At 70.2% G+C, this 55,483-nt stretch carries 52 protein-coding genes and 4 pseudogenes (2 of these 56 only partly in view); 24 read left to right on the top strand and 32 right to left on the bottom strand.

The window, feature by feature from the left end; genetic code table 11:
- On the bottom strand, positions 1–493 hold the 5' portion of the coding sequence (locus tag OG819_RS06090) for an N-acetylmuramoyl-L-alanine amidase (protein ID WP_266628480.1). It extends 98 nt beyond the left edge of the window; 493 of the gene's 591 nt are visible here — the first part of the coding sequence; it begins with the start codon at positions 491–493; its stop codon lies beyond the left edge, outside the window.
- A gap of 170 nt (positions 494–663) precedes the next feature.
- Positions 664–897: a hypothetical protein gene (locus tag OG819_RS06085; protein ID WP_266431601.1), complete on the bottom strand. Its 234-nt coding sequence runs from the start codon at positions 895–897 to the stop codon at positions 664–666.
- 242 nt (positions 898–1,139) lie between these two features.
- Here OG819_RS06085 and OG819_RS06080 point away from each other — a divergent pair, with 242 nt between their 5' ends.
- From OG819_RS06080 to OG819_RS06060, 5 genes are all read left to right on the top strand, one after another.
- Complete coding sequence (locus tag OG819_RS06080) at positions 1,140–2,546, top strand: family 2B encapsulin nanocompartment shell protein (protein ID WP_266648372.1); 1,407 nt, start codon at positions 1,140–1,142, stop codon at positions 2,544–2,546.
- A gap of 167 nt (positions 2,547–2,713) precedes the next feature.
- Positions 2,714–3,760, top strand: coding sequence for a family 2 encapsulin nanocompartment cargo protein polyprenyl transferase (locus OG819_RS06075; RefSeq protein ID WP_266634661.1), 1,047 nt, complete (start codon positions 2,714–2,716; stop codon positions 3,758–3,760).
- A gap of 213 nt (positions 3,761–3,973) precedes the next feature.
- Entirely contained in the window at positions 3,974–4,576 is a 603-nt protein-coding gene (locus OG819_RS06070) for a GNAT family N-acetyltransferase (RefSeq protein ID WP_266648370.1), read from the top strand.
- Between the two features lie 76 nt (positions 4,577–4,652).
- A complete protein-coding gene (locus tag OG819_RS06065; RefSeq protein WP_266628488.1) occupies positions 4,653–4,919 on the top strand; it encodes a hypothetical protein in 267 nt (88 codons plus the stop codon).
- Positions 4,920–5,069: 150 nt separating this feature from the next.
- Positions 5,070–5,405 (top strand): DUF952 domain-containing protein, encoded by a 336-nt coding sequence (locus tag OG819_RS06060; RefSeq protein WP_266648368.1) that lies wholly within the window; start codon positions 5,070–5,072, stop codon positions 5,403–5,405.
- A gap of 14 nt (positions 5,406–5,419) precedes the next feature.
- On the opposite strand, the gene OG819_RS06055 is transcribed toward OG819_RS06060, so the two are convergent.
- The 5 genes from OG819_RS06055 to sodN form a co-directional block, all read right to left on the bottom strand.
- Entirely contained in the window at positions 5,420–6,178 is a 759-nt protein-coding gene (locus OG819_RS06055; protein WP_266648366.1) for a VOC family protein, read from the bottom strand.
- A gap of 18 nt (positions 6,179–6,196) precedes the next feature.
- Positions 6,197–7,051, bottom strand: coding sequence for a hypothetical protein (locus OG819_RS06050; RefSeq protein WP_266648364.1), 855 nt, complete (start codon positions 7,049–7,051; stop codon positions 6,197–6,199).
- Between the two features lie 113 nt (positions 7,052–7,164).
- The gene (locus OG819_RS06045; RefSeq protein WP_054228118.1) at positions 7,165–7,581 is read right to left on the bottom strand and encodes a VOC family protein; all 417 of its coding nucleotides are present in this window, start codon (positions 7,579–7,581) and stop codon (positions 7,165–7,167) included.
- 9 nt (positions 7,582–7,590) lie between these two features.
- A complete protein-coding gene (locus tag OG819_RS06040; RefSeq protein WP_266431591.1) occupies positions 7,591–8,016 on the bottom strand; it encodes a helix-turn-helix transcriptional regulator in 426 nt (141 codons plus the stop codon).
- A 180-nt stretch (positions 8,017–8,196) separates the two neighbouring features.
- A complete protein-coding gene (gene sodN, locus OG819_RS06035; RefSeq protein ID WP_020136639.1) occupies positions 8,197–8,592 on the bottom strand; it encodes a superoxide dismutase, Ni in 396 nt (131 codons plus the stop codon).
- A gap of 144 nt (positions 8,593–8,736) precedes the next feature.
- Between sodN and sodX the strand changes: the two genes are divergently transcribed.
- A complete protein-coding gene (sodX, locus tag OG819_RS06030; RefSeq protein ID WP_266628497.1) occupies positions 8,737–9,171 on the top strand; it encodes a nickel-type superoxide dismutase maturation protease in 435 nt (144 codons plus the stop codon).
- On the opposite strand, the gene OG819_RS06025 is transcribed toward sodX, so the two are convergent.
- Positions 9,075–9,704: a CGNR zinc finger domain-containing protein gene (locus tag OG819_RS06025; RefSeq protein ID WP_266628499.1), complete on the bottom strand. Its 630-nt coding sequence runs from the start codon at positions 9,702–9,704 to the stop codon at positions 9,075–9,077. The two genes, sodX and OG819_RS06025, sit on opposite strands and share 97 nt — an antisense overlap.
- Before the next feature lie 110 nt (positions 9,705–9,814).
- Between OG819_RS06025 and OG819_RS06020 the strand changes: the two genes are divergently transcribed.
- A complete protein-coding gene (locus tag OG819_RS06020; protein ID WP_266628501.1) occupies positions 9,815–10,603 on the top strand; it encodes a trans-aconitate 2-methyltransferase in 789 nt (262 codons plus the stop codon).
- 93 nt (positions 10,604–10,696) lie between these two features.
- Here OG819_RS06020 and OG819_RS06015 read toward each other — a convergent pair whose 3' ends face one another.
- From OG819_RS06015 to OG819_RS06005, 3 genes are read right to left on the bottom strand one after another with little or no spacing between them, the layout of a single operon-like run.
- Positions 10,697–11,497, bottom strand: coding sequence for an amino acid ABC transporter ATP-binding protein (locus OG819_RS06015; protein WP_323138168.1), 801 nt, complete (start codon positions 11,495–11,497; stop codon positions 10,697–10,699).
- A complete protein-coding gene (locus tag OG819_RS06010) occupies positions 11,494–12,423 on the bottom strand; it encodes an amino acid ABC transporter permease (RefSeq protein ID WP_266431582.1) in 930 nt (309 codons plus the stop codon). Before OG819_RS06010 ends, OG819_RS06015 begins: the two co-directional genes overlap by 4 nt.
- 33 nt (positions 12,424–12,456) lie before the next feature.
- On the bottom strand, positions 12,457–13,422 hold the full coding sequence (locus OG819_RS06005; RefSeq protein ID WP_266628503.1) for an ABC transporter substrate-binding protein: 966 nt from the start codon (positions 13,420–13,422) through the stop codon (positions 12,457–12,459).
- 540 nt (positions 13,423–13,962) lie between these two features.
- Here OG819_RS06005 and OG819_RS06000 point away from each other — a divergent pair.
- The 4 genes from OG819_RS06000 (at position 13,963) to OG819_RS05985 (ending at position 17,444) form a co-directional block, all read left to right on the top strand.
- The gene (locus tag OG819_RS06000; RefSeq protein ID WP_266648361.1) at positions 13,963–15,234 is read left to right on the top strand and encodes an NADP-dependent malic enzyme; all 1,272 of its coding nucleotides are present in this window, start codon (positions 13,963–13,965) and stop codon (positions 15,232–15,234) included.
- Between the two features lie 355 nt (positions 15,235–15,589).
- Entirely contained in the window at positions 15,590–16,555 is a 966-nt protein-coding gene (locus OG819_RS05995) for a zinc-binding dehydrogenase (protein ID WP_266431576.1), read from the top strand.
- A 113-nt stretch (positions 16,556–16,668) separates the two neighbouring features.
- Complete coding sequence (locus OG819_RS05990; RefSeq protein ID WP_121405930.1) at positions 16,669–16,878, top strand: helix-turn-helix domain-containing protein; 210 nt, start codon at positions 16,669–16,671, stop codon at positions 16,876–16,878.
- Positions 16,878–17,444 (top strand): Clp protease N-terminal domain-containing protein, encoded by a 567-nt coding sequence (locus OG819_RS05985; RefSeq protein ID WP_266648360.1) that lies wholly within the window; start codon positions 16,878–16,880, stop codon positions 17,442–17,444. The genes OG819_RS05990 and OG819_RS05985 overlap by 1 nt, the downstream gene beginning before the upstream one ends.
- Positions 17,445–17,539: 95 nt before the next feature.
- On the opposite strand, the gene OG819_RS05980 is transcribed toward OG819_RS05985, so the two are convergent.
- Positions 17,540–18,583, bottom strand: coding sequence for a PadR family transcriptional regulator (locus OG819_RS05980; RefSeq protein WP_266648358.1), 1,044 nt, complete (start codon positions 18,581–18,583; stop codon positions 17,540–17,542).
- 1 nt (position 18,584) lies between these two features.
- Positions 18,585–19,460, bottom strand: a complete 876-nt coding sequence (locus OG819_RS05975; protein WP_266648356.1) for a DUF4097 family beta strand repeat-containing protein — start codon at positions 19,458–19,460, stop codon at positions 18,585–18,587.
- A gap of 233 nt (positions 19,461–19,693) precedes the next feature.
- Between OG819_RS05975 and OG819_RS05970 the strand changes: the two genes are divergently transcribed.
- Entirely contained in the window at positions 19,694–20,521 is an 828-nt protein-coding gene (locus OG819_RS05970) for a hypothetical protein (RefSeq protein WP_266628514.1), read from the top strand.
- A gap of 25 nt (positions 20,522–20,546) precedes the next feature.
- On the opposite strand, the gene OG819_RS05965 is transcribed toward OG819_RS05970, so the two are convergent.
- The 5 genes from OG819_RS05965 to OG819_RS05945 all read right to left on the bottom strand — a co-directional run bounded on the left by OG819_RS05965 (position 20,547) and on the right by OG819_RS05945 (position 27,752).
- Entirely contained in the window at positions 20,547–20,729 is a 183-nt protein-coding gene (locus OG819_RS05965) for a DUF6104 family protein (RefSeq protein ID WP_005312030.1), read from the bottom strand.
- 227 nt (positions 20,730–20,956) lie between these two features.
- The gene (locus tag OG819_RS05960) at positions 20,957–24,751 is read right to left on the bottom strand and encodes a multifunctional oxoglutarate decarboxylase/oxoglutarate dehydrogenase thiamine pyrophosphate-binding subunit/dihydrolipoyllysine-residue succinyltransferase subunit (RefSeq protein WP_266648355.1); all 3,795 of its coding nucleotides are present in this window, start codon (positions 24,749–24,751) and stop codon (positions 20,957–20,959) included.
- 282 nt (positions 24,752–25,033) lie between these two features.
- Positions 25,034–26,137, bottom strand: coding sequence for a HAMP domain-containing sensor histidine kinase (locus OG819_RS05955; RefSeq protein WP_266628519.1), 1,104 nt, complete (start codon positions 26,135–26,137; stop codon positions 25,034–25,036).
- A gap of 86 nt (positions 26,138–26,223) precedes the next feature.
- Positions 26,224–26,961 carry a response regulator transcription factor gene (locus OG819_RS05950; RefSeq protein WP_266431556.1) on the bottom strand — a complete coding sequence of 246 codons (738 nt, stop codon included), beginning with the start codon at positions 26,959–26,961 and terminating at the stop codon, positions 26,224–26,226.
- A 113-nt stretch (positions 26,962–27,074) separates the two neighbouring features.
- On the bottom strand, positions 27,075–27,752 hold the full coding sequence (locus OG819_RS05945) for a spermidine synthase (protein ID WP_266634663.1): 678 nt from the start codon (positions 27,750–27,752) through the stop codon (positions 27,075–27,077).
- Between the two features lie 287 nt (positions 27,753–28,039).
- Here OG819_RS05945 and OG819_RS05940 point away from each other — a divergent pair, with 287 nt between their 5' ends.
- Complete coding sequence (locus OG819_RS05940; protein WP_266628521.1) at positions 28,040–28,975, top strand: rhomboid-like protein; 936 nt, start codon at positions 28,040–28,042, stop codon at positions 28,973–28,975.
- A 36-nt stretch (positions 28,976–29,011) separates the two neighbouring features.
- Here the strand turns inward: OG819_RS05940 and OG819_RS05935 are convergent.
- A pseudogene (locus tag OG819_RS05935) lies at positions 29,012–30,258 on the bottom strand (IS701 family transposase).
- Between the two features lie 117 nt (positions 30,259–30,375).
- Entirely contained in the window at positions 30,376–31,524 is a 1,149-nt protein-coding gene (locus OG819_RS05930; RefSeq protein WP_266648354.1) for a sulfatase-like hydrolase/transferase, read from the bottom strand.
- 323 nt (positions 31,525–31,847) lie between these two features.
- On the opposite strand from OG819_RS05930, the gene lon reads away from it, so the two are divergent.
- The 3 genes from lon to OG819_RS05915 all read left to right on the top strand — a co-directional run bounded on the left by lon (position 31,848) and on the right by OG819_RS05915 (position 35,469).
- Entirely contained in the window at positions 31,848–34,265 is a 2,418-nt protein-coding gene (gene lon, locus OG819_RS05925; RefSeq protein WP_266628525.1) for an endopeptidase La, read from the top strand.
- A 223-nt stretch (positions 34,266–34,488) separates the two neighbouring features.
- Positions 34,489–35,007 (top strand): MarR family transcriptional regulator, encoded by a 519-nt coding sequence (locus tag OG819_RS05920; protein WP_266648352.1) that lies wholly within the window; start codon positions 34,489–34,491, stop codon positions 35,005–35,007.
- A gap of 30 nt (positions 35,008–35,037) precedes the next feature.
- Positions 35,038–35,469, top strand: coding sequence for a MarR family winged helix-turn-helix transcriptional regulator (locus OG819_RS05915; RefSeq protein ID WP_266628529.1), 432 nt, complete (start codon positions 35,038–35,040; stop codon positions 35,467–35,469).
- Positions 35,470–35,487: 18 nt separating this feature from the next.
- On the opposite strand, the gene OG819_RS05910 is transcribed toward OG819_RS05915, so the two are convergent.
- On the bottom strand, positions 35,488–36,276 hold the full coding sequence (locus OG819_RS05910) for a hypothetical protein (protein WP_266648351.1): 789 nt from the start codon (positions 36,274–36,276) through the stop codon (positions 35,488–35,490).
- A 392-nt stretch (positions 36,277–36,668) separates the two neighbouring features.
- Between OG819_RS05910 and OG819_RS05905 the strand changes: the two genes are divergently transcribed.
- From OG819_RS05905 to OG819_RS05885, 5 genes are read left to right on the top strand one after another with little or no spacing between them, the layout of a single operon-like run.
- A complete protein-coding gene (locus tag OG819_RS05905) occupies positions 36,669–39,578 on the top strand; it encodes a nitrate- and nitrite sensing domain-containing protein (protein ID WP_266648349.1) in 2,910 nt (969 codons plus the stop codon).
- Positions 39,575–40,078 (top strand): roadblock/LC7 domain-containing protein, encoded by a 504-nt coding sequence (locus OG819_RS05900; protein ID WP_266648347.1) that lies wholly within the window; start codon positions 39,575–39,577, stop codon positions 40,076–40,078. The genes OG819_RS05905 and OG819_RS05900 overlap by 4 nt, the downstream gene beginning before the upstream one ends.
- Positions 40,075–40,482: a DUF742 domain-containing protein gene (locus tag OG819_RS05895; protein ID WP_266648345.1), complete on the top strand. Its 408-nt coding sequence runs from the start codon at positions 40,075–40,077 to the stop codon at positions 40,480–40,482. Before OG819_RS05900 ends, OG819_RS05895 begins: the two co-directional genes overlap by 4 nt.
- Before the next feature lie 37 nt (positions 40,483–40,519).
- Positions 40,520–41,137, top strand: a complete 618-nt coding sequence (locus OG819_RS05890; RefSeq protein ID WP_266591416.1) for an ATP/GTP-binding protein — start codon at positions 40,520–40,522, stop codon at positions 41,135–41,137.
- Between the two features lie 24 nt (positions 41,138–41,161).
- The gene (locus tag OG819_RS05885) at positions 41,162–42,415 is read left to right on the top strand and encodes a styrene monooxygenase/indole monooxygenase family protein (RefSeq protein WP_266648343.1); all 1,254 of its coding nucleotides are present in this window, start codon (positions 41,162–41,164) and stop codon (positions 42,413–42,415) included.
- Between the two features lie 5 nt (positions 42,416–42,420).
- Here OG819_RS05885 and OG819_RS05880 read toward each other — a convergent pair whose 3' ends face one another.
- The 3 genes from OG819_RS05880 to OG819_RS58535 form a co-directional block, all read right to left on the bottom strand.
- A complete protein-coding gene (locus OG819_RS05880; protein ID WP_266648342.1) occupies positions 42,421–43,575 on the bottom strand; it encodes an NlpC/P60 family protein in 1,155 nt (384 codons plus the stop codon).
- A 103-nt stretch (positions 43,576–43,678) separates the two neighbouring features.
- Positions 43,679–43,987, bottom strand: coding sequence for a hypothetical protein (locus OG819_RS05875; RefSeq protein WP_266628538.1), 309 nt, complete (start codon positions 43,985–43,987; stop codon positions 43,679–43,681).
- Positions 43,988–44,028: 41 nt separating this feature from the next.
- Entirely contained in the window at positions 44,029–44,235 is a 207-nt protein-coding gene (locus OG819_RS58535; protein ID WP_323139326.1) for an Arc family DNA-binding protein, read from the bottom strand.
- Between the two features lie 17 nt (positions 44,236–44,252).
- Between OG819_RS58535 and OG819_RS05865 the strand changes: the two are divergent.
- Positions 44,253–45,505: pseudogene (locus OG819_RS05865) on the top strand (RNA-guided endonuclease InsQ/TnpB family protein).
- A gap of 77 nt (positions 45,506–45,582) precedes the next feature.
- On the opposite strand, the gene OG819_RS05860 reads toward OG819_RS05865, so the two are convergent.
- Positions 45,583–46,308: a TetR/AcrR family transcriptional regulator gene (locus OG819_RS05860; RefSeq protein ID WP_266431532.1), complete on the bottom strand. Its 726-nt coding sequence runs from the start codon at positions 46,306–46,308 to the stop codon at positions 45,583–45,585.
- Between the two features lie 203 nt (positions 46,309–46,511).
- A complete protein-coding gene (locus OG819_RS05855; protein ID WP_266628544.1) occupies positions 46,512–47,441 on the bottom strand; it encodes a diiron oxygenase in 930 nt (309 codons plus the stop codon).
- A gap of 140 nt (positions 47,442–47,581) precedes the next feature.
- Here OG819_RS05855 and OG819_RS05850 point away from each other — a divergent pair.
- Together OG819_RS05850 and OG819_RS05845 are read left to right on the top strand one after the other, a co-directional pair.
- Positions 47,582–48,684: pseudogene (locus tag OG819_RS05850) on the top strand (ferritin-like domain-containing protein).
- Positions 48,685–48,728: 44 nt separating this feature from the next.
- Positions 48,729–48,896, top strand: a pseudogene (locus OG819_RS05845) (ADP-ribosylglycohydrolase family protein); the annotation flags it as partial.
- Between the two features lie 13 nt (positions 48,897–48,909).
- Here OG819_RS05845 and OG819_RS05840 read toward each other — a convergent pair.
- The 6 genes from OG819_RS05840 to OG819_RS05815 all read right to left on the bottom strand — a co-directional run.
- Positions 48,910–49,695, bottom strand: coding sequence for a TIGR03943 family protein (locus OG819_RS05840; RefSeq protein ID WP_266628548.1), 786 nt, complete (start codon positions 49,693–49,695; stop codon positions 48,910–48,912).
- Positions 49,692–50,732 carry a permease gene (locus OG819_RS05835; RefSeq protein ID WP_266585767.1) on the bottom strand — a complete coding sequence of 347 codons (1,041 nt, stop codon included), beginning with the start codon at positions 50,730–50,732 and terminating at the stop codon, positions 49,692–49,694. The genes OG819_RS05840 and OG819_RS05835 overlap by 4 nt, the downstream gene beginning before the upstream one ends.
- Positions 50,733–50,849: 117 nt before the next feature.
- Positions 50,850–52,451, bottom strand: a complete 1,602-nt coding sequence (locus OG819_RS05830) for a penicillin-binding protein 2 (RefSeq protein WP_266628550.1) — start codon at positions 52,449–52,451, stop codon at positions 50,850–50,852.
- Positions 52,448–53,827: an FtsW/RodA/SpoVE family cell cycle protein gene (locus tag OG819_RS05825; RefSeq protein ID WP_266652583.1), complete on the bottom strand. Its 1,380-nt coding sequence runs from the start codon at positions 53,825–53,827 to the stop codon at positions 52,448–52,450. The genes OG819_RS05830 and OG819_RS05825 overlap by 4 nt, the downstream gene beginning before the upstream one ends.
- 104 nt (positions 53,828–53,931) lie before the next feature.
- The gene (locus tag OG819_RS05820) at positions 53,932–54,432 is read right to left on the bottom strand and encodes an SH3 domain-containing protein (protein ID WP_266648340.1); all 501 of its coding nucleotides are present in this window, start codon (positions 54,430–54,432) and stop codon (positions 53,932–53,934) included.
- A 101-nt stretch (positions 54,433–54,533) separates the two neighbouring features.
- Positions 54,534–55,483, bottom strand: partial view of an ATP-binding protein gene (locus OG819_RS05815; protein ID WP_266648339.1) — the 3' portion only. Its footprint extends 385 nt past the window's final position; 950 of the gene's 1,335 nt are visible here — the last part of the coding sequence; its start codon lies off the right edge, out of view; the stop codon is at positions 54,534–54,536.

Genomic DNA, 55,483 nt, shown 5'->3' with positions numbered 1-55,483 from the left:
AGCGCTCCGTCCAGCCGTGGTGGCGGCAGATCGCGGCCGCGACCTTCTCGACGGCCTCCAGCTGCACCTCGGGCCACGGATCCCTTCCGTCGCCGAGGTTCTCGCACTCGAAGCCGTAGAAGTGACGGTTGCCGTCGGTGTTCGCCTCGTTCTCCGGCGGGAGCGCCTTCTCCGCGATCACGGCACGCAGCACGTCGTCGTCACCCGGACCCGCGTGATTGGCCCGGCCGTAGCCCACGAGATGCACGACACCGTCCTTGGTGATGACGCCGTGACACAGCGGACCGGGCAGGTCCGAGCGGCCCTCACGGCAGATCGCGACGGTGTGCTCGCTGCCCGAGGTCACCGTGTGGTGGATCATCACGCCGTACACCGGACCCCATGGCCCCTTGTGATTGCGGTTGTGATGCTCCCAGTCGCCGACCTCGACGACGGTGACGCCTTCCTCCCTGAGCCGGTTCAGGAAACCGCCCGCGGACATGGGTGGGGCCATGACCGCCTCCTTCGCACTGCGCGCCGGCCACCGGTCGCGGCCGTCTCGTACCGCGGCTTGTACCCGGAACCGGAGGCTCCGGCCCAGTCGCTCGTGCGGCGTGCGAGTTGATCCGGTCAGGGGTGCGGGCGCGTTCGACCAGCGCGTTCACGGCGCTTTCGCGAGGCCCGTCAGGAGTGCAGGAACGCGTCCCCGTGCGCGGCGATGTGGCTCTCCAACGCCTGGAGGGCCTGCTGGGTCGCCTCGGGGGAGCCGCTGCCGCGTCGCTCCGCGTAGTACGCCGCGCCCAGCCTCTTCAGGAGGTCACCGCCCGCACGCTGCGCCTGCACCTCGTCGATCTTCTGCTTGCCCTGCGTGAGCCCTCGCTGCGCCTGTTCCTTCGCGCGGTCCAGGAAGCCTGCCATTGCCGTCTCCTGTCATCGTCCGTCACCGCGTCAAACGGTTGGCCGGATCTCGGAGTTCCCGCGCGCAACGGCTCAGGGCTGTTCGACGGCGACGGCTCCAGCTGTTCGATCGATCGACAAAAGCGGACCCTCTGCCCAATCCCCTGTGATCCATTCCCGCTCATTCGTGTAATAGCACCGGCACGCTCCGTGATGGAAGGCTGGTCGGCGCAGATCAGTGCACGACCGGGAGGGCAATTTTCATGTCGGTAGGCGAAGAGGTCCGTGCGGGTCAGGGCAAGCCGCAGCAGAGTCTCGGCACATCGGCCGCGCGGAACCTGGCCACCACCACCAAGTCCGCACCCCAGATGCAGGAGATCAGCTCACGATGGCTGCTGCGCATGCTTCCGTGGGTGAACGTGCAGGGTGGCACGTACCGCGTGAACCGGCGGCTCAGTTACTCCGTGGGTGACGGCCGCGTGACGTTCGTGAAGACCGGTGACCGTGTGCAGGTCATCCCCGCGGAGCTCGGCGAGCTGTCCGTGCTCCGCTCGTTCGAGGATCAGGAGGCACTCGGCGAGCTCGCCCAGCGGTGCCAGCAGCGGGAGTTCGCGCCGGGCGAAGTGCTCGCCTCGTTCGGCAGTCCGTCCGACGAGGTGTTCCTGCTCGCGCACGGCAAGGTGGAGAAGATCGGCACCGGTCCGTACGGCGACGACGCGGTCCTCGGTGTCCTCGCCGACGGCGCGTACTTCGGCGAGCAGGCGCTCATCGACCCGGACGCCATCTGGGAGTACACGGCCCGCGCCGTCACCGCGGTCACCGTGCTCACGCTGCCCCGCCGGGACCTGGAGCAGGTCGCCGAGCGCTCCGACTCCCTGCGCGAACACCTCGCGGAGCTGCGCGCGATTCCGGAGCAGCGCACGAACAAGTACGGCGAGAAGGAGATCGACCTCTCGGCCGGCCACACCGGGGAGCAGGACATCCCCGGCACCTTCGTGGACTACGAGGCCGCGCCGCGCGAGTACGAACTGAGCATCGCCCAGACCGTGTTGCGCCTGCACACGCGTGTGGCCGATCTCTACAACCAGCCGATGAACCAGACGGAGCAGCAGCTGCGCCTCACCGTCGAGGCGTTGAAGGAGCGCCAGGAGCACGAGCTCATCAACAACCGGGAGTTCGGACTGCTCAACAACTGCGAGTACGACCAGCGGCTCCAGCCGCACGACGGCGTGCCCAGCCCCGACGATCTGGACGAGCTGCTCAGCCGCCGGCGCGGCACCAAGCTGCTCCTCGCCCACCCGCGCGCGATCTCCGCGTTCGGCCGCGAGTGCAACAAGCGCGGACTGGTCCCCGAGAGCATCGAGGTCGCGGGCAACCGCATCCCGACCTGGCGCGGCGTGCCGCTGTTCCCGTGCAACAAGATCCCCGTCAGCGACACCCGTACGACTTCGATCATCGCCATGCGTACCGGCGAGGCCGAGCAGGGCGTCATCGGCCTGCAGCAGGCGGGCATCCCGGACGAGATCGAGCCGAGCCTGTCGGTGCGCTTCATGGGCATCAACGAACAGGCGATCATCTCCTACCTGGTGACGGCGTACTACTCGGCCGCGGTCCTTGTGCCGGATGCCCTCGGCATCCTGGAGAACGTCGAGATCGGCCGCTGGCGGTGACCTTCCCGACGCCGGCCGCGGTGTTCCCGCCCGACCAGGCGGGAACACCAGGGACGAGGCAGAGTCTGGCCGAGACCCCGGACGGGCGGGGCCTCATCGGCAAGCCCATGGACGGCAGGACCGTGGACAGCGGTCCCAAGGACGGTGGTCCCACGGACGGGCGGCCCATGGAACGGCAGGTCCCGCCCGGTCCGCCCGACGGACAGGAGGCGACGAGCATCCTGGAGCACGCCCGGGCGTCCGTCGACCCCGAGCTGCGCAGGGCCATCGACTCGCTGCCGGGCTCCATGCGCCGGGTCGCGCTCTACCACTTCGGCTGGGAGCACGCGGACGGCACGCCGGCGGTGGGCAACGCGGGCAAGGCGATCCGTCCGGCCCTGGTGCTCACCGCCGCGGGAGCGCTCGGCGGTCAGCACACGTCCGCCGTGCGGGCGGCGGCCGCCGTGGAGTTGATCCACAACTTCACGCTGCTGCACGACGACATCATGGACCGGGACACCACCCGCAGACACCGCCCCACCGCGTGGACCGTGTTCGGCGAGGCCGACGCGATCCTCGCCGGGGACGCCCTGCAGGCGCTCGCCCAGCGGCTGCTCGCCGAGGACTCGCACCCGGCGTCCCAGGCCGCCGCCGCCCGGCTCTCGTCCTGCGTCGTCGAGCTGTGCGAGGGGCAGCACGCGGACACGGCCATGGAGAGGCGCGGCCCCGCCGAGGTCACCCTCGACGAGGTGCTCGCCATGGCCGAGGCCAAGACCGGCGCACTGCTCGGCTGCGCGTGCGCGCTCGGCGGGCTGTACGCGGGGGCGGACGAGCAGGACGTCGACGCGCTGGACGCGTTCGGCCGGGAGGCCGGGCTCGCCTTCCAGCTGATCGACGACGTGATCGGGATCTGGGGGGACCCGAGCCGCACCGGCAAGCCGGCCGGGGCGGACCTCATCGCCCGCAAGAAGTCTCTGCCCGTGGTCGCCGCGCTCGCCTCCGGCACCCCGGCCGCGACGGAACTCGCCGAGCTGTACGGAGTTCCCTACGAGGAAGGGGAGCTGGAGCGCACGGTGCTGGCCGTCGAACGGGCGGGCGGCCGTGACTGGGCGCAGCTCCAGGCGGCCGACCGGATGTCCCGGGCGATGCACGAGCTGTCCCGGGCGGTCCCCGACCCGGAGGCGGCGGGCGGCCTCCTCGCGCTCGCGGAGTTCGTGACGCGGCGCAACAACTGAACCGTTGAACCCGTTGAACCCTTCAGAAGGGCGGTCGAAGACCCCGTGGCCTTTGGGGCCGTACGGCACCTGACCTCCGTACGGCACCGGGCTCCGGTCGGAGCGGGTCCCGCGCATCCCCACGGTGCGCGGGGCCCGCCCCTCTCCGGCCCGGACAGGCCTTAGGCTGCAACAGCCGTACTGTCAACGGCGGTTGAGGCGAGAGGGTGGGACATGGGTGTGGCGATCCGGACGGCGGGCGAGGGTGATCGGGAGCTGGTCACCCGGTTGCTCGACGAGGCGTTCCACAACGACCCGGTGAGTGTCTGGGTCTTTCCCGACGCGGCGCACCGCCGCGCCAAGCACCCCGGGTTGATGGGGATGTTCACCGAGGTCGTGCTCGCCGAGGGCCGCATCGACATCACGGAGGACGGCACGGCGTGCGCGCTGTGGCTGTCCGTGCCCGCCGACGCCGGCCACGCCGACGACGGTCCGGTACAGCTGCGCGAGGCCGTCGATCCGGACAACGAGCGGGTCGAGCTGATAGGCCGGCTGACGGCCGGGATCCACCCCGCGGGCCGCGCCCACGAGTACCTGTGGATGATCGGGGTGGCGCCGGAGCGCCAGGGCGAGGGCCTCGGCACCGCGCTCGTCCGGTCGGTCCTCGACCGCTGCGACCGCGAGGGCCTGCCCGCCTATCTCGAGGCGAGCAACGCCCACAGTCGCCGGCTCTACGAGCGTCTCGGCTTCGACCTGACCGGGCGCCCCCTCGACCTCCCGGACGGCCCGCGGATGTGGCCGATGTGGCGCGAGCCGCAGCCCGAGCGGGGAGCCTGACCGGGCCCGGGCACGGGGTCTTCGTGCGGACGTACAGCGGGAAGCGCTGAACCGTCTCCCGCTCTACCCTGAAGTCATGGGCACCGATGAGCATGTCTGCCCCGCCTGCCGGCAGCCGGTCACCACCGTCGTGCGGCGCCACAAGACGCTGGGCGCGTTCGTTCCCGTATGGGGTCCCGGCCCCTGCCACAACCCTGAGTGCGAGGCGTACGTCGGGGAGCCCCGGTCCGGAGCCGGCGCCTCCCGGCCCGTGCGGGGGACCGGATCCGGACCCGGCGGGGAGCCCCGGGAGCCCGGGGAGCAACGCGGGGAGCAGCCCGGGAAGTCGGCCGCGGAAAAGTGATGCGTGCGCGCCCCGGCCCGGAGCGGGTCACCGAGATCGCCGAACGCGTCACCCGCTGCCCCGCCCCCGAGGGCGCCACGAACTACCCGGTGGTCATCCGCCCCATCCTGGATGCCGCCGGGGACGCGGTACAGGCCTTAGCGTGGCGGCATGTCCGAACCCTTGTTGCACCTCACCGAGCGCTCCCTGTGGGACGCGGCCCGCGCGTCCGGCGCGTACGAGATGTCCACCCGTGGCCGCACCCTCCAGGAGGAGGCCTTCATCCACTGCTCGCTGCGACACCAGGTCCCCGGGGTCGCCTCCTTCCTGTACGGCGGGTACGACGGCCCCGACGAGCTGGTGCTCCTGGTCATCGCCCCCGAGCGGCTGGACGTGCCGGTGCGCTACGAGGCGGTCAAGCCCGGGGGCGAGGAGTTCCCGCACGTCTACGGGCCGATTCCGGTGGCGGCCGTGGTGGACGTCGAGGTGTGGGAGTCCGCCTCCTAGAGCTGTCCGTCGGATCAGCTGGGGGCCGGGAGGCTGCCTGTCGCCGGGTCCCGGCCGGTCAGGCAGTAGGTGCCGCCGACCGGGTCCCGCATGACGGTCCAGCGGGCGCCGTGGCCGACGAGCACGGCACCGAGCCGCTCGTGGTGGGCGCGCACCGCCTCGATGTCCGAGCAGGCGATGTCGAGGTGGGCGGAGGCGGGACGGGCCGTGTCGAGGCGTTGCAGGAGGATGCGGAAGGGGAGCCCCGCGGGCGGCCGGAGCAGGTGGAATTCGGGGAACGCGCCGGCGTGCGACTCCCATCCGGTCAGGGCGCTCCAGAAGGCGACTTCGGCCTCGAAGCGGGTGGGCGCCACGTCGAGGCACACCTGGTCGAGGCGGCTGGTGGCGCCGGTGGGTCCCGGGACGACCGGTGGCCGCGCCGACTCGCCGTGCCACCGGACCGCGCAGAACAGCCGACCGCCCGGGGAACGCAGAACGACCAGGCCCTCTTCGGCGGCGACGATCTCGGCGCCGAGCCGCCGGGCCGACTCCGCAAGCGCGCGTACGTCCTCGACGGCGAGGTCGAGATGGGCGCCGCCGTCGCCCGAGCCGACGCCCTGCGCTTTGACACCGGCATCGGTGCCGGACGGCAGCAGGGTCACGAACTCGCCCTGCTCACCGCGCGGTTCGGACAGTGTCGTCGCCGTGACGGCGGTCCAGAAGCCGCAGGCGCGGGCGAAGTCCTTCATGGGGCGGTCGATGAAGGCGTAGGTCCATCGAATGGGTTGAGCCATGGGTCGTTTCCCGCTCCCTCAGACGCCGTGTGAGGCTCGTACCGTCTCCTGCCCGATCAGTCCGCGCAACGAGGTTTTCATCCGTGAGACGAAGGCGTCCCGCGCGTCGGGGGAGAGGACGTCCAGGGACAGATACGGGTTCAGGTCCTCCAGCTCCACGAGGAGCAGCTCGTCGTCGGGGGCCCGGCAGGCGTCGACGCGCTGGATGCCGTACGCGATGTCGTTCCAGTCGACGAACCGCTGTGCGAACTCCCGGTCGGGCCCGGTCGGCTCGTACGGCTCCAGGGCCCAGCGCTCGTCCGGGCGAGGGGCGTACAGCGCGTACTGGAAGGTGCGGTCGACGAAGTAGAAGGACACCTCGTAGCGGAAGTCGATGCGCGGCTGGACGAGGATGTTGCCGTACGACAGTTCGGGCAGCCGGTCGCGCGGTACGAACTCCAGGCCGATGGAGTCCGCTCCCAGCTTGGGTTTCACGACGTAGGTGTCGACGTCCGGCAGTCGGCCGAGGTCGTCGGCGCGGTCGATGGTCGGGATGACGGGGAACCCCGCCGCGGTGAGCTCCAGCAGGTACCCCTTCCCCGCCATGTCCCCCTTGCCGGACAGCTGGTTGTACACGCGGACGCCTTCCAGGACCGCCTGCTTGCGGAACGCGTCGTACTCCGCCTGGTAGTGCAGCACCGGCCCGCTGTTCCGCACGACCACGGCGTCGAAGCCGGTCATCAGCGCGCTCGCGTCCAGGGGGTGGCATACGGCGAGGTCGAACTCCTCGCGCAGCCGGGAGGTGAGGAAGATGTCCTCGTCGCAGTACCGCCGCCCCTTGGCCGGGTAGGCCAGGTCACTGACGTAGAGGACGCGGGGGCGCGCGGACGGCATCGATGACTCCTCGGACTGCGGGACTTCAGACGTTCCGTTCCATGGGCGACGCGCTCCCACGGAACACACGGACGTAGTCTGCCTCCCGCCGGCCGAGGCGGGGGTGGCCGGGGTCAGGCATCTGGGCGTTCGGTGAAGCGGAGGAGGTTGCCCGCCGGGTCGCGGAAGGCGCAGTCGCGGACGCCGTAGGGCTGGTCCATCGGTTCCTGGAGGACGTCGGCGCCGGAGGCGCGGACGCGTTCGTAGAGGGCGTCGCAGTCGGCGGTCGAGAAGATGACGCCGCGAAGGATGCCCTTGGCGAGGAGTTCGGCCATGGCCTGTTTGTCGGCGGGGGAGATATCCGGGCTCGCGGCGGGGGGTTCCAGGACGATCTGGACGTCCGGCTGGAGCGGGGAGCCGACCGTCACCCAGCGCATCCCCTCGAAGGCGACGTCGCCCCGGACCTCCAGACCCAGGACGTCCCGGTAGAAGGCGAGTGCCTTGTCATGGTCGTCCACGGCGATGAAGCACTGTGAGAGTTTCAGGTCCATGGCCCCACGCTAGAGGCGTGTACCCGGTTCCGCTTCAGGATTGCGGTGGCGGGTCGGGCGGGTGAGGCGCTGGGCCACGCACGGCGGGATCGGCGCGCCGTGGTCGTGAGGCCGGGCCCGGTACGCGCTCGGGGTCTCGCCGACCAGCTCCGTGAAGCGGGAGCTGAACGAACCGAGCGAGGTACAGCCCACGGCGAGGCAGACCTCCGTGACCGTCAGGTCACCCCGCCGCAGCAGGGCCTTGGCCCGCTCTATTCGGCGGGTCATCAGATAGGTGTACGGCGTCTCCCCGTACGCCGCCCGAAAGCTCCGCTGGAAGTGCCCGGGTGACATCAGCGCGGTGCGCGCGAGCGCGGCGACGTCCAGCGGCTCCGCGTACTCGCGGTCCATCCGGTCGCGTGCCCGGCGCAGCCGGACCAGATCCTCCAGAGTCATTCGTTCAGAATGGCACGCGCCACTGACAGGGCACCGGTGACTCGGGGCGTCGGGCCGCATCGAGAAAAGAAGACCGCACCCGCTCCGTCATGGACGCCGTGCTCGGCGGCCTGCGGACCGGGTGCGGACAGGTAGGCGATGCGACCCGCGAAAACGCGGGTCAGACGGCCTGGGCAAGGATCAAGCCTTCTTGGTCTCCCAGAAGATCTTGTCGATCTGGGCGATGTAGTCCAGCGCCTTCTGGCCCGTGGCCGGGTCCGTGGACGCCTTGGCGGCCGAGAGGGCCTTCAGGGTGTCGTTGACCAGCTGGTGCAGCTCCGGGTACTTCTCGAAGTGCGGGGGCTTGAAGTAGTCGCTCCAGAGCACCGACACGTGGTGCTTCGCGAGCTCGGCGCGCTGCTCCTTGATGACGGTGGCGCGGGCCTGGAAGTGCGGGTCGTCGTTGGCGGCCATCTTTTCCTGGACGGCCTTCACCGACTCCGCCTCGATGCGGGCCTGGGCCGGGTCGTACACACCGCAGGGCAGGTCGCAGTGCGCGCTGACCTTGACCTTGGGGGCAAACAGGCGGGAGAGCATTGAGCTGTCCTTCCTCGTGATCGTCTTCTCAGGTGGGACATTACTCCGTGGGAGACGTCTTTTCTCGAGTGCCCCCATGGGCTTAGGACAAAAGTCCAGGGTGAAACTGGGACTGGTGGAGGATGGACCGGGGAGGTGCCGGTGATGCCGGAGCTGTCGCAGGAGACCGAGCGTGGGAGGGCCGTGCTGCCGTTCGGGGCGGCCGAGGTGAGGGGGCCCTCCATGGTGCCCACGCTCCAGCACGGAGATCGGCTCGTCGTGCAGTACGGGGCCCGGGTCAGGCCCGGCGACGTGGTCGTTCTGCGCCATCCGTTCCAGCAGGACCTGCTGGTCGTGAAGCGGATCGCGGAACGGCGGGAGGGGGGTTGGTGGGTACTCGGGGACAACGCCTACGCGGGTGGGGACAGCACCGACTACGGGACGGTTCCCGAGGACCTCGTCCTCGGGAAGGTGCGATTCCGCTACCGGCCCCACCTGCCGGGTCAGCGCTCGCCGTTCGCACTCGTCCGCTGGGTGCTCGCCGCCGCCAGGCCGGTGCTCTCCGACCGGTCGGCCTCCAGGCGTTTGCGGGCCCGGTAGGCGGCCACGTTGGCGCGGGTCGCGCAGCGGTCCGAGCAGTAGCGCCGGGAGCGGTTCGTCGACGTGTCCAGGTACGCGTTGCGGCAGGGGGTCGCCTCGCAGAGACCGAGGCGGTCCACGCCGTACGACGTGAGATGGAAGGCGAGTCCCATGGCGGCGATCGCCGCGTAGCCCGCCGTCGCGTTCGACGGGTGGTCCGCCAGGTGCATGTGCCACAGCGGGCGCCCGTCGTCGTCCCGGTGGTCGTGCCCGGAGATCTGCGGGCTGACGGGGAACTCCAGGAGGAGTGAGTTCAGCAGGTCCACGGCCAGGGTCTCGTCGCCGCCGTCGGCCGCCTCGAAGACCGCGCGCAGCCGGCCGCGGACCGACCGGAAGCGGGTGACGTCCGCGTCCGTGGCGCGGCGGGCCGCCGAGGAGTTCCCTCCGAAGAGGTCCCGGACCGCCTCGACCGAGGTGAGCGAGTCCTTGCCCCGGGTCGGCTCCTCGGTGTTGACGAGGCGTACCGCGTAATCCGAGTAATAGGCCAGTTCCACTTGTAGTCCTTACGGTGGCGCTCTATCGTCGTGCGTGCGGTCAGGTAACGGCCGATTGCACTTCCAGGGTATTACGCGGGCGAGTGAAGACGAACTCAGAAGGGGCTTCCATGACCGTCGGCACCGGAATCGACAGCAACGAGACCCACGGCAACGGAGCCGACTGGCACGCCTGGCAGCGGAGCTGGGACCGCCAACAGGAGTGGTACATGCCGGACCGCGAGGAGCGCTTCCGGGTGATGCTCGACATGGTCGAGGCCCTGGTCGGCCCGGAGCCGCGCGTCCTCGACCTCGCCTGCGGCACCGGCACCATCACGGCCCGGCTGTTCGACCGCTTCCCGAAGGCCACCAGCACCGGCGTCGACCTCGACCCGGCGCTGCTCACCATCGCCGAGGGCACCTTCGCGGGCGACGAGAGGGTCTCCTTCGTCGCGGCCGACCTCAAGGATCCGCAGTGGGTGACCCGACTGCCGTACGAGTCGTACGACGCCGTCCTGACCGCCACCGCCCTGCACTGGCTGCACAGCGAACCCCTCGCGGTCCTCTACGGTCAGATCGCGGAACTCGTCCGCGACGGCGGTGTCTTCATGAACGCCGACCACATGATCGACGAGTCCACACCCCGGATCAACGCGGCCGAGCGCGCCCAGCGGCACGCCCGTATGGACCAGGCCAGGGCGAGCGGGGTGCCCGACTGGGCCGCGTGGTGGGAACTGGCGGCGCAGGACCCCGTCCTCGCCGCTCCGACCGCCCGCCGCTTCGAGATCTACGGGGAGCACGCCGACGGCGACATGCCGTCCGTCGAGTGGCACGCGCGCGTGCTGCGGGAGAAGGGCTTCGCGGAGGCCCGGCCGGTGTGGCGCTCGCCGTCCGACTCGCTGGTGCTGGCAGTGAAGTAGGCCCCTAGGGCAGCCCTGGGCCCCACGCGCGGGATCGAACGATGAAGGGGCGGTACGGGAATCCCGTACCGCCCCTTCCCCGTTCTCCGTGGCTCAGAGCACCTTGGAAAGGAACGACTGCGTCCGCTCGTGCTGCGGGTTCGTCAGGACGTCCCTGGGGTGGCCGGATTCGACCACCACACCGTCGTCCATGAAGACCAGCGAGTCGCCGACCTCACGGGCGAAGCCCATCTCGTGCGTGACGACGATCATCGTCATGCCGTCCTCCGCGAGGTCCCGCATGACGTCGAGCACCTCGCCGACGAGCTCCGGGTCGAGTGCCGAGGTCGGCTCGTCGAAGAGCATCAGCTTCGGTTCCATCGCCAGCGCGCGGGCGATGGCGACGCGCTGCTGCTGGCCGCCGGACAGCTGGGAGGGGTAGTGCCCGACCCGGTCGCCGAGTCCGACCCGGTCCAGCAGGCGCTGCGCCCGCTCCCGGGCAACGGCCTTGGACTCGCCCTTGACCTGGACCGGCGCCTCCATGACGTTCTCCAGCGCCGTCATGTGCGGGAAGAGGTTGAAGCGCTGGAACACCATGCCGATGTCCCGCCGCTGGGCGGCTACTTCGCGCTCCTTCAGCTCGTAGAGCTTGTCGCCCTTCTGCTGGTAGCCGACCAGGTCGCCGTCGACGTACAGCCGGCCGGCGCTGATCTTCTCCAGGTGGTTGATGCACCGCAGGAAGGTGGACTTGCCCGAACCGGACGGGCCGATCAGGCAGAACACCTCGCGCGGGTTCACCTCCAGGTCGATGCCCTTGAGGATGTGCGCGAGCCCGAAGGACTTGTGCACGCCCTCGGCCTTGACCATCGGGCCGCCACCCGTGCTCTTGGCGACGTCCTTGCTGAGACTGCTCATCGGGCCACCTCCGGGCGGCGGAAGGAACCGAACAGACGGAGGTTCTTCTTCAGGCGCTGCAACGGGGTCGGCGGCAGGTTGCGCGACGATCCGCGGGCGTAACGGCGTTCCAAGTAGTACTGGAAGACGCTGAAGATGCTGGTCAGGATCAGGTACCAGATCGACGCCACGAAGTAGAGCTCGACGACCGCGAGCGAGGTGCTGGAGATGTCCTGGGCCCGCTTGATGAGTTCGTTGAACTGGACCGCGTAGGCGAGCGACGAGGTCTTCAGCATGTTGATGAACTCGTTGCCGGTCGGCGGCACGATCACCCGCATGGCCTGCGGGAGGATCACGCGGCGCAGCGTCTTGCCCTGGGTCATGCCCAGCGCGTGCGAGGCCTCGGTCTGTCCCTCGTCCACGGACTGGATGCCGGCCCGGACGATCTCGGACATGTAGGCGGCCTCGTTCAGGCCGAGACCCAGCAGGGCCGCCAGGAACGGCGTCATCACCTGGTTCATCTCGTCCTTGTAGAACCCCAGGTTGAGGATGGGGAACACGAGCGCGATGTTGTACCAGAGAAGCAGCTGCACCAGCACCGGAGTGCCGCGGAAGAACCAGACGTAGAACCAGGCCACGGTGCTGGTGACCGGATTCGACGACATCCGCATCACCGCGAGGATCACGCCGAGGACGAGTCCGAGCAGCATGGCCAGCACGGAGATGTACAGCGTGTGCCAGACGCCGGACAGGATCGTGCTGTCCGTGAGGTAGTCCGGGATGATGCTGTAGTTGATCTTCGCGTTGGAGAACGCGATCCCGATCAGCACCAGCAGCGCGACGATCACCGCGCCGGCCACCCAGCGGCCGTAGTGGCGCACCGGGATGGCCTTGATCTGCTCCGGCGGCACGGCGGGCGCCGGAGTCTTGTCGACAGTGTCAGTCACAGTGACTGCCCTTCAGTGTTGCGTCAGGCAGGGTCAGGAGCCGCCGTTGATCTTGGCCTCGGTCACCGCGCCGTCCGTGACGTTCCACTTCTGCAGGATCTTGGTGTACTCGCCGTTCTTGATGATCGCGTTCATGGCCGCCTGGAGGGCGTCCCGCAGCTGGGTGCTCTCCTTGCTGACACCGATGCCGTACGGGCCGGCCTCGATCTGGTCGCCGACGACCTCGAAGTCCTTGCCACCGCCAGAGGTCTTGGCGTTGTAGGCCGCGACCGGGAAGTCGTTCAGGTCCGCGACGGACGCGCCCTGCTTCAGGCGGAGCAGCGCCTCGGGGTCGGTGTCGAAGGTCTGCAGCGTGATGGCCTTCTTGCCGTCCGTCTTGCACTTCGTGCTCTGCGTCTTGGCGATGCCCTCGGACGTCGTGCCCTTCTGCAGGGCGACCACCTTGCCGCACAGGTCGTCCAGGGTCTTGATGCCCTTGGGGTTGCCCTTCTGGACGAGGATCGAGGTGCCGGCGGTGAAGTAGTCGACGAAGTCGATGCCGTTGCCGGCCTTCTTGCCGGTGTCCGAGTCGATGCCGTTCTGGCGGTCCTTGGTGTCGTTCATCGCCGACATGATCGCGTTGAAGCGCTTGGACTGCAGGCCGACAATGAGCTGGTCGAACTTGCCGTTCTGGAACTCGAACTTCACACCCAGCTGCTTGCCGAGGGCGTCCGCGATGTCCGGGTCGATGCCGACAGCCTTGCCGCTCTGCATGTACTCGACCGGCGGGTAGGCGATGTCGGAGCCCACCTTGACGACGCCCGCGTCCTTGATGTCCTTGGGGAGCTTGTCGGCGAGCGGGGCCGAGGAGGAGGAGGACGACGACGTGTCCGAGCTGCTGCTCTTGTCCGTCTGGTCACCGCAGCCGGTGAGGACCAGGGCCCCGGCGACCGCGATCGCACCGACCGCTGCTATCCGGGACTGTGCGGCGGTCGTACGACGGGTGGAGCTTGCGGTCATGGTGGGTTCCTCCGGCGGATGAGGGAGTTGCCGATGGGTCGACGAGAACACGCACCTTTGGGTGTCGCGACCTCGTGTGATGACGGCATCTTGCCATTCGGACTGCGCGCTTCGAGGGACTCGCTATGTCAAAATCGGATAACGGGTGACCCCCGAGCCGCCGCGGACGGCTCCATCAGAGCCGGACCTTGTGCGGGAATCCTTCCTTTCGGCCGGAAGATCTTCGGCGCACCTCAGGATGCGGGTCGGCACTACTCCGCACTCGTGGTGTCTTGAGGTCAAGTCTTGGACTTGTCCACATATCCAGGTATGAGTCATGTCACCGGCGTGTGAGCTTCGCGGTATGGACTCGTCGCCGACCTGGTCCGTCCGGTAAGAAGGTTCTTTACACCCCTCATCCGGGGCTCAGGGCGCGTGTGCGGCGCGTCCGTCGCGTATCCGCCCGTACGCAACCACGGCGGCAGGGTCACGCGGTGCCCGCCCACCCCTCAACCAGGAGTGGTCACCCTCAGACAATGAAGACTTAAGGGGTAAAACAAAGTGGCAGCGGAGATCGTCAATCCTCGCAGCGACAGCAGTACGGGTCTTGAAGGCGACGTGGAGCCGGTCAATTCCGCCGGCTCCGTCGACACCGTCGGTTCCGACAGTGTCGACTCCCTCGACTTCGACCCTGCCTTTGCGCTGCACCGTGGCGGCAAGATGGCCGTGCAGGCCACCGTGCCCGTCCGTGACAAGGACGACCTGTCCCTGGCGTACACGCCAGGTGTGGCGAAGGTGTGCAGCGCCATCGCCGAGCAGCCCGAGCTCGTCCACGACTACACGTGGAAGTCGTCCGTCGTGGCTGTGGTGACGGACGGCACGGCGGTCCTCGGACTCGGTGACATCGGCCCGGAGGCCTCCCTTCCCGTGATGGAGGGCAAGGCCATTCTGTTCAAGCAGTTCGGCGGGGTCGATGCCGTGCCGATCGCGCTGGACTGCACGGGCGTCGACGAGATCGTGGAGACCGTGGTCCGGCTCGCTCCCTCGTTCGGGGGCGTCAACCTGGAGGACATCTCGGCGCCGCGGTGCTTCGAGATCGAGCGCAAGCTCCAGGGGCGGCTGGACATTCCGGTCTTCCACGACGACCAGCACGGGACCGCGATCGTCACCCTGGCGGCGCTGCGGAACGCGGCGAAGCTGACCGGGCGGACGCTGGGTGATCTGCGTGCGGTGATCTCGGGGGCTGGGGCGGCCGGGGTCGCCATCGCCAAGTTCCTGCTGGAGGCCGGGATCGGTGACGTCGCGGTCGCGGACCGCAAGGGCATCGTCTCCGCGGACCGGGACGACCTGACCGACGTCAAGCGGGAGCTCGCCGGGATCACCAACAAGGCGGGGCTCACGGGGTCGCTGGAGTCCGCGCTCGCGGGTGCGGACGTCTTCATCGGCGTGTCCGGCGGTACGGTGCCGGAGCCGGCGGTGGCGTCGATGGCCGAGGGGGCCTTCGTCTTCGCCATGGCCAACCCGAACCCCGAGGTGCACCCCGAGATCGCCCACAAGTACGCGGCCGTGGTCGCCACCGGGCGGTCGGACTTCCCGAACCAGATCAACAACGTGCTGGCGTTTCCCGGGATCTTCGCGGGGGCGCTGCAGGTGCGGGCGTCTCGGATCACCGAGGGGATGAAGATCGCGGCGGCGGAGGCGTTGGCTGCGGTGGTCGGGGACGACCTTGCCGCGGATTACGTGATTCCGTCGCCGTTCGATGAGCGGGTGGCTCCTGCGGTTACCGCGGCGGTGGCCGCGGCTGCTCGGGCTGAGGGGGTTGCCCGCCGCTGACGCGGCGGCCCCAGGGCCTCGCCGGGTTGCTCCCGGCGGGGCCCTGTTTTTTTGTCCCGGATTGACCCGTCCGGGTACCTTTCCTCGCCCCCGCCGCCCCTACCCGCAAGCCCCGGCCAAGGGGCGCGGGGAACTGCGCGACCGGCCCCCACTCGCCCGCAGCCGAACGCATCCGCCCCCTCCACCGTCCGCGGCCCCACCCACCGTCCGCCCCAACCCATTCGCGACCCACCCCACCCACCATCCACCCCGGATGGAAAGGAACCCGGTGTGACGTAGGGCGTGGGGGTGGCGGGACGTGTGTCACAGGGGGACGTGGTTCCGTCGGGCGGGGGCGGAGCCTATCGTCAAGGTCATGTTCGCTGCCTACGCCACCCGCATTGACCGTGACCAGCCGCTCAGTGGCCTGGAGTTGGGGGAGCGCCCGGCCCCCGAGCAGAGGCCGGGCTGGACCACCGTGAACGTCAGGGCCGCGTCCCTGAACCACCATGACCTCTGGTCCCTGCGCGGCGTCGGTCTCTCCGAGGACAAGCTGCCGATGATCCTCGGATGCGACGCGGCCGGCGTCGACGAGGACGGCAACGAAGTCGTGCTGCACTCGGTCATCGGGCAGACGGGGTACGGGGTGGGCCCGAAGGAGCCCCGCTCCATCCTCACCGAGCGCTATCAGGGCACGTTCGCCGAACAGGTCTCCGTCCCGACATGGAACGTCATCCCCAAGCCCAAGGAGCTCTCCTTCGAGGAGGCCGCCTGTCTGCCGACCGCATGGCTGACGGCGTACCGCATGCTGTTCACCAACGCCGGGGTACGGCCCGGCGACTCCGTCCTCGTCCAGGGCGCCGGCGGCGGCGTGGCGACCGCCGCGATCGTGCTCGGCAAGGCCGCCGGTCTTCGGGTCTTCGCCACCAGCCGCGACGAGGCCAAGCGCAAACGGGCGGTCGAGCTCGGGGCCGTGGAGGCCCTGGAGTCCGGCGCACGGCTGCCGCAGCGGGTGGATGCGGTCATCGAGACGGTCGGTGCGGCCACCTGGTCGCACAGCATCAAGTCGCTGCGGCCCGGCGGCACGCTGGTCATCTCGGGCGCGACGAGCGGAGACCGCCCCTCGCACGCCGAGCTCACCCGCGTCTTCTTCCTGGAACTCAAGGTCGTCGGCTCCACGATGGGCACCAAGGACGAGCTGGAGGATCTGCTGTCCTTCTGTGCCGCCACGGGTGTGCGACCCGTCATCGATGAGGTGCTTCCGCTGGATCGGGCCCGGGAGGGGTTCGAGCGGCTGGAGTCGGGTGACCAGTTCGGGAAGATCGTCCTTACGGTGGGATGAGGGGTAGTAGTTCGGGGTGGTTGCGGCGGGCCCGGGAGTTTTCGGGCCCGCCGTTTCGCGTGCCGCTGTCAACTCTGGTTGACGTCGACCTGTTGTCAACGTAGATTGACAGCATGACCGAAGCAACGGATCTCGCCGAGCGCGCGGGTGATCGCGATCCGCGCGTCGGACTGCGGGCGGTCTCCGCGCTGCGGAGGCTGCTGGAGCAGTTGGAGGCGGTGCAGGTGCGCAGCGCGCGCAATCAGGGCTGGTCGTGGCAGGAGATCGCCGCGGAACTCGGAGTGAGCAGGCAGGCCGTGCACAAGAAGTACGGGAGGCAGTGATGTTCGAGCGATTCACGAAAGACGCCCGGGCCGTGGTCGAGGGAGCGGTCGGGCACGCCGAACGAGCGGGTGCAGGGGCGGTGGACGAGGAGCACATGCTCCTCGCGCTCCTCGATCGAGAGGGCAGCCGTGGCTCGTTCGCCCTGGCCTCGCTCGGGGCGGCCGGCCGGCGTGACTCGATGGAACGGGCGCTTGCCGAGGCGCGCCGGCGGGGTGGGCTGTCCCGCGCCGAGGCGGAGGCGCTCTCCGGGCTCGGGATCGACGTCTCGGAGATCGTCTCCAGGGTGGAGGAGGCGCACGGGGGCGGGGCGCTGGGGCCGGGGAAGGGGGGTGGTGGCGGGCGGCTGTCCAGGCGTCGGCCGTTCGCACCGGGGGCCAAGGAGGTGCTGACGCAGTCCCTTCGTGTGGCGCTCGCCCGTCATGACCGGCACATCGGCGACAAGCATCTGCTGATGGCCCTGACCGCCCGGCCCGGTGTGCCGGCGGAGGTGCTCGCCGACCACGGGGTCACCTATGAGGCCCTGACGCGTGTGCTGTACGGCGGCGGGGAGGCCGAGGCAGGGTGAGCGACAGGCCTTGGAGGCCGGGGGTTTCCCCGGGATCCTCCGGCCGGAGCCCAGGGGCTCTCCTCGGCCTCGAAGAGCCCTGGCCGCGCCGGGTGTCAGCTCTTCGGCGTGCGCAACGCGGCCCCGATGTGTGCCGCCGCGGTCGACAAGTGACGGCGGGCCGCACGGAGTTGGTCCTCCGTCACTCCGTGATCGCGGGCCGCGTCACGGATGTCGTCGCGGAAGCGGTCCAGGAGGCGGTCGAGGTCACGGGCGGGGTCGCCGGTGGAGTTCTCGTGGGCCCAGGAGGGTGCGTAGTCGGCCGGGAAGTCCTCCGGAGTGTCCGTGTACTCGGCGTACTCGGGCTTCGTCGTCCCGGTGGCCGCCGTACCCGCGCGGCCGAAGCCGAAGTCCCTGCCGAAGTCCTTGCCGAAGGTCTTCCCGAAGTCGCCGAATTCCTTGGCCAGTTCACTCAGCCCCTCACGGACCCCGTTCGGCCAGTCGCCGCGCGCGAAGCGGTCCTGGACCTGCTCCTGGACCCGCTTGGCCATGCGCTGCATCTCCTCCTGCGCCTCCTTGGCCTGGCGCCGTGCGCGCTGCGCCTCGTCGCGGGCCCGCCGGCTCTCGTCCTTCGCGCGCCGGTTCTGCTCCTTCCACTCCTGCTTGACCCGCCGCATCTCCTCCTTCGCGGCCCGCCAGGACTCCTTGTCCCCGAAGTCCCCGAAATCACCCGCGGGCCCTTCGTGTTCGCCGGCGCCTCCCTTGCCGCCGCGCCGCGCCTCGGTGGCCGCCGCCCGCATCTCCCGGCGCAGATCGCCCGCCGCGCCCCGTACATCGGAACGGATCTCCGCGGCGAGCTCCGCGACCGACTCGCGGATCTCCAGCTCCAGATCGGCCAGTTCACCGCTGCGGTCGGCCAGCTCGGCGCGGCCCGCGTCCGTGATCGCGTACACCTTGCGGCCGCCCTCGGTGGTGTGGGTGACCAGTCCTTCCGCCTCCAGCTTCGACAGCCGGGGGTAGACGGTGCCTGCCGACGGTGCGTACAGCCCCTGGAAGCGCTCCTCCAGGAGCCGGATCACCTCGTACCCGTGGCGCGGGGCCTCGTCCAGCAGCTTCAGCAGGTAGAGACGCAGGCGGCCGTGCGCGAAGACGGGAGGCATGTCAGAGCACCTTCTTGTCGGTCGGGGTCCCCGGAGAAGCGGACGACCCGTCCTCGTACGGCTCGTCCTCCGTTGTCGGCCTGCGGAGCATGGCGATGGAACCGGAGACGGTCATCGCCTTCAACTTGCCGTTGCCCGCTCCCAGTCGGCCGGTGATCTTCTTGGCGCCCCACTGGCCGCTGACCCGGAGGTCCTCGAAGGCACTGGAGACCGTGCCGCTCGTGGTGTTGGCCTCCACCTCGGCGTCCGCGGGGTGCGGGAGGCGAATGGCGATCTCCCCCGAGACGTTCGACAGTTGGACGTCGGTGGGGGTGCCCGTGGGGTCGATGTCCACGATCATCGAGCCGGTCACCGACTCGGCGCGCACGGAGCAGCCCGAGGCCTCGATCACGGTCAGGTCGCCGGAGACGGAGTTGAAGCGGAGGTCGCCGGTGACGGCCTGGGCCTCCAGGCTCCCGGAGACGGTGTCCACGCGGACGGGGCCGGCGATCCGTACGAGGGCCGTGTCGCCCGTCACGCCTTTGACCTCCACCCGGTCCTCCATCCCGGAGACCACGGCGGCGGCGCCGACCACGCCCACCTCGACGGGGGCGCCGGCCGGGACCGCCAGCGTGACGACGGCGCTGCGGCGCCAGCCCTTGCGGTCCAGCCACTTGAGGAAGCCCTTCCAGGGCAGGTCCTCGTACGCCACGGTGAGCGTGCCGTCCTGCAAGGTCACGAGCAGCGGCGGGCCCTCCAGCTCGGAAACCTCGAGCCGGGCGGAACCCTCGTCGGTCCCCACGACGTTCACCGTTCCATTGACGACGCGCACATGAAGTGCCGTCACCGGGTCGTCGAAGGTGAGCTTCCTCGGCTCTGCGACGGACCACTCGGACATGGTGCAGACCTCCCAACGAGCCGACCAGACCGGGCGCGCGTCTGGACTCGACGTAATCTGGACTCGACGCGCCATATCGCGTCTTCCCTCATTCACGATATATCGCGGTTGCGGAAAGTCAAGGCGCTCATTTGGGGGAAGTGGGGCCCCTGCGGCCGGGGTTTGAGGGTGAGCGGTGGGGGCTTGACGGGTAAAGCGGGCAATTCGACCCCTGGTCGATCTACCGTGTGTCCATGTCCACAACGCCCGACTCGTCCCCGGCCAAGGCCACCGGTGCCCTGCTGCTCTGCCGGGCAGGGCACGAGTCCGTCGGCCTGGCGGCCCAGCTGTTGCGGGAGCGGATGCTGCTCACCGGGGCGGGCCCCGAGTGGAGCGTGCTCGTTCCCGAGGGGAAGCCCTGGCTGCACGGCGTCGAGCCCGTCGACCGGGTGGTCACGGGGTGGGCCACCGCCCTCGCCGTCAGCGCCCCCTGGCCCGTGCTGGCCCTGTGGTGGGACGCGGACCGCAGCGGGCTCGCCCTCGCGGCGGGCTTCAGGCGCTGTGTGGGCTACGAATGGCTGGAGAACGGCACCCCGGTCGGTGAGGACGAGGCGATGAGCACCTTCGCCGCGCGGCTCGGCCTCGACCCGGTCCTCGACATGCCGGCCCTCGACCCACTGACCAGGCCGGACTCCGGGGTGGACGCCCGCGCGCGCATGCGGCGGCTGCTCTCGGTCCTCACGCGCGCGGGGGTGCTGCTTCCGGCCGGGCTGGGCCCCGGGGAGCGCGCCGACCGGCTCCTCGAGGTGGCCCGTGTCCAGCCCGGTGCGGAGCAGATCGAGTGGAACGGGTGGCGTGCGGCGGTCCGGGCGGAACTGGAGGCGGTCGAAGGCGCCGGTACGGGTTCCCGGCGGCGCGGGCGCAGGGCCCGGGTCCTCGCGACCGGGCAGCTGGCCGCCGGGCTGCCGCTGACCCTATGGGGCGTACGCCGCCACAGTGCCGGCTGGATCGTCGCGGGGACGCTCCTGATGCTCCACGGGGCGCTCGGACTCGCGTACGACCATCTGCACGCCTTCGACTGACGCCCCCGCTCGCGACCGTCGGGGCCTACTCCTCGTCGTCCTCGTCGTCCAGCCGCGCCAGCCACGTCGCCAACCGCTCCACCGGCACCTCGAAGTCCGGATTGAGGTCGACGAACGTACGCAGCTGCTCGGCGAGCCACTCGAAGGTGACCTCCTCCTCGCCGCGCCGTTTCTCCAGTTCCTCGATGCCACGGTCGGTGAAGTACATGGATGGTGCTCCGTCGGTGAAAGTGAAGGGGAACGCTGAGAAAAGGATAAGTGGGACCGCGATCCGGCTGGAGGGCCTCCGGCCGGATCGTCCCGGCCGCACGCCCGCCGCTTCGGCCCCGTGCCACCTCGACGTGGCGCACCACGGCAAGGCGGCAGAGGGAAGGGCCCGGTCTCCGAAGCGGTTTCGGAGGCCGGGCCCTTCGCCGGAGTCGCGTTCGTCGAGGGCTACGCCTCGAACACCTCACGCACCAGCTGCTCCTGCTCGGCCTGGTGCCGCTTCGCCGAGCCCACGGCCGGCGACGAGGACGCCGGGCGGGAGATACGGCGCAGACGCTCGCCGTGCGGGACGTCGGCGCCGACGGCCAGGTCCAGGTGGTCGATCAGGTTGAGGGCGATGAACGGCCACGCTCCCTGGTTCGCCGCCTCCTCCTGGGCCCACAGGTACTTCTCGGCGTTCGGGTACTTGGCGATCTCCGCCTGGAGCTCGGCACCCGCGAGCGGGTACAGGCGCTCAATGCGGATGATCGCCGTGTCCGTGACGCCGCGCTTCTGCCGCTCGGCATCGAGGTCGTAGTACAGCTTGCCGGCGCAGAAGACGACCTTGCGGACCGCCGCGGCGTCGACCGAGTCGTCGCCGATGACGGGACGGAAGGCGCCCGTGGTGAACTCCTCCGTCTTCGACGCGGCGGCCTTGAGGCGCAGCATCGACTTCGGGGTGAAGACCACCAGCGGCTTGTGGTGCGGGTTGTGCACCTGCCACCGCAGGAGGTGGAAGTAGTTCGACGGGAGCGTCGGCTGGGCGACCGTCATGTTGTTCTGCGCGCACAGCTGGAGGAAGCGCTCGATGCGGGCCGAGGAGTGGTCCGGGCCCTGGCCCTCCAGGCCGTGCGGAAGCAGGAGCGTGACGCCGGACGTCTGGCCCCACTTCTGCTCCGCCGCCGAGATGTACTCGTCGACGACCGACTGCGCGCCGTTGACGAAGTCGCCGAACTGCGCCTCCCACATCACGAGGGCGTCGGGGCGGGCCAGCGAGTAGCCGTACTCGAAGCCCATGACCGCGTACTCGGAGAGCAGCGAGTCGTAGACGTTGTAGCGGGCCTGGTCGTCGGAGAGGTACTGGAGCGGGGTGAAGTCCTCGCCCGTGACCCGGTCGATCAGGACCGCGTGGCGCTGGCCGAACGTGCCGCGGCGGGAGTCCTGGCCCGACAGCCGGACCGGGGTGCCCTCCAGGAGGAGCGAGCCGATGGCGAGGGTCTCGCCCATGCCCCAGTCGATCGTGTCGTCCTCGATCATCGTCGCCCGGCGCTGCAGCTGCGGGAGCAGTCGCGGGTGCACGGTGACGTGGTCGGGGATGTTGACCTGGGACTCGGCGATCCGCTTCACGACCTCCTGGGAGACCGCGGTCTGCACGGCCACCGGGAACTGCGCCTGCGGGTCCGGGATCTGCACCTGGACGGCCTGCGAGACAGCCTCGCGGACCTCGGTGAAGACCTTCTCCAGCTGGCCCTGGAAGTCCTGCAGCGCCTGCTCGGCCTCTTCGAGGGTGATGTCGCCGCGGCCGATCAGGGACTCGGTGTAGAGCTTGCGCACCGAGCGCTTCTTGTCGATCAGGTCGTACATCAGCGGCTGCGTGAACGCCGGGTTGTCGGACTCGTTGTGTCCGCGGCGGCGGTAGCAGATGAGGTCGATGACGACGTCCTTGTTGAACGCCTGGCGGAACTCGAAGGCCAGGCGAGCGACGCGGACGACGGCCTCGGGGTCGTCGCCGTTCACGTGGAAGATCGGCGCCTCGATCATGCGGGCCACGTCGGTCGCGTACATCGAAGAACGCGCGGACTCGGGCGCCGCCGTGAAGCCGACCTGGTTGTTGATGACGATGTGGACGGTGCCGCCCGTGCGGTAGCCGCGCAGCTGCGACATGTTCAGCGTCTCGGCGACCACGCCCTGGCCCGCGAAGGCCGCGTCACCGTGCAGGGCGACCGGCAGGACGGTGAAGTCGGTGCCGCCCTTGTTGATGATGTCCTGCTTGGCGCGGGCGATGCCCTCGATGACCGGGTCGACCGTCTCCAGGTGGGAGGGGTTCGCGGCCAGCGAGACCTTGATCTGCTCGCCGTCCAGGCCGGTGAAGGTGCCGTCGGCGCCCAGGTGGTACTTCACGTCGCCGGAGCCGTGCATCGACTTCGGGTCGAGGTTGCCCTCGAACTCGCGGAAGATCTGCGCGTACGACTTGCCGACGATGTTGGCGAGGACGTTCAGGCGGCCGCGGTGGGCCATGCCGATGACGACCTCGTCGAGGCGGGACTCGGCGGCCGAGTCGATCACCGCGTCGAGCAGCGGGATGACGGACTCGCCGCCCTCCAGGGAGAAGCGCTTCTGGCCGACGTACTTCGTCTGCAGGAAGGTCTCGAAGGCCTCCGCCGCGTTCAGCCGGCGCAGGATGCGCAGTTGCTCCTCGCGCTCCGGCTTGGTGTGCGGGCGCTCGATGCGGTCCTGGATCCACTTGCGCTGCTTCGGGTCCTGGATGTGCATGAACTCCACGCCGGTGGTGCGGCAGTAGGAGTCGCGCAGCACGCCGAGGATGTCGCGCAGCTTCATCAGGGACTTGCCGGCGAAACCGCCGACCGCGAACTCGCGCTCCAGGTCCCACAGGGTGAGCCCGTGCTCGGTGATGTCGAGGTCGGGGTGCTTGCGCTGGCGGTACTCCAGCGGGTCGGTGTCGGCCATGACGTGGCCACGGACCCGGTAGGAGTGGATCAGCTCGAAGACGCGGGCGGCCTTCGTGACGTCGTCGTCGTGGCTGGCGTCGATGTCCTTGAGCCAGCGGACCGGCTCGTAGGGGATGCGCAGCGCCTCGAAGATCTCGTCGAAGAAGCCGTTCTCGCCGAGCAGCAGGTTCGCGACGATCCGGAGGAACTCGCCCGAGGCGGCGCCCTGGATCACCCGGTGGTCGTAGGTCGACGTGAGCGTCATGACCTTCGAGATGCCGAGCTTGTTCAGGGTGTCCTGGGAGGTGCCCTGGAACTCCGCCGGGTAGTCCATGGAGCCGACGCCCATGATGACCGACTGTCCGGGCATCAGACGCGGGACGGAGTGGACGGTGCCGAGGCCGCCGGGGTTGGTCAGGGAGACCGTGACACCGGTGAAGTCGTCCATCGTCAGCTTGCCGTCGCGGGCGCGGCGGACGATGTCCTCGTAGGCCTGCCAGAACTCGAAGAAGTTCAGCGTCTCGGCCTTCTTGATGCCGGCGACGACGAGCTGGCGGTCACCGTTGGGCTTCACCAGGTCGATGGCGAGGCCGAAGTTGACGTGCGGCGGCTTGACGAGGGTGGGCTTCCCGTCCTTCTCCGCGTAGTGCCAGTTCATCGACGGCATGGCCTTGATGGCCTGCACCATCGCGTAGCCGATGAGGTGGGTGAAGGAGATCTTCCCGCCCCGGGCGCGCTTCAGGTGGTTGTTGATGACGATGCGGTTGTCGAAGAGCAGCTTCACCGGGACCGCGCGCACGGAGGTGGCCGTGGGCAGCTCGAGGGAGGCGTTCATGTTCTTCGCGACGGCACCGGCGGGGCCACGCAGCGTCACGTACTCGGGACCCTCGGGGGCCTCGGTCGCGGGCTCGGCCTTCGGCCCCGCGGCGGCCGGGGCGGCCTTCGCGGGGGCCGGGGCGGCGGCAGCGGGCTTCGGCGCGGCCGGAGCGGGCACAGGAGCCGCGGGAGCGGCCTGGACCGGGGCGGCGGGCGCGGCAGGGGCTGCCGGAGCGGCAGGTGTGGCGGGAACCGCCGTGGTGGTCTCTGCGGCCCCCGCGGCCGCAGTACCCGCCGGAGCCGAGGCGGCTGGCGCCCCCGGCTTGTAATCGGCGAAGAAGTCCCACCAGGCTCGGTCTACCGAATTCGGGTCCTGGAGGTACTGCTGATAGATCTCGTCGACGAGCCATTCGTTCGCACCGAACGCGGCCGCGGGGTTCTTCCCGGCGGCTTGGTCATCGGTCGAGATGCTCGAGTTACTGGGGGACTGTGGCGACACGGCGGCAACCGCCCTCTTCCGCTTCACAAGGTGATGGACAGCGGGAATTAAGGCTACGCCCCTATGGCCGAGAAGGTCAGGCCGGACCGGTCCAACGTCGTGTAAGTCACATCGGAAAGCGCGTTTCGGGGACGGAATTGGCGGGAAACAAGCGGGGTTTCGGCCCGGAACGGGTACGTCGATCCTGGGTCGCGGTACGACTCACGCGGCCCTCTGCCTGATCACACGTGTCCACGAGCACGGGACGACGATGGATCTTGTGGCTCCGGTTCGAACTTTACGTCAACTTGGCAGAGAAGGAAGCCCTGGAAGGGTGACCTGGATCCGGCAGCCCCGCTGGGATTCGGCCACGCCGATCCGCCCGCCGTGCAGATCGACCGCCCAGCGGGCGATGGCGAGCCCGAGGCCCGTACCGCCGTCGCTGCCCGGGCCGTGCGGCGAAGGAACCCCGCCGCGGTTGAAGCGCTCGAAGACCCGGTGCCACTCCGACTGCGGAATTCCGGGGCCTTCGTCCAGGACCTCCAGGGCCAGTGACTCCGGGCAGTCGCCGCGTCGTGCCTTGACCGTCACCCGGCCGTGCGGCGGGCTGTGCTTGACGGCGTTGTCGATGAGATTCGCCACGACCTGGTGGATCCGCTCCGGGTCCGCGTGCGCGGTCAGCTCCGGCGGGGACACGTCGAGGTGCAGATGGACGTCGGTGCGGGTGTGGCTGCCGGAGCCCGAGGCGATGCCCGCGCGCGCGGAGGCGACCATGTTGGCCTCCTTGAGCACGCCGGACAGGTACGGCCACACCTCGAAACGGCGCCTGCGCAGGGGTACGACGCCGTTGTCCAGCCTGGAGAGGTCCAGCAGTGTCTCGACCAGCCGGCCCAGCCGCTCCGTCTGCTTCAGGGCCGTACGCATCGTTTCGGGGTCGGCGGCCGAGACGCCGTCCACGACGTTCTCCAGGACCGCGCGCAGGCCCGCGATGGGGGTGCGCAGCTCGTGCGAGACATTCGCCACGAGTTCCTTGCGCTGGCGGTCCTGAGCCTCCAGCTCGTCGGCCATGAGGTTGATCGTCTGGGCCAGGTCGCCCAGCTCGTCCCGCCGGTCGTCGCGCACCCGGCGGGTGTAGTCGCCGTGCGAGATGGACCGGGCGACCGTGTTCATCTCGTCCAGCGGCGCGGTGAGCGAATGGGCCACGAACTGCGTTATGAGCAGTGTGGCGATCATCGAGAAGACCGTGATGAAGCGGAGCTCCGTCTTGGTGTGCACCGCGATCATCGACAGACCCGTGGTGATGAGCACGGAGATGACGACCAGCGCGCCCAGCTTGGTCTTGATCGAGAAGGGGCGCACGGAGCCCCAGAACCCCTCGCCGCGGCCCGGCTCGCCGGTACCGCTCACAACACCTGTGGTCCTGCCCGCTTCACCGAGCCCGCTCATGACATCAGCCCCCTACATGAGGTCCCTGGTCCCCGCGGAGACCCGGCTCAGGGAGTCGGGGTCTCCAGCGCGTAGCCCACGCCGTGGACGGTACGGATCCGCTCGGCGCCGATCTTCCGGCGCAGCGCCTTGATGTGGCTGTCCACGGTCCGCGTGCCCGAGGCGTCCGCCCAGTCCCAGACCTCGGCCAGCAACTGCTCGCGGGAGAGTACCGCGCGCGGGGTGTTGGCGAGACACACCAGGAGGTCGAATTCGGTGGGCGTGAGGTGCACGTCCTCCGAGCGCACCCGTACCCGGCGCTGCGCGTGGTCGATCTCCAGCTCGCCGAGGCGCAGGATCCCGCTGCGCGGCGTCGAGGCGGCCACCACGGCCCGCTCGACCCGGCGCAGCAGGACGTGCACGCGTGCGGCGAGCTCGCGCATCGAGAACGGCTTGGTCATGTAGTCGTCGGCGCCGACGCCGAGCCCGACCAGCATGTCGGTCTCGTCGTCGCGCGCGGTGAGCATCAGCACCGGCACCGGGCGCTGGGCCTGCACACGTCGGCAGACCTCCAGGCCGTCGAAGCCGGGCAGCATGATGTCGAGGATCAGCAGGTCGGGCTGCCAGGCCTGTGCTGTGTCGACGGCGGCCGGTCCGTCGCCCGCGGTTTGCACGAGGAATCCCTCGGCTCGCAGGCGGGCCGCGATGGCGTCGACGATCGTCGGGTCGTCCTCGACCACCAGCACCCGGCGCTGAGCGCCCGGCGTGGCCGCCGTGCCGTTGTGCGAGGTGTGTGTCTGCTCCATCGCCCGCCCCTGAAGTGTGCTTTCCGGAATCCGTGGGGTGATCCCATGACTGCGCTTGACGCTTGAATGATCTGCGCCAGGGAAGCAGGGTACGGGCAGTCACCTTCGCTCGGCTATCCAGGCCCGACCGCGAGATGGACGACGTCCGGAACGCCCCGGGCAACGGGGATCTCTTCGGTACGCACCTGTCGGAATCCGGCATTCCGCAGCGTTCCTTCAAATTCCGGAGAGGGCTGCGCCGACCACACGGCCAGTACCCCGCCCGGCTTCAACGCCCTTGCGCAGCTTGTCAGTCCGGCCGGTCCGTACAGCCCGTTGTTGTCCTCGGTTACGGTCCAGTCGGGCCCGTTGTCGATGTCGAGGCACAGCGCGTCGTACGTGGCGGAAATCTCATTGACGTGAGTGAGCAGGTCGGCTTTCACGACCTCGGTCCGGGGGTCGGCGAGCGCCGCCGCGGAGAGTTTTGACAGCGGTCCGTCGCGGTGCCAGTCGATGATGGCCCCTTCGCGTTCGACGACGGTGATGTGCCCCCAGCGCGGGTTCGCGGCGGCGTGTGCCAGTGAGAACCCGACACCGAGCCCCCCGATCAGCACACGTGGCCCCGCCCGTCCGTCCAGGGCGTCCAGCGCGGCGTCGACGAGCAGCCGCTCCGAGCGACCGTCGGAGGTGTCCATCAGGAAGCACCCGTTGGCGATGATCTGCAGCAGCGCGCCATGGCGCCGCAACACGACCTCGCCGTAAGGGCCTTCCCGGCGATCGATGACCACAGGGATGTCGTACGAGGCAGTCATGGCTTCCATCCTGGCACTTTCAGCAGGATGGGCAGCCGAATTAACCCTCGGGGGGCAGAAGTTCGGCCCACGCCCGTACGTACAGGTTCGGGCGGCCGCGGTCCGCCTTCACGGGGTTGCCGTCGGACGCCCGTACGGACCGGCTCGGACTCGTGTGCGGACGGGGCGACCGCGGACGCCGTACGCGCTTGTCGGGTTGCTGTGAATCGCCTCTCGCGTGGCGTCCGTCATAGACAGCGGCGCCGCGAGCCCCCAAGGGTGGGGCGGGACGGAAGGAGCCCCTCACCTTGGACCGGAGCACCACCGCGACGGCGACGGCAGTGGCGACGACCACGGCCTCGGCGGCCTCCTCGGCCGATACCGCGCTCAAGGACCCACAGGCGGGCACGCTTCTGCTGGACGGAGTGCCGCGACAGCGCGGCGCGACGGCCGTGCCGCCCACCGCCCGCCCGGCGACGGCACCCCCAGTGGTCGCCCCTCTCACTCCTCCCGCTCCTCCCGCTCCACCGGTTTCCCGTGCTCTCGCCCTGCTTCGGGTGCTCCGTCCCTGGCGAGTGCTGCCCACCCCCACCGGAACGCCGTTCACCTTCGGCTACGCGGCCGTGCTCACCGTCACCGCGATGGTCACCGACTACGCGGACCCCGCCCTCGTCCACGCCTTGCACCAGGGTTCCAGCACCGACGTCGCGCACCTCGTACGCGAGCCGGTGCTGGTGCTGCTGGCCAGCGCGCTGTGGATGGCGGGCGGGATCATCTCGCCGTACGCCATCGGATTCATGGTGGTGCTGACCGCGCTGGAGCGACGGATAGGCGGGCTGCGGGCCGCCGGTGTCTTCCTGCTCGGGCACGTCGTGGCCACGCTGGCCACCGAGGTGCCCGTCGGTCTTTCCGTGCTGGCGGGAGGCCTTCCCGACAGCTCCCTGCACCGCCTCGACTACGGCATCAGCTTCGGCGTCGCCACGAGCGTCGGCGCGCTCGCCGGGCTGCTGAGGCCCTGGCTGCGCTGGCCGCTGCTGGTCGCCTTCGGCTCGACAGTCGTCGGGGGCCTGATCGAATTCGCCGACCCGATGACGGACTGGGGGCACCTGATGTCCCTGGTGATCGGGGTGTCGACCTGGCCGCTGGTCCGCAGCTGGCGCCGCGCCCGTACGGCGGCGGCCACCGACCCCATCGCCCCCGCCGCCGTACCCACGGCTCAGACGCCTGACAAGGCCGCCGCCTAGTACTGCAACCGCATCTGGAGAATGTGGCCTCGGCGTTTATAGTGGGAGCGGCGGGCTCGGGCTTGGCTGCGTCGTCGGAAGCGTGACCAGTGCAGATGGTGCTCGTTGCTGTGACAGTGGCGCGTGACGACGACGTGGCCCATCAACCGGCGGATCTCCGGGACGCTGAGGGGTATGAGGTCTTGCTCGTCGTCGAGAGTGCCCCTTTGTGGCTTCTGCGGCGCGGACGGCGGTCAGGTAGGCAAGGGCGGCCATGGCCAGGGTGATGTGGCGGTACCAGGCCCGGTAGAGCCGCACCTGGTAGTGGTCCAGACCGCACTCTCCCTTCGCGGTCTGGAAGCACTCCTCGACCGCCCACCTCGCGGCAGCTACTTTGACCAGGTCTTTCAGTCGGGAGGCGACCGGGCCGTAGCAGACGTAGTAGGCGATCTCGCTCGGGTCGCTGACGCTGCGTCGGGCCAGCACCCAGTGCCCGAAGCCGTTTTCCCAGGACGGGCGGATCGCGACACGCGCCCAGTCGTAGATCCGCTCACCGTGCGCGCCGGCCCCGCCGGAGATTCGTTTCCACCGCTGGCGGGGCAGCGCGGCGACCAACTGGTCCACCCGCGTGTCCGCCCCGTGCGTGGTGATCACAGTGTCGTTGACCTTCGTAGCCAGCACGTGCGCGACCCGACGTTCCTCCAGCCACACTCGCAGGTGCTTGACCTGCCCGTATGCCTCGTCAGCGGTGACCCACGCGAACGGGACACCCGCGTCGATGGCGCGTTGCAGCATCCACTTGAAGTGCTCGTTCTTGGTCGCGAAGGGGACCTCGTCGTCGATCCCGGCCGCGCGGCAGCGGTCACGGTCATCCGTCCAGGAGACGGGGATGTAGAGCTCGCGGTCGATCAACGCCCGCCCCTGGCGGAGGCGTAGGCCAGGAATGTTCCGATCTGGCTGTTCTCCGTGCGGCCGGCTGTGCCGGTGTACTGCCGCTGGACGCCGGCGGACTTGGTGCCCTTCTTCAGGAAGCCGGTGTCGTCGCCGATCAGCACCGCGTCCTTGGCGCCGATGGTCTCCACGACGAAGTCCCGGACATCGTCGCGGACCGCGTTCTCGTCCCAGTCGGAGTGGTTGAGCAGGCGCTGGACGCCGTCGGGGCGCAACTGCCCGACCTGCTCCGACAGCGTCCACCCGTTCTTCTTCTCAAGCGGCGCGAGCAACCCGTTCAGGTAGTCCGACGCCCGCTCGCGGGGCTCCGACCTGCCGAAACGGTGGGCGAACCGGGCATGGAACCCGGCTATCCCCTCGGACCACGACTCGACCTGCTCAACCGTCAACGATTCATCGCACAGTCGGAACAACGAGCCAACCCAGCACCTGTCACGGCAGATGCGGTTGCAGTACTAGTACCCGTCGGGTCAGGTCGCGCGGGCCGCCGTCAGTCGCCGGGCCAGCTCCGGGACGCCGAGGCGGCGCTCCTGTTCCGCACGCGCCCCGTGGAGCTTGTTGGTGAGCTGGTACGGGTCGGCGCGCAGGTCGTAGTACTCGCGGAAGAGGACCTCGCCGCCGTTCACCCCGCCGGGCAGCCGGCCCTGCCGGTCGAGGCGAAGGTCGTAGTACTCCGTGTACTGCTCGGTCCTACCGACGTATGTCGCCCAGCTGTGGATCGGCTGCTTGTCCTGACGGTTCCACCACCACTGGGCGAGCACATGGTCGCGGTCCCCGGTGCCGAGCAGCGACTGGCCGTCGTGCGGGGTGTCCGGGGTGATGCCGGCCGCGTCGAGAAGGGTGGGCGCGATGTCGACGTGCGCGGTGAGCCGGTCGTCGGTCCTGGCCGTGCCGAGTCCGCCGCCCGGCCACGACAGGTAGAGCGGCACCTCCAGGCTCGGCCGGTACGGCACCGACTTGCGCAGCCAGCCGTGGTCCGCCCAGAGCAGGCCGTGGTCGCTCGTGTACAGCACCAGGGTGTTGTCGAGCTGCCCGAGTGAGCGCAGCTTGTCGCGGAAGTCCCGCATCGCGTCGTCCACGGAGAGCAGCGTGCGCAGCTGCCGGGTGCGCAGCGCCTGTCCCTCGGCGAGCGTGTGGTGGGCCGAGGAACCGTGCAGGAACGGCGGCTTGTCGGACTTGTCGCTCTCGAAGACCGACGGCCGTCCGTTCCACTCCGGGACCTGGGTGTGCGCGTACTTCTTCTCCGGGATGTTCAGTTCGCGCGCGGCCCGGGTGGCGACGTACGCGAACCACGGCCGGTCGTCGGTCCGGGACCGTTCCATGAAGTCGAGGGCGTGGTTCTTGATGACGGTGGTGTTGTAGCCGGGGATGTTCCGGACGGTCCCCTGGTCGTTGTAGTGGCCGTTGTAGTAGCTGACCGGTTCCTGAAGCAGCCACTCGTCGAAGTGCGGCGGGTTGTCACCGGTGTGCCAGTAGTTGAGGTACTTGCCGAACAGCCCCGTCCGGTAGCCGGCGTCATGGAACCGGCGCTGCACGGTGGTGTGCTGGTCGAGGCGGTAGGGGTGCCGCGTGTCGAGGACGCCGTGGTGGTGGGCGTACCGGCCCGAGCGCTGCCGCACCGGCTGCTGCTGGCCTACCTGGGGCGTCCGGTGGACGGCGTCCCTGGATAGCCCCCCCGCGACCGTGCCGGCCGACCGCCCGACCGAGCGCGGTCGCACGGGAAGGGACAGCGGGCCGACGGCGTTGACCGCACCACAGGTGTTCGCCGCGGGTCTACGGCGCAGTGGCGCCGGCCAAGAGGGAAGCGTCGCGCATACCCCGCTGACCTGCATGGATCTCTCCGTGGAGAGCGATCGCTCAGAGCGAACAGGCCTCGGGGAACAATCCAGGGCTCACATGCATTGAGTCGGCATAGCTCAACTTGACTGCCTAGGGAGAGATAATGGCTTCCACGTCCACACCGCTCACCCTGCCCGTGTTGCCGCTCGACGACGAGGTCGTGCTGCCCGGGATGGTGGTTCCGCTGGACCTGAACGATGCCGATGTACGCGCCGCGGTGGAGGCCGCCCAGGCCGCCGCGCGGTCGGAGCCCGGCAAACCGAGGGTGCTGCTGGTGCCACGCATCGACGGGGCGTACCCGAGCACGGGCGTGCTCGGCACCGTCGAGCAGGTCGGCCGACTGGCCGACGGCGACCCGGGCGCGCTGATCCGCGGCCGTGGGCGCGTGAAGATCGGCGCCGGGACGACCGGTCCTGGTGCCGCCCTGTGGGTCGAGGGCACCCAGGTCGACGAGACCGTGCCCGACCCGCTGCCCGGCCATGTGACCGAACTGGTCAAGGAGTACAAGGCCCTTGCCACCAGCTGGCTGCGCAAGCGTGCCGCCTGGCAGGTCGTGGACCGCGTACAGGCCATCGACGACGTGTCCGCCCTTGCCGACAATTCCGGTTACTCCCCGTTCCTGAGCACCGAGCAGAAGGTCGCGCTGCTGGAGACCGCTGACCCGGTCGCTCGGCTGAAGCTCGCCACCGAGCAGCTGCGTGAGCACCTCGCGGAGCAGGATGTCGCCGAGTCCATCGCGAAGGACGTCCAGGAGGGCGTCGACAAGCAGCAGCGCGAGTTCCTGCTGCGGCGCCAGCTCGAGGCCGTCCGCAAGGAGCTGCGCGAGCTGAACGGCGACGCCAAGGAGGGTGAGGAGTCCGACGACTACCGGGCCCGCGTCGAGGCCGCCGACCTCCCCGAGAAGGTCCGCGAGGCCGCGCTCAAGGAGGTCGACAAGCTGGAGCGGTCCAGCGACCAGTCGCCCGAGGGCTCCTGGATCCGGACCTGGCTCGACACCGTCCTGGAACTGCCGTGGAACGAGCGGACCGAGGACGAGTACGACATCCAGGGCGCCAAGAGCATCCTGGACGCCGAGCACGCCGGTCTGGAGGACGTGAAGGAGCGCATCACCGAGTACCTGGCCGTGCGCAAGCGGCGTTCCGAGCGCGGTCTCGGCGTCGTCGGCGGGCGGCGGGGCGGCGCAGTGCTCGCGCTCGTCGGACCGCCCGGTGTCGGCAAGACCTCGCTCGGTGAGTCCGTCGCGCACGCCATGGGCCGCAAGTTCGTCCGCGTCGCGCTCGGCGGCGTACGGGACGAGGCCGAGATCCGTGGCCACCGGCGTACGTACGTCGGGGCGCTGCCCGGCCGTATCGTCCGCGCCATCAAGGAGGCCGGGTCCATGAACCCGGTGGTCCTGCTGGACGAGATCGACAAGGTCGGCTCCGACTTCCGCGGCGACCCCGCCGCGGCGCTGCTCGAAGTCCTCGACCCCGCCCAGAACCACACCTTCCGGGACCACTACCTGGAGGTCGAACTCGACCTCAGCGACGTGGTGTTCCTGGCGACGGCCAACGTGCTCGAAGCCATCCCGGAGGCGCTGCTCGACCGTATGGAACTGGTCCGGCTCGACGGCTACACCGAGGACGAGAAGGTCGTCATCGCACGCGACCACCTGCTGCCGCGTCAGCTGGAGCGGGCCGGTCTGGAGAAGGACGAGGTCGCGCTCGACGAGAGCGCGCTGCGCAAGCTCGCCGGGGAGTACACCCGGGAAGCGGGCGTACGCAACCTGGAGCGGGCCGTCGCACGACTGCTCCGCAAGGTCGCGGCGCAGCACGAACTCGGCGAGCGGAAGCTGCCCTTCACGGTGACCGACGCCGATCTGCGCGGACTCATCGGACGGCCGCACCACGTGCCCGAGTCCGCCCAGGACCCGGCCGAGCGCCGCACCGCGGTGCCCGGTGTCGCCACCGGTCTGGCCGTGACGGGCGCGGGCGGTGACGTCCTCTTCGTGGAGGCGTCGCTGGCCGACCCGGAGACGGGCGCGGCCGGTCTGACCCTGACCGGTCAGCTGGGTGACGTGATGAAGGAGTCGGCGCAGATCGCGCTCTCCTTCCTCCGCTCGCATGGCGCCGAGCTGGAACTGCCGGTCGGCGACCTGAAGGACCGGGGCGTGCACATCCACTTCCCGGCGGGCGCGGTCCCCAAGGACGGTCCGAGTGCGGGCGTCACCATGACGACGGCGCTGGCCTCGCTCCTGTCCGGCCGCCTGGTCCGCACGGACGTGGCGATGACGGGTGAGGTCTCGCTGACCGGCCGTGTCCTGCCCATCGGCGGGGTGAAGCAGAAGCTGCTCGCCGCGCACCGGGCGGGTGTCACCACGGTCATCATCCCGAAGCGCAACGAGGCCGACCTGGACGACGTCCCGGCCGAGGTGCTGGAGAAGCTGGACGTCCACGCCGTCACGGACGTCCGCCAGGTCCTGGAACTGGCGCTGTCGCCGGCGATGAACGGCGTGACGCCGGAGGTTCCGGTAGCGGCGTGACGGACGCTGCCGGAAGGGAAGGCCCGGGTCCCGTGAGGGAGGCCCGGGCCTTCGCCGTACCGTCAGCCGTTTCCGTCTCACGAAGCCACGCGCGGCGAGATCGCGCCGGGAAGAGGGGCCGTGGGCAGCCGTTGGTCTACGCCTGCGAAATACTTACGGAGCTGGGGCCATGGCCGCCTTCGGCGGAAACTTTCGGAGTCGGGAAACCGGGTGAGGGGCAGACGTGCGCGAGGACGGGAACGGAGGCCGGCGTCCGGCCGGATCCGACGGGTCGGGCACGGGTGTGGACCAGCCCGCCGCGCACGGCGGCGCGGACCCGGAGTTCCTCTCCCTGGAGCGCGAGTTGACCGTGTTCCTGCGCCGTGCCCGTGCCAACCAGGGCGAGATGGCCCGCGAGGTCCATCCGGACCTGGAGTCCGCCGCGTACGGGCTCCTCGTACGCCTCGACGAGTGCGGTCGTCAGCGTGCGACGTCGCTCGCCGCCTACATCGGCGTCGGCAAGGCCACCATGTCCCGCCAGTTGCGCGCACTGGAGGAGCTCGGTCTGGTCGCGCGCGAGCCGGACCCCGCCGACGGCCGCGCCTGGCTCGTCCACCTCACCGAGGAGGGCCGCGGCCGGGTCGGCCAAGTGCGTGAGGCACGGCGCGCCCGGTATGTGAGCGAGCTCGCCCACTGGGATCCTCGCGAGGTCGCGGAGCTGGCGCGGCTGCTGCACCAGCTGAACCTCGGCATGGAGAAGTAGCTCGGCACGGAGAAGCAGAAGGAGGCGGGCGTGGACCAGGAATTCCCCGCGCTGGAGCGGGAACTGACCGTGCTGCTGCGGCGTGCCCGGGCCAATTCCGGTGAGATGGCCCGCGAGGTCCATCCGGACCTGGAGTCCTCCGCGTACGGGCTGCTCTACCGCCTCGACGACTGTGGCGGGCAGCGCGCCACCGAGCTGGCCGCCTACATCGGCGTCGGCAAGGCCACGATGTCCCGTCAGCTCCATGCCCTGGAGGGGCTCGGTCTGGTCGCCCGTGAGCCCGACCCTGCCGACGGGCGTGCCTGGCACGTCCATCTCACGGACGAGGGGCGCCGCCGCTTCCGTACGGTGCGGGAGGCGCGCCGGGCGCGGTATGTCCGCGAACTCGCGGGCTGGGACCCGCGCGAGGTCGCCGAACTGGCCCGGCTGCTGCACCAGCTGAACCGGGTCATGGAGAAGTAACACTCCATTCCGTCCCACTCACCACTCCAGGAACGCCACCGTCGCGTCGTCATGCGTCTTGCTCCGCCCCAGCCACGTCCGCGCCTCGGCGTCGGCCCGCTCCAGCGTCCGTACGCGGTCCACGAGGGCCTGGGCGCCCTCCTTGCGGACGACGGTGAACAGGCCGCTCCAGTCGCCCTCCCCGAACTTCTCCACCCAGCGGGTCGCGCCGTCCGTCAGGGCGGCCAGGGCGCGGACCTCGGCCCGGGGCACGGTCCCCGTCACCGCCCGGGCCGCGACCGACGGATCGGCGGCGGCCGTGAAGAAGCCACCCTCCTTGTTGCGGACGGTCGCGTCGGCGATCGCGTCCGAGGCGAGGGAGGCGCGGGGGACACGGGCGAGGCGGTCGTCCAGGACCGGCGTCACCACGCCCGCGGGGGACTCCAGCAAGAGGGCCGAATCCGAGAGGACCAGGTACTCGACGAGGTCGGCGGACCAGCGGGCGAGGACCACGGTCGCCTGGGGCGTACGCGGGTGAGAAAGGTCACAGGTGTCGGAGTGAACCTCGGAAGTGCGCCGGATGGACCGGGAAAGGATCTCCGACAGGGGTAGATCCCGGCGAGAAACGGACAGTTCGATCAGGGCTCCGCCGAGGCGTGTGGAGAACCAGGGGACGGAATGCAGACAGCCGTCGTCGCCCGGCGGGGGTGTCACGCCATCGAGGACGACCAGTGATCCTCCTTGCCCTGACGCCGGAAGGCCGACCGATACGAAGTCCTCATTGGGGCGGGCCGGGTCGCCCGGCTCGGAGACGAGTTCGGTGCGCATTCGGCCAGTCTGCACGAGCCCTTCACGAGGTCCACGAAAGGCTGGCAACGGTCGCGGGATTGGTGTGGACCAGCAGCTCAGCCGCCAGGTTTGGCATGGAATGATCGACTCCGGCAGGGCGTGGCGGCGAATACTGCCAAAGCGCGCCGCCGACGTCCAACCGGCCCGCCGCGCAAGGGGGGCGCACACGCCAGAGGAACTTGCCCGCCAACTCCCGTCCGGGGTTCACTCCTTCGGGTGGCGGGCCGGACGATGCGGGACCACTGCCCACCGGCACTGGGAGGGTCGGGAGCCGATGGGACGCCCCTGCTCGAGCGAAGTCGAGAGCTCGGGGGAGGGTGGCCGCCCAGTTGACGGAACGTCACCCGGGCCCTTGGGTACACGAGTCAGGAATGCGAGCACCGGTGCAGATGATGCGGTCTCGGCGCGCAGGCAAGCAGTCGACCTCCGGAGCCGGGCAGTCGGCCTCCGACGGGGGTGCGGAGCGCACGCCGGGTGCCGCGGGGCAGACCCCCGCGGGCAAGGGCCGCTCCGCCCATGTGCGCAATCGGCTGATCGTCGCCGTGGCGGTCGTCGCGGCCGCCATCGCCGGCGCCGGAGCCCCCACGGTCCTGGCGGCCTCCGAGCAGCTGAACGACTCCCAGAACCTGGTGACGCTCGCCGGGCGGACCCAGCAGGCGCTGACGCTCGCCCACTCGCTGGCCGACGAGCGCGACGAGGTCACCTCGTACATCGCCGCGGGCCGGCCGAAGTCCATGGCGCCCTCCGAGCAGCGCAGCGCCCGGGTCGACCGGCAGGTCGACGAGGTGCGGGCGGACGAGGACGCGCCCGCCGTCCTCCTGAAGGACCTGGACGGCATCGGCACCGCCCGCAGAGCGGCGCTCACCGGTAAGAGCACCGCTCTCGAAGCGCATGAGGCGTACTCCGACGTCATCACCGAACTCCACGCGCTCGCCGAGGACCTGGCCGAGCAGCTGCCGCCCCGCGCGGGCTCCGGCTCGCACGCCCTCGCCGAGCTGGACTCCGCGGTCCAGCAGTCCGCCGCCGCCCGCGGACTGCTCCTCGCGGCCCTCAACATCCCGCGCACCACCCAGACGGTCATCAGCCCGCTCACCGGCCTGGCGACCACCACCAGCGGCTCGTCCCCGGCCGACACCAAGCGGCGCGACGCGCTCAGCGCCGCCGCCCAGCAGGCCCGGCTCCGCTCGGACGCGGCCCTCGCGGACTTCCGCGAGACGGCCCCCAAGGACGCCAAGGACTCCTACGACTCCACGGTCACCGGACCGGACGTCACGACCGCGGACAAGTACCTCACCAAACTCACCGACCAGCCGACGCTCTCCGACTCCGAGCTCGGCTCCAGTACGAACAAGGTGGACGCGGCGCTCTCCGCCCGCGTCGAGCTGATGCGCGGCGCCGAGGCCTCGCTCAACGACCACCGCACCAAGGACCTGGAGCGGCTGCGGGACGACGACGTCACCGCGCTGGAGGTCCGGATCGCCCTCATCGGCACCCTGCTGCTGGTCGCGGTCGGCGTCTCGATGGCGATGGCCCGTACGCTCACCCGCCCGCTGGCCGTGCTGCGCCTGGGCTCGGCCCGCCTCGCCGCGGACCCGGGAGCGCAGGAGCCGGTGAAGTTCACCGGCCGCAACGACGAGTTCGCCCAGGTGGTTCGGTCCGTCAACGCGCTGCACGCGCACGCCGCCGCGCTCCACGAGCGGCTCACCACTCTCGAGTCGGACCGCAAGCACCTCATCGGGCAGCGCCAGATGATGGCCGACGAGCGCGACAAGCTGCGCGCGGAACTCGCCGACGCGGCCGCCCATCTGGAGCAGGTGCGCGGCACCATCCACGGCACCTTCGTCAACCTCGCGCTGCGCACCCTCGGTCTGGTCGAGCGGCAGCTCGGGGTCATCGAGGGCCTGGAGGAGCGCGAACAGGACCCGGACCGCCTCGGCACGCTCTTCAAGCTGGACCACTTCGCCACCGTCATGCGGCGCCACAGCGAGAACCTGCTCGTCCTCGCCGGTCACGAACACGTCCAGCACCACGCGGGCCCCGTCCCGCTCGTCGACGTCGTACGCGCCGCGGTCAGCGAGATCGAGCGGTACGAGCGCGTCCGTATCGCCGTCCTGCCGCCGCACGCGCACCTCGCCGGGTTCGCCGCGGACGACCTCTCGCACCTGGTGGCCGAACTCCTGGAGAACGCCTCGTCGTTCTCGCCGCCCGACCTGCCCGTCGAGGTCTCCGGCTGGCTGCTGGAGAGCGGCGAGGTGATGCTCTCCGTGCAGGACGAGGGCATCGGCATGGCCGCCGACCGGATGGCCCAGCTCAACACCCGTCTCTCCGAGTTCGATCCGGAGGACGCCTACGACCAGGAGAGCGGAGAGGGACTCGGGCTCGGTCTGTACGTGGTGGCGCGCCTCGCCCACCGGCACGGTGTGCGCGTACAGCTGCGGGAGCAGAAGCAGGGCGGCACCGCGGCCGTGGTGGTCCTGCCCGGGACGCTGCTCGCGACCGCGCCCGCCGTCACGGTCCCCACGGCCGCCCCGGTCGTCGGAGCCGCCCCGTCGGTCGCCCTCCCGGGTGCCGACGCGGAGGCCAACTCCAATGTCTTGCACGGCCGTTCGGCCCTCACGGCACGGGACCAGGCGAGCCCCGCCGCTCCCACCGCTCCCGCCGGTGACGAGGACCCTCTGATCGCCGCCGCGGAGCAGGCCGTACGGGCGGACACCGCCACACAGGAGGCGGTACGCGCCCCCGAGCCGACACTCTCCGAGACCACCATGGAGCTCATGGCACCGGTGGTTTCGGCGGACGAGCCGGTGGCCCTGCCGGACGAGCCCACCGCGTCCGGGACGGCCCCCGCCCCGGACGTCGCCCTCCCCGCCCAGGCCACCACCGACCCGTACACCACCACCACCGACCCCTACGCCGGCACTCCCGACCCCTACGCCATCGGCCCCGACTCGCATGAACGGGTGTCGGACGAGGAGCCGGAGCGGGTCACCGACAAGGGTCTGCCCAAGCGGACGCCGAAGATCTCGGCGCCCGCGCCGGTCCCCCGGCCACGCGTGGGCGGGGTGGACGCCGAGGCGCTGCGGCGCAGGCTCGGCGGCTTCCACCGGGGCGCGACGGACGGCCGCCGAGACGTGGAGGCGGAGATCGCCGAACAGACGGGCCAGACGCCCACCCCGCACGACACCGCACGGAACACCGCGTCGGACCAAGCACAGGGTGCGGTGCGACAGCAGGACGCAGTAGACGCATCGGGGGGCACAGTCGAGGAGGCAAGCAGTTGACCGCGCCCAGTACCTTCGGCCTGAGCAGTGAAGCCCGCAATCTGCACTGGCTGTTGACGAACCTCGTCGAGGAGGTGCCGGGCCTCCAGTCGGTCGCGGTCGTCTCCTCCGACGGTCTGCTGCTGCTCTCCTCCGACCCGGGGAGGAACGCGGAGGCCCGCACCGGGGCGGAGGCACGCCCCACCGGCCCCAGGGGTTCCTCCGCCGACCTCGCCACCATCGTCTCCGGCATCGGCAGCCTCACCATCGGCGCCGCCAAGCTGATGGACGGGGGCGGGGTGAAACAGACGATGGTCGCGATGGACGAGGGCAGTGTCTTCGTCATGTCGATCAGCGACGGCTCGCTGCTCGGCGTGCACGGCGCCCCGGACTGCGACATGAGCGTGGTGGCGTACCACATGGCGCTCTTCGTCGGCCGCGCCGGACACGTCCTGACGCCCGAACTCCGCAGCGAGCTACGCCAGTCACTCGAAGCCAAGCCGACGGGGAGTGCCCAGTGAGTTCTTCCTCCGCGCCCAAGCTCCCCATACGTGGCGGGGACCGCAAACCGGCCCGCGTGCGCCCGTACTCGCTCACCGGCGGCCGTACCCGTTTCGGGCACGTGCTGCTGGTCGAGACGTTCGTGGCGGCGCTCGAGGCCCCCGAGGAGCGCAAGGAGCTGAGCAACGGCTCGCTCGCGACCCGGGTGATGCCCGAGATGCAGGCCATCGTCGAACTCTGCCGCCGGATGCGTACGGTGGCCGAGATCGCCGCCCTCCTCAGGATGCCGCTGGGTGTGGTCCGCGTCCTCCTGAGCGACCTGGCGGACCAGGGAAAGATCCGTGTGTACGGAACAGGTCACGGCCCGGGACAGCCGGACCGCGCTCTGCTGGAAAGGGTGCTGAATGGACTCCGTCGTCTCTGAGGGTGCGCCGAGAACGGCCTCCCCCGCCTCGGTTCCGATGCCGCTGGCCCCGGTGCCGCTGCCCGAGTCCGACGACAACCTCCAGGCCTGGCAGACCGACCGCACCCGCGCCCCGATCGCGACGAAGATCGTGGTGGCGGGCGGCTTCGGCGTGGGCAAGACCACGCTGGTGACCGCGGTCTCCGAGATCACGCCCCTCCAGACGGAGGCGCTGATGACCCAGGCCAGCGAGGAGACGGACGACCTCACCGGCACCCCCGACAAAGTGACCACGACCGTGGCCATGGACTTCGGCCGCATCACCCTCGACGACGACCTGGTCCTGTACCTCTTCGGCACGCCGGGCCAGCAGCGGTTCTGGTTCATGTGGGACGACCTGGTGCGCGGCGCGATCGGCGCGGTGGTCCTCGCCGACACCCGCCGTCTCAAGGACTGCTTCCCGGCGCTCGACTACTTCGAGAGCTGTGGACTGCCGTACGTCGTCGCGGTCAACCACTTCGACGGCAGCGAGCACTTCGACGCCGACGATGTGCGCGAGGCCCTCACGGTGCCCTCACACATACCTGTCATGATCATGGATGCCAGGCGCCGGATCTCGGTCGTCGAGACCCTGCTCGCATTGGTGGGGCACGCGCTCGACGTGAGCCCCGAATAGGACGTACACGGAGTTAGGACGCGCATGCGGAAGATACTCGTCGTCGGAGCCGGTCAGTCCGGACTCCAGCTTGCCCTCGGCCTCCAGTCGCACGGGTACGAGGTCACCCTGATGTCGAACCGGACGGCGGACGAGATCCGCACCGGGCGCGTCATGTCGACGCAGTGCATGTTCCACACGGCACTTCAGCACGAGCGCGATCTCCAGCTGAACTTCTGGGAGTCCCAGGCCCCGAAGATCGAAGGACTCGGCGTCTCGGTCGCCGCCCCCGGCTCGCACGACCCCGGCCCGACCCAGCGGGCGATCGACTGGGTGGGCCGGCTCGACGGCTACGCGCAGTCGGTCGACCAGCGGGTGAAGATGGCCGGCTGGATGGAGACCTTCGCCCAGCGCGGCGGCCAGCTGGTCATCCACGGTGCCGCGGTCTCCGACCTCGACTACTTCGCCCGTACGTACGACCTGGTCCTGGTGTCGGCCGGCAAGGGCGAACTGGTCTCCATGTTCGGCCGGGACGCCGCCCGTTCCCCGTACACGGAGCCGCAGCGCGCCCTCGCCGTCGCCTATGTCCACGGTCTGGGCCCGCGCCCCGAGCACCCCGACTACGACGCGGTCCGCTGCAACCTGGTCCCCGGCGTCGGCGAGCTCTTCGTCATGCCGACCCTCACCACCTCCGGCCGCGCGGACATCCTCTTCTGGGAGGGCGTACCCGGCGGCCCGGTCGACGCCTTCAACGGCATCAAGGACCCCGCCGAGCACCTCTCCCTGACCCTGGAACTCATGGAGAAGTTCGTGCCGTGGGAGTACGCCCGGGCCACCAAGGTCGAACTGACCGACGCCAACGCGACGCTGTCCGGACGTTACGCGCCCACCGTCCGGGGCCCGATCGGCCGCCTCCCCGGCGGCGGCCTGGTCCTGGGCGTCGCCGACGTGGTCGTCGCCAACGACCCGATCACCGGCCAGGGCTCCAACTCCGCCTCCAAGTGCGCGGCGGCGTACCTCGCCTCGATCCTCGAGCACGAGGACAAGGAGTTCGACGAGGCGTGGATGCGGTCCACGTTCGAGCGGTACTGGGACACGGCCCAGCACGTGACGAAGTGGACGAACGCCATGCTGGGCGTGCCGCCGGAGCATGTCCTCAACCTGATCGGGGCCGGCGGGCAGATCCCGGCGGTGGCGCATCGTTTCGCCAATGGCTTCAACGACCCGGCCGACTTCGAGAACTTCTTCTATGAGCCCGAGAAGACGGAGGCGTACCTGGCCTCCGTGACCGGGGCCTGAACCTGTCACTTCGGGTGCGGGGACTCTGCGGCCGATCGCACGGTTCCCCGCACCCCTGAGGGGACGCTCGCCTTGGACCCCTCACCAACGCTCGGGGGTGTGTAGCGGCGCAGGGGCGTGCCGTCCGGGTCCGGACGGACCGCGCCCAACAGCGGGTTGGCGGCAAGCGGGGAAACCTTGATCTTCGTCCCCGGCCTCGGGGCCTGCACGACCAGCCCGTCCCCCACGTACAGGGCGACATGCGTGGCCTTGGGGAAGTAGATGATCAGGTCCCCGGGGCGCAGCTTGCTCAGCGGAACGCGGGGCAGCTGGGCCCACTGTTCCTGGCTGGTGCGGGGGATGGGCCGCCCGGCGTGATCCCAGGCTTGCGAAGTGAGCCCCGAGCAGTCGTACGACGACGGCCCCACGGCCCCCCACTCGTACGGCTTTCCGAGCTGATCCACGGCGTACCGCACCGCCTCCTCACCCGCTCGCGACGGCGGCCGCGCGCTGCTGAGAGCCCCCGAGGTCACGAGCTCCCGCTGTGTCGTGCTCGCGCCCGGCTTCTCCAGCCGGGCGAGTTCGGCAAGCTGATCGGTGCTGAGCGAGGCGACCAGCTCCTCAGCGCCCCTCAGCCGCCCCCGTACCTCGTCACGCTCCCTTTTCTGGCGCTCCGCGAGGCCGAGTTGACCGTCGAGCGCCTTCCGTGCCTCCCGCGCCAGCCCATCGGCCCTCTTCTCCGTGCCCGCCAGCCGTTTCACGGTCTCGACCCGCTGCCGCGCCAGCTGCCCGATCACATGACCCTCGTCCAACGCGTGCTGCGGATCACGGGCGAGCAGCAGCCGTACGTACGACGAGATCTCGCCGCTGTTCTGGTACTGCTGCCGGGCGAGTCGCCCCGCCGCCGCGCGGTTGTCGTTCAGTGAGAGTCGGGCCTCGGCGAGGTTCTTGTCGAGCCGGGCGACCTCGGTCTTCTGCTTCTTCAACTGGTCCGCCGTGGCGTTGTACGTCTCGGTGGCGCGTTCGGCGTCCCGGTACAGCCGCTGAAGATCCGTCAGCAATTGAGCCACGGGTCGCCCTTGGGGACCAGGATCCGGTACGGCCACCGCGGGCGGGGCCGCGGACAACACCCCCGTCGCCATCGCGGCCGTACAAGCCAGACGCAGAAGTCTTCCTGACATGTCATCACCTCCGGTGCCGGGGTGGTAAATCCACCTCGCACCGGAAGGATCGGGTCGGCGCATTCCGAGCACGCGTCCGCCTGACCGGTTCGGCCCAAGAAGCTCACTCGTCGGTGTGGGACCCCGGCGTGGCTCCCCCGCTCCCGGCGCCGGGCTTGGACCAGGGCCACTTCCGTCCGCTCCCCGTACCGCCCGAGGGGTCGTAGGTGTACTTCCACCCCTGATGGATTCCGAGCCGCTTGCTCATCCGCGCCTGGACCCGCCGGTAGACGAGCACGGTCGGCGGCCCGCCGTCGGCAGCCGGAACCGGAACCCGGTACACCTTCGGCGGGTGTCCGGTCAGACCGAGCAGGACGGGCAGCACACGCCCGTCCAGCGGGCCGCCCTCGAAGGGGGTGTCTTCGCTCTTCACGGCACCATTGTCACCGGGATTCCCGGAGGATGCCCCGGCCTTCAGGCCGGGGAGGAATCCGGCTTCCCAAGGAGCGGGGCAGGAGAAGCCGGATCGGCGCCGGGCGGTCCGGCGTCCGCCCGGGGAGCGGCGAGGGCGACCTCCAGGAGGTGGAGGATCTGGGAGTTGAGGGACCGCCGGTCCGCGGCCGCGTGGGCGGTCACCCGTTCGTGTAGGTCTTCCGGGAGCCGGAGTGAGAAGCGAATCATGACACTACGATGACATCATGACGACGCTAAGTGAAACCGACGGGGCCGGGTGTGCCCGGTACTCGTACCGGCTTCGCGTGTCGTCGAGTGCGCGTACGGCGCTGGAGGCGGAGTGGGCACGGTGCCGGTGGATCTGGAACGAGTGTGTCGCCAAATCCAGGGCGGTCCACCTGCACAACAAGGCCACGGGGGAGAAGCGGACCTGTGGCCCGGCGCAGCTCGACCGGATGCTGACCGGGGCGCGGGAGCGTACGCCGTGGCTGCGCGAGGGCGGCTCGGTTCCTCAGCAGCAGCTGATCCGGGACTTCGGTAGGTCCCGTGCGAAGGCGCACAAGGACATTCGGGAGGGCCTGCCGTAGCGGCAGCGGGCCGGTATGCCGGGGTGGAAGAAGAAGCGTGAGGCGTTGCCGACGCTGAACTACACCCGGCGCGGGTTCCGGCTGAAGGACGGTCGCCTGCATTTGGCGGGTGGGATCGTGCTGAGGGTGGTGTGGTCGCGCGACCTGCCGGCCGAGCCTTCCTCGGTGCGCGTGTACCGGGACAGTGTCGGGCACTGGTACTGCTCGTTCGTGGTCCCCGCCGAGGTGCGGCCGCTGCCCAAGACCGGCCGGGTACTGGGCGTGGACTGGGGGGTGAGGGAGACCGCGACCACCACCTCCAACGCCCACGATCTGCCGCACGCCCAGCACGGCCGCAAGGCGCAGGCCCGGCTGACGCGTTACGACCGGATGATGGCCCGCCGTCGGCCGAAGAAGGGACGGGCCGCCTCGAAGGGCTACCGCGAGGCGAAGAAGTGGCGGGCGAAGACCTACGCGAAGATCGCCCGGCAGCGGCAGGACACCGGCCGCAAGTGGGCCAAACGCGTCGTGACCGACCACGACGCCATCGCCGTCGAGGACTTCAGGCCGAAGTTCCTCGCCAGGTCCTCGATGGCGCGCAAGGCGGCGGACGCCGCGATCGGCGCCACGAAGAAGGCCCTGATCGAGATGGGCCGCAAACACGGACGGGACATCCGTCTCGTGCATCCCGCGCACACCACGATGGACTGCGCATCGTGCGGAGCGAGAACCAAGCACGCTCCCCCACTGCCTTAAGGGCGTGGGGGGACCCCCAGCCGTTGTCCGAGCGCACCTACACCTGCACCGCATGTGGAATCGTCTCCCCCAGGGACAAGAACTCCGCCCGCGTGATGCTCGTCCGGGCAGGTCTGAACCCGGCTGGTGTCGAGGGCGTAAGACCACCGGGAGCGCTGCTCCCAGAGGCAGCCTGAGCCAGGAATCCCCGCTCAGCCCTGAAGAGATGGAATCCCCTTCCCTTCAGGGAGGGGAGCAGTCAAAAACGCACCCGTCACAGCAGCCGCGCGGCGTCACCGATCACCGGAAGAACCGCCCGGGCCAGCCCGCCCACGGCCCCTTCCGGCCGCTCCAGGGCGAGCGCGGCCCGCACCACCGCGGCGGTCTGCGCATCCCGCCCGGCACTGACCACGACCATCGCCACGAACTGCTCCACGAGCCAGTCCCGCAGCTCGTCCAACGGCGGTTCCTTGCCCCCGTCCAGCCAGCTCAGCGAGGCACCCTCCACCGCCGTGATCCACATCCGCACGGTCATCCGCAGCCGTCGCCCCGGCTCCCGCACGCCCAGATGATCCAGAATGTGCTCCGCCGCGGCCCGCCGTACGCCGTCCACTATGGCCGTCGTCCGTGACGTCTCGACGACGCTCCCACCCTGCAGCAAGGCGCTGAACCCGGCGTCGTGCTGGTCCACGAACGCCAGATACCGATCCAGCGCCCTGGCCAGCCGCTCGCTCAGCGGCCCCTCGGGGGGCTCCGCGAAACAGTGCTCCAGAACCTCCGCGGCGGACCGCAGGGCGGCCTCGTACAGCTGCTGCTTGCCGCCCGGGAAGTACCGGTACACAAGGGGCCGTGACACGCCCGCCGCCTCGGCCACGTCATCGAGCGAGACCTCCTCGGGCGCCCGGTGCGCGAAGAGGGACAGCGCCGCTTCGAGGAGCTGCGAGCGCCGCTCCTCGACACTCAGTCGGCGGTATGCGGGGGGAGGAGCCTGCGAGGTCATATCGGCAGCGTAACGGCCGGGACACGAGCCCCCATCCACCCGCAGCCTTGATGCGACGCAAGGGGCCGTGGCGGTACGTCGCAAGCCCGTCGCTTACGTTCGGATCGAGCGGCGGCTCCCTTGCCCGGCCCACGTCTGATCCGGCGGCGACGGGCTCGACGTACCGCCACGGCCCCGACCCACGCACCGCAGGCGCCGCGCCCTCAGGCCAGCAGCCCCGACGCCTTCCACAGCCGTCGCCCGACCCCCCGCAGTACCCCGATGTCGTCCAGGAAGTCGGTCAGCCGCTTGGCCCCGGTCTGCATGACCTCCCGCCGATGCCCGCTCGCCCGCACCTGCGCCACGGCCTCCCGCTGGTCGAGCCCCACGTTCGTGTAGACCTCCGGGTTGATGAAGGCGACGGAGAAGACCCGCGCGAACTCCCCGGACGTCACCCTCGTGAACTCCTGCGACCACCGCGGCGCCGTCACCATCTGCCGCCGCAGCTCCTCCCGCGCGTACCGCACATGCCGCGCCTCCTCCACCACGTGGATGCGCGTGACTCCCCGTATCAGGCTCTGCACCCGCTCGTCCGGAAAGGTCAGCCGCTGCATCCAGTCCAGGATCTCCTCGCCGAGCAGAGTCGCCGTGAAGGACCCGGGCGTGGTCGAGATGGTCTTGAAGACCCGCCCCAGATTCAGATGCGTCCGGCTCACCGGGTAGTACGGCGTCCCACCGTGCGAGATCAGCCGGGCGAACATCTTCGAGTGTCGGCACTCGTCCTCGATCTCGGTCAGCGCGTAGCGCACATGCGCACTGGTCGCGGCCTTGTCGTAGATGTGCCGCACCAGCAACTGCATCAAAATGATCTCGAACCAGATCCCCAGCGAGGCCAGCGCCGCGGCCTCGTGCCGCGAGAGCAGTATCCGCTGCTCCTCGCCCATCCGCTTCCACAGCGGGGTGTCGTACAGCGACACCAGCTCCGGCGGCCAGAACCATTTGCCCTCCTCGAAGGGCGCGTCCCAGTCCAGCTCCTTGTCCGGGTCGAAGGAGTGCTTGGCGGAGGAGTCGAGCAGCCGCTCGGCGACCTGCTCCCGGTCCTTGAGCAGACCGAGCGCATCGCGCAGCGCATCCACTTCCGTCACGGTCGTCATGGCTGTTCCCACCTCGTCGTACGGGATTGCTCCAGGGGTTACCGACGGTCACGACTTATGAGACTGCTTGTCAGCAAGCTCGTCAATCCCTTGCGCACGACTTGTTGACGCCGCGTCTACCTCATGTGAGCCTGCGTTGTATGCCGACGCACGAGCTGTACGCCACCCGGGAGACCCCCTCTGGCAGATACCGGCCTCAGGGGCGGCACGCTTCAGCTGGGAGTACGACGACGGCCGCGACCGCCTGCTCGCCCTGTACCAGAAGGGCAAGGACAAACAGTGGGACGGCCAGAAACGAATCGACTGGGACCTGGAGGTCGACCCCCACGACGCCCTCGGCACCCCCGACGAGTCGATGACCCTCTACGGGACCCCGCACTGGGCGAAGATGACCGACCGGGACAAGGGCGAGCTGCGCAAGCACTACGCGTCCTGGCAGTTCAGCCAGTTCCTGCACGGTGAGCAGGGGGCCATGGTCTGCGCGGCGCGCATCGTCGAGTCGGTGCCCGACCTCGACGCCAAGTTCTACTCGGCCACCCAGACCATGGACGAGGCCCGCCACGCCGAGATCTACGCCCGCTTTCTGCAGGAGAAGATCGGCATGCTCTACCCGATCAACGACAACCTGCGGTCCCTCCTGGGCGACACGCTCCGGGACTCCCGCTGGGACATGCCGTACCTCGGAATGCAGGTCCTTATAGAGGGCCTGGCCCTGGCGGCCTTCGGCATGATCAGGGACACCACCGACAAGCCCCTCCCCAAGCAGATCCTCGCGTACGTGATGCAGGACGAGGCCCGGCACGTCGCCTTCGGCCGCATGGCCCTGCGCGACTACTACACACAGCTCTCCGACGCCGAACTCCGCGAACGCGAGGAATTCGTCATCGAGGGCTGCTACTTGATGCGGGACCGGCTGCGCGGCGTCGAGGTCCTGGAGAACTTCGGCATCCCGAAGGCCGAGGCCGAGGAATACAGCGAACAGTCCGAATTCCTGCGCCTGTTCCGCCAGTTGCTCTTCAGCCGCATCGTCCCGTGCGTCAAGGACATCGGCCTGTGGGGCGAACGCCTCCAGCAGGCGTACGTCGACATGGGCGTCTTCGAGATGGGCGACTCCAACCTCGACCTGCTGATGGCCCAGGACGAGGAGGTCGCCGAGCGGCTGGACGCGGAGCGTTTCGCGGCGGAGGAGAAGGAACGGGTGGCGGAGGTGGAGGAGATGATCGAGAAGGGTGAGGGCTCATAGAACGACCTCCCCTGGACGGCCGTTCCCTTCGCCGTCCGGTGCGCCGCCGCCCCTACGACCTCACCTCCGCCCTCTGGACCACGGCGGAGGGCTTCGGCGACGTCGACACGACGTGCGCCATCACGGGCGGCATCGTGGGCGCCCGTACGGGAGTGAGGCACGTGCCCGAGGACTGGCTGAGCCGCCGCGAGGCCGTACCCGGCGCCTCCTAGGCCACTCTCGTCCTCAGTTGTTCCAGCTCTCGTCGTACGGGTCGTGCGGGGTCGGGACCGGTTTGGCCGCAGTGACGTCGAGGAACGGGATGCGGCCGTCGTTGACGGGGTCCTTGGTCTGCTTGGCGGTGTAGGTGCCGGTGACCTGGAGCCAGGTGTCGGGCTGCAGGACGGGCGGGATGTGGCCGGTCAGGCCGATCTTGACCGGCTGGGCGTCGGCGGCACAGCAGTTGAGGGCCATCCGGACCAGGTACGGGGTGCCGTCCTTGGCGAGGGCGACGAAGCCGGTGACTTCGACCCGCCGGTGGGCCAGGGTGCGCCCGTGGTCGTAGGCGGCGCGGCCCGCGTAGTCGACGACGCCGAGCGGGAGCGGGTCGGTGGCCGGCAGGGACGGGTAGGCGAGGGGCGCCTGCAGGGCCGTACCGGCGTGCATGGCGCTGTAGGAGCCGAGCGCGGGCGGGGAGACCAGGATCAGGGCGAAGAGGGGGAGGACCAGGAGCCAGGCGACACGGGGTTCGCGGTGGACGTGCCCGTGACCGTCTCCGTCCTCATGCCCGTCCTCACGCTCGTCGCCGTCGCCGTTCCCGTGCCCGGTGTGGAGTTCGGCCTTCGAGGTCTTCGTCGGCCGCCGCTCGTACCAGACCGTCGCCAGCGCCGCCACGATCAGTACGACCCCGGCGGCCAGCAGCAGCGGCCGCAAACCCGCCTTGACATAGCGCAGGTAGAGGTCGGTGAGCCCGGCGTGCAGGACCGCCGCGCCGACGAGGAACAGGACCGCCGCCTGTGCCTGCCGGTTCACAGCAGTACCGTCCCGACGAGGACCGAGCCGAGGATGGCCAGGGCGAAGGTGGCCGGCGCGAACCGCAGGGCGAAGCCGCGGCCGAAGGTGCCCGCCTGCATGGCGAAGAGTTTCAGGTCGATCATGGGTCCCACCACGAGGAAGGCCAGCCGCGCGGTCAGCGAGAACTGGGTCAGCGAGGAGACGACGAACGCGTCGGCCTCGGAGCAGATGGAGAGCAGCACGGCGAGGACCGCGAGGGCGAGGATCGCCACCACGGGGTTGGCGGCCGCGGCGTGCAGCCAGGTCGCCGGTACGACGGCCTTGAGCGTGGCCGCCGCCATCGCCCCGATGACGAGGAACCCGCCGGCGTGCATCACGTCGTGCCGCACGGAATCCCAGAACGCGGCCCCCTTGCCGAGCCCCTCGTGCGAGGGCCGGGCCGGCGGTCGCAGCCAGTCCGCCCGCCCGAGTCGCTGCCACAGCCACCCCATCACGCAGGCCACGAGCAGACTCGCCACGAACCGGGCGAGGACCATCTCGGGGTTGCGGGGGAACGCGACGGCGGTGGCCGTCAGCACGATCGGGTTGATCGCGGGCGCCGACAGCAGGAACGCCAGCGCCGCCGCGGGCGTGACCCCCCGTCGTACCAGCGCGCCCGCCACCGGCACCGACGCGCACTCGCAGCCGGGCAGCACCGCCCCGGCCAACCCCGCGACGGGCACGGCCAGCGCGGGCCGCTTCGGCAGCGCCCGGGCGAAGAACGTCGGTGGCACGAACACCGCGATGACCGCCGACAGCAGCACGCCGAGGACGAGGAAGGGCAGCGCCTGGACGACCACCGCGACGAACACGGTCATCCAGCTCTGCATCACCGGCGCCGACAGTGCCCGGCGGACCGGCCCCTGGGCCACCACCAGGACGAGCAGCAGCATGACCAGCACGAGCGGCGAGTTGAACTGCCAGCCCTGGGATCCGGCCGCCTGTTCCCGTGGACCGTCCGGCGCGTCCGCGTCGCGGTGGTCGGCCCCGGGCGGGGCCGCTTTGGTGATGCTCACGGGCGAGGTACCTCCGGCAGGGCACGGGCTGGAATCTCGTGGGTGGGTTCCCCTCCCCATAAATACGCCCGTATCGGTACGCCCGTTCAGGCGGGGCCGCTCATTCCACGAAGACCGTCAGTGTGTCGGAGTCCCTCCAGTCGCGGTGGGGCCAGGGGGGCCGTGCGGCGGGCGATGTTGATCCGGGCGAGTTCGTACGCCGCTGCGGTAGAGGTCATGACCGAGCGGCAGGTCGGCCCGACGAGTGTCCCGGTCCCCGTCCCGGAACCCGAGCACCGCCTCCATCACCGCCTTCGCGATCGGCGCCGCGTCCCCGCCCCCGCTGATGTCCCCACGGTCGGCCGCCGCGTCCTCGACGACGACCGCGACCGCCACCGCGGGCTCCATCGCGCCGTCCGCCTGGGCCCAGGAGATGAACCAGGCGTACGGCGTCCCCAGGTTGTCGATGCCGTGCTGGGCGGTCCCGGTCTTGCCGCCGACCGTCGCTCCGGGAATCGCGGCGTTGGTGCCGGTGCCCTCCGTCACCACGTCCGTCATGAGCTCGCGCATCCGTGCCGCGGTCGCCGGGTTCATCGCCTGGTGGAGTGTGCTCGGACCGGTCGTCGACACCGTGTTGTCGCTCCGGGTGGTCGTCTTCTCCACCAGATAGGGCGTTTTCACGGCCCCGCCGCCCGCGACGGCCGCCGAGATCATCGCCATCTGGAGAGGAGTGGCCCGGGTGTTGAACTGGCCGATGGAGGAGAGCGCGAGCTGTGCCTTGTCGAGGGTCGTGTCGAAGTTGCTGGGGGCGACGGAGAAGGGGATCCGCAGGCCCCGGTCGTTGAAACCGAAGTCCGCCGCCGTGCGGGTCATGTCGCTCAGCCCCACGTCCACGCCCAGCTTGGCGAAGACCGTGTTGCAGGACCACTCGAAGGCGTACCGCAGCGAGGCGTCCTCGCAGCCCTCGGTCTCGTTCGTCAGCCGGGTCGTGGTGCCGGGCAGCCGGTACGGGTCGGGGGAGGTGGTGGACGTGTCGGGGTCCGTCACCACCCCCGCGTCGAGGGCCGCCGCGGCCGTCACCACCTTGAACGTCGAACCGGGCGGATAGGTCTGCCGGATCGCCCGGTTGAGCATCGGCTTGTCCGCCGCCCCGTTCAGCCGGTCCCACGCGTGCGCCACCGCCGCGCCCGTCCCGGACAGTTCCCCGGGGTCGTACGACGGTGCGGAGACCAGCGCGAGGATCCTGCCGGTGGCCGGCTCGACGGCGGCCACCGCCCCGCGCCGCGAACCGAGACCCCTGTACGCCGCGCGCTGTGCGGCGGGGTCGATCGTCGTGACCACCTTGCCGGCGGGGTTCTGGGCGTGCGTGGCCTCCTTCCACAGGGGGAACGGCGAGAGCAGCGGGTCGCTGCCGGAGAGAATGCCGTCCTCGGCGTTCTCCAGGAACGTCGTCCCGTACACCTGCGAGGCGAAGCCGGTCACCGGGGCATACAACGGGCCGTCCTTGTAGGTCCGTTCGTAGCGGAGCTGCTGGCCGCTGTCCCTGGAGCCGGTGACCGGCCGGCCGGCGACGAGGATGTCACCGCGCGGCTGGCCGTAACGGGCGATCGTCTGACGGCGGTTGGCCGGGTTGCCGTCGTACGTCCCGGCCTGGAAGACCTGGACGCGGGTGGCGTTGAGGAGGAGGGCCAGCAGCAGCACCGCGCAGAGGGCGGCGGCCCGGCGGATGTACTTGGTCATGGCGCCGCCGTCCCGTCGTACTGGCTGCGCGCCGAGTCGCTGACGCGGATCAGCAGCGCCACCATGATCCAGTTGGTGACGACCGAGGAGCCGCCCTGGGCGAGGAACGGCATCGCCATCCCGGTCAGAGGGATCAGACCGGTCACACCGCCCGCGATCACGAAGACCTGGAGTGCCAGGATCGAGGCGAGGCCGATGGCGAGGAGCCGTCCGAAGGGGTCGCGCAGGGCGAGGCCGGCGCGGTAGCCGCGTTCCACGAGGAGGCCGTAGAGCAGGAAGATCGCGCAGAGTCCGAAGAGGCCCAGTTCCTCGCCCGCGGTGGCCAGGATGAAGTCCGACTTGGCGGCGAATCCGATGAGGATGGAGTGGCCGAGCCCGAGGCCGGTGCCCATCATCCCGCCCGCGGCGAACGCGAACAGGGACTGGGCGAGCTGGTTCGGGCCCTGGCCCGCGTCGATCGTCGCGAAGGGGTGCAGCCAGTCCTGCACCCGGCTGTGGACGTGCGGTTCCAGCCGGCCGACGGCCATCGCGCCCACACAGGCGAGCAGCAGGCCCACCGCGATCCAGCCGGTGCGGCCGGTGGCGACGTACAGCATGATCACGAAGAGGCCGAAGAACAGCAACGAGGTGCCGAGGTCCCGCTCCAGGACGAGGACCACCACGCTCAGCAGCCAGATCGCGACGATCGGGCCGAGGACCCGGCCGGTGGGCAGCTGGAGTCGCTTGAACCGCCAGACGGGGCGGCCCGCGTAGGCGAGCGCGTTGCGGTTGGCCGCGAGGTAGCCGGCGAAGAAGACCGCGAGCAGCACCTTCGCGAACTCGCCCGGCTGGATGGAGAACCCGGCGATCCGGATCCAGATCCGGGCGCCGTTCACGGCGGGGAAGAGGATGGGCAGGACCAGCAGGCCGAGCGCCGTGACGACCGAGACATAGGTGTAGCGCTGCAGGACGCGGTGGTCGCGCAGGAAGAGGACGGCCGCGATGAAGAGCGCGACGCCGAGCGTCGACCAGATGAGCTGGACGGGGGCGGCCTGGTCGCCCGGGGTCTCCAGGTCCAGGCGGTAGATCAGCACCAGGCCCAGGCCGTTGAGCAGGACGGCGATGGGCAGCAGCAGCGGATCGGCGTACGGCGCCCGCAGCCGCACCGCGAGATGCGCGAGGAGTGCGAGCACACCGAGCCCGGCGCCGTAGACCGCGGCGCCGGGCGGGACGGTGCCGTGCCGGGCGTATCCGACCGCGCAGTAGCCGAACACGGACAGCAGTACGGCCATGACGATCAGGGCGAACTCGATGCCACGGCGCCGGGGCAGGCGGACGGCGGGGGTGGGCGGGTCCGCTGCCACGGTCGGTCCCCGTGTTCCGGGAATTCCTGGCATTCCGGGCATTCCGGGCTGAATCATGTCCGGAACGTAGCAAGTGGTTGACCTGATGTCCCGTTATGTGGTGACGGACAGGCCGATCCGGTGGGCACGCCCCGGCGTCAGCACCAACGCGGGGACGCGCCGATGTTGTCGATGCCTTGCGCCGCGCCCCAGGACCAGACGCCGTCGGTGATCAGGTACCAGATCGGGTTGCCGCCGACGCGCTCGCCCCAGGTCTTGCAGTAGATGTTGACGTGCTCGCGGAACGGTGCGATACGGGTGATCCGGCTGTCGCGGTCGGGCCGGTTGTGCAGCGCGAGGCCGTTGCGGGCGGCGATCCGGCCCTGGAAGCGCCGGTTGTCGTTGAAGTCGAACCGTCCGTCATCACGTGGGTCGTCGTCGAACCATCCGTCGCCCAGGCCGTCGTCGTCGAAGTAGGGGTAGTCGCCGTTGTCCCAGTCGCCGGCGTAGTCCCCGGTGTCGTCGACGATGCCGGGTCCGGTGCCCGCGGGCACGACGAGCGTGCCGGCGGCGAGGGCGGGGCCGGTGCTCGCCGCCGCGATGAGCGTGCCGGCGGCGAGCACCATCCCGGTGCGGGCGAGAGTGTGGCGCAGGGGCATGGGAACTCCTCCGGAAATATTACTTGTCTGACTAATCGCCACATTAGGAGCGGGCTCGGATACGCGCAGGCCGCACTGCGCCATCGGGGACGCGAGGGCGCTCAGCGTGCCCCGGTCGGCCCTTCCCCGCCGGTGCCGGACGCGCCCCGCCCCTCCTGAGGAAGCGTCAGCATCGCGATCGCACCGCCCCCGGGAGCGTTGGCGAACAACAGTCGCGCGCCCAGCACCTCCGCCTGGCCGAGCGCGATCGTCAACCCCAGCCCATGGCCCTTCGAACCGCCCTCCGTACGGAACCGCTGCGGCCCGTGCTCCAGCAGATAGTCCGGATAGCCGCCGCCGTGATCCCGCACCGTCACCAACGGGCCGTCGACGGTCAGCACCACCGGGTCCGCCCCGTGCTTGTGCGCGTTGGCCACCAGATTGCCGAGCACCCGCTCCAGTCGGCGCCGGTCGGTCTCCACCCGGGCGTCACGCACGACCCGCACCTCGGTTGCGGTGCCCGACGCCCGCACCACCCGCTCGGCCAGCGCGGCCAGCGGCTCCGAGTCCAGCTCCAGCAGCTCCCGCCCGGCGTCCAGCCGGGAGATCTCCAGCAGGTCCTCGGTGAGCGTGCGTAGCGCGGCCACCCGGTCGCGGACCAGCTCCGTCGGCCGGCCCGGCGGCAGCAGCTCCGCGGCTGCGTGCAGCCCGGTCAGCGGGGTGCGCAGCTCGTGCGCCACATCCGCGGTGAAGCGCTGCTCGATCGTCAGCTTGCTCTGCAGCGAGGACGCCATCGTGTCGAGGGCCCCGGCGACCGCGGCCACCTCGTCCTGGGGGCGCGTCGGGCACTGTGTACGGGGATCCACGGCCGCACGGGGATCGTTGACGCGCGCGTCCAGGTCGCCCGCGCTGATACGCCGGGCCACCTGCGCCGTCGCGTGCAGCCGCCGGGTCACCCGCGTCACCGCGAACGCCCCCACCAGCAGTGTCGCGCCGATCGCCAGCGCCGAGGACCAGACGATCGACCGGTCCAGGGCGTCGATGGCGTGCGCGCCCTGCGAGTAGTCGAACT

The sequence above is a fragment of the Streptomyces sp. NBC_01549 genome (assembly GCF_026339955.1).
GTDB lineage: Bacteria > Actinomycetota > Actinomycetes > Streptomycetales > Streptomycetaceae > Streptomyces.
This window is presented reverse-complemented; position numbering and strand designations above follow the sequence as displayed.

Excerpts from the sequence above, each read along its gene's own strand:
- OG819_RS06085 (WP_266431601.1), bottom strand. The coding sequence starts at position 897 with ATGGCAGGCTTCCTGGACCGCGCGAAGGAACAGGCGCAGCGAGGGCTC.
- OG819_RS05995 (WP_266431576.1), top strand. The coding sequence starts at position 15,590 with ATGTTCGCTGCCTACGCCACCCGCATTGACCGTGACCAGCCGCTCAGT.
- OG819_RS06065 (WP_266628488.1), top strand. The coding sequence starts at position 4,653 with ATGGGCACCGATGAGCATGTCTGCCCCGCCTGCCGGCAGCCGGTCACC.
- OG819_RS05890 (WP_266591416.1), top strand. The coding sequence starts at position 40,520 with ATGCCGCTGGCCCCGGTGCCGCTGCCCGAGTCCGACGACAACCTCCAG.
- OG819_RS06075 (WP_266634661.1), top strand. The coding sequence starts at position 2,714 with ATGGAACGGCAGGTCCCGCCCGGTCCGCCCGACGGACAGGAGGCGACG.
- OG819_RS06050 (WP_266648364.1), bottom strand. The coding sequence starts at position 7,051 with ATGCCGTCCGCGCGCCCCCGCGTCCTCTACGTCAGTGACCTGGCCTAC.
- OG819_RS05950 (WP_266431556.1), bottom strand. The coding sequence starts at position 26,961 with ATGGAGCAGACACACACCTCGCACAACGGCACGGCGGCCACGCCGGGC.
- OG819_RS05885 (WP_266648343.1), top strand. The coding sequence starts at position 41,162 with ATGCGGAAGATACTCGTCGTCGGAGCCGGTCAGTCCGGACTCCAGCTT.
- OG819_RS05970 (WP_266628514.1), top strand. The coding sequence starts at position 19,694 with ATGTCCACAACGCCCGACTCGTCCCCGGCCAAGGCCACCGGTGCCCTG.
- OG819_RS05825 (WP_266652583.1), bottom strand. The coding sequence starts at position 53,827 with ATGCCAGGAATTCCCGGAACACGGGGACCGACCGTGGCAGCGGACCCG.
- OG819_RS06055 (WP_266648366.1), bottom strand. The coding sequence starts at position 6,178 with ATGGCTCAACCCATTCGATGGACCTACGCCTTCATCGACCGCCCCATG.
- sodN (WP_020136639.1), bottom strand. The coding sequence starts at position 8,592 with ATGCTCTCCCGCCTGTTTGCCCCCAAGGTCAAGGTCAGCGCGCACTGC.
- OG819_RS06060 (WP_266648368.1), top strand. The coding sequence starts at position 5,070 with ATGTCCGAACCCTTGTTGCACCTCACCGAGCGCTCCCTGTGGGACGCG.
- lon (WP_266628525.1), top strand. The coding sequence starts at position 31,848 with ATGGCTTCCACGTCCACACCGCTCACCCTGCCCGTGTTGCCGCTCGAC.
- OG819_RS05990 (WP_121405930.1), top strand. The coding sequence starts at position 16,669 with ATGACCGAAGCAACGGATCTCGCCGAGCGCGCGGGTGATCGCGATCCG.
- OG819_RS05975 (WP_266648356.1), bottom strand. The coding sequence starts at position 19,460 with ATGTCCGAGTGGTCCGTCGCAGAGCCGAGGAAGCTCACCTTCGACGAC.
- OG819_RS05905 (WP_266648349.1), top strand. The coding sequence starts at position 36,669 with ATGCGAGCACCGGTGCAGATGATGCGGTCTCGGCGCGCAGGCAAGCAG.
- OG819_RS06070 (WP_266648370.1), top strand. The coding sequence starts at position 3,974 with ATGGGTGTGGCGATCCGGACGGCGGGCGAGGGTGATCGGGAGCTGGTC.
- OG819_RS05945 (WP_266634663.1), bottom strand. The coding sequence starts at position 27,752 with ATGACTGCCTCGTACGACATCCCTGTGGTCATCGATCGCCGGGAAGGC.
- OG819_RS05965 (WP_005312030.1), bottom strand. The coding sequence starts at position 20,729 with ATGTACTTCACCGACCGTGGCATCGAGGAACTGGAGAAACGGCGCGGC.
- OG819_RS05880 (WP_266648342.1), bottom strand. The coding sequence starts at position 43,575 with ATGTCAGGAAGACTTCTGCGTCTGGCTTGTACGGCCGCGATGGCGACG.
- OG819_RS06015 (WP_323138168.1), bottom strand. The coding sequence starts at position 11,497 with ATGAGCAGTCTCAGCAAGGACGTCGCCAAGAGCACGGGTGGCGGCCCG.
- OG819_RS06080 (WP_266648372.1), top strand. The coding sequence starts at position 1,140 with ATGTCGGTAGGCGAAGAGGTCCGTGCGGGTCAGGGCAAGCCGCAGCAG.
- OG819_RS05830 (WP_266628550.1), bottom strand. The coding sequence starts at position 52,451 with ATGACCAAGTACATCCGCCGGGCCGCCGCCCTCTGCGCGGTGCTGCTG.
- OG819_RS06045 (WP_054228118.1), bottom strand. The coding sequence starts at position 7,581 with ATGGACCTGAAACTCTCACAGTGCTTCATCGCCGTGGACGACCATGAC.
- OG819_RS05860 (WP_266431532.1), bottom strand. The coding sequence starts at position 46,308 with ATGACCTCGCAGGCTCCTCCCCCCGCATACCGCCGACTGAGTGTCGAG.
- OG819_RS06020 (WP_266628501.1), top strand. The coding sequence starts at position 9,815 with ATGACCGTCGGCACCGGAATCGACAGCAACGAGACCCACGGCAACGGA.
- sodX (WP_266628497.1), top strand. The coding sequence starts at position 8,737 with ATGCCGGAGCTGTCGCAGGAGACCGAGCGTGGGAGGGCCGTGCTGCCG.
- OG819_RS06040 (WP_266431591.1), bottom strand. The coding sequence starts at position 8,016 with ATGACTCTGGAGGATCTGGTCCGGCTGCGCCGGGCACGCGACCGGATG.
- OG819_RS05820 (WP_266648340.1), bottom strand. The coding sequence starts at position 54,432 with ATGCCCCTGCGCCACACTCTCGCCCGCACCGGGATGGTGCTCGCCGCC.
- OG819_RS05985 (WP_266648360.1), top strand. The coding sequence starts at position 16,878 with ATGTTCGAGCGATTCACGAAAGACGCCCGGGCCGTGGTCGAGGGAGCG.
- OG819_RS05910 (WP_266648351.1), bottom strand. The coding sequence starts at position 36,276 with ATGCGCACCGAACTCGTCTCCGAGCCGGGCGACCCGGCCCGCCCCAAT.
- OG819_RS05980 (WP_266648358.1), bottom strand. The coding sequence starts at position 18,583 with ATGCCTCCCGTCTTCGCGCACGGCCGCCTGCGTCTCTACCTGCTGAAG.
- OG819_RS06005 (WP_266628503.1), bottom strand. The coding sequence starts at position 13,422 with ATGACCGCAAGCTCCACCCGTCGTACGACCGCCGCACAGTCCCGGATA.
- OG819_RS58535 (WP_323139326.1), bottom strand. The coding sequence starts at position 44,235 with ATGATTCGCTTCTCACTCCGGCTCCCGGAAGACCTACACGAACGGGTG.
- OG819_RS05855 (WP_266628544.1), bottom strand. The coding sequence starts at position 47,441 with ATGACGACCGTGACGGAAGTGGATGCGCTGCGCGATGCGCTCGGTCTG.